General features: G+C 64.9%; 52 protein-coding genes (2 of these 52 only partly in view). 28 read left to right on the top strand and 24 right to left on the bottom strand.

Annotated elements, in window-relative coordinates; genetic code table 11:
• The 5 genes from DC366_RS20465 to DC366_RS10320 form a co-directional block, all read left to right on the top strand.
• Window positions 1–118, top strand: partial view of a hypothetical protein gene (locus DC366_RS20465; RefSeq protein WP_279305758.1) — the 3' portion only. The gene continues 11 nt to the left of window position 1, outside the view; 118 of the gene's 129 nt are visible here — the last part of the coding sequence; its start codon lies off the left edge, out of view; its stop codon occupies window positions 116–118.
• Between the two features lie 97 nt (window positions 119–215).
• Entirely contained in the window at window positions 216–1,832 is a 1,617-nt protein-coding gene (locus DC366_RS10335) for a phospholipase D-like domain-containing protein (RefSeq protein ID WP_108692128.1), read from the top strand.
• A gap of 44 nt (window positions 1,833–1,876) precedes the next feature.
• A complete protein-coding gene (locus DC366_RS10330) occupies window positions 1,877–2,515 on the top strand; it encodes an HdeD family acid-resistance protein (RefSeq protein ID WP_108692302.1) in 639 nt (212 codons plus the stop codon).
• 79 nt (window positions 2,516–2,594) lie between these two features.
• A complete protein-coding gene (locus DC366_RS10325) occupies window positions 2,595–2,774 on the top strand; it encodes a YqaE/Pmp3 family membrane protein (protein WP_108692127.1) in 180 nt (59 codons plus the stop codon).
• Window positions 2,775–2,805: 31 nt separating this feature from the next.
• Window positions 2,806–3,138 (top strand): DUF4112 domain-containing protein, encoded by a 333-nt coding sequence (locus tag DC366_RS10320; protein ID WP_243405099.1) that lies wholly within the window; start codon window positions 2,806–2,808, stop codon window positions 3,136–3,138.
• Window positions 3,139–3,145: 7 nt separating this feature from the next.
• Here the strand turns inward: DC366_RS10320 and DC366_RS20285 are convergent, their stop codons facing one another.
• The gene (locus DC366_RS20285; protein WP_108692125.1) at window positions 3,146–3,571 is read right to left on the bottom strand and encodes a hypothetical protein; all 426 of its coding nucleotides are present in this window, start codon (window positions 3,569–3,571) and stop codon (window positions 3,146–3,148) included.
• 217 nt (window positions 3,572–3,788) lie between these two features.
• On the opposite strand from DC366_RS20285, the gene DC366_RS10310 reads away from it, so the two are divergent.
• Together DC366_RS10310 and DC366_RS10305 are read left to right on the top strand one after the other, a co-directional pair.
• Window positions 3,789–5,282, top strand: coding sequence for a Do family serine endopeptidase (locus DC366_RS10310; RefSeq protein ID WP_108692124.1), 1,494 nt, complete (start codon window positions 3,789–3,791; stop codon window positions 5,280–5,282).
• A gap of 159 nt (window positions 5,283–5,441) precedes the next feature.
• Complete coding sequence (locus tag DC366_RS10305; protein ID WP_108692123.1) at window positions 5,442–5,957, top strand: peptidoglycan-binding domain-containing protein; 516 nt, start codon at window positions 5,442–5,444, stop codon at window positions 5,955–5,957.
• 20 nt (window positions 5,958–5,977) lie between these two features.
• Here the strand turns inward: DC366_RS10305 and DC366_RS10300 are convergent, their stop codons facing one another.
• A complete protein-coding gene (locus DC366_RS10300) occupies window positions 5,978–6,379 on the bottom strand; it encodes a DUF2177 family protein (protein ID WP_108692122.1) in 402 nt (133 codons plus the stop codon).
• Between the two features lie 56 nt (window positions 6,380–6,435).
• Window positions 6,436–7,527 carry an Mrp/NBP35 family ATP-binding protein gene (locus tag DC366_RS10295; RefSeq protein WP_108692301.1) on the bottom strand — a complete coding sequence of 364 codons (1,092 nt, stop codon included), beginning with the start codon at window positions 7,525–7,527 and terminating at the stop codon, window positions 6,436–6,438.
• A 264-nt stretch (window positions 7,528–7,791) separates the two neighbouring features.
• Between DC366_RS10295 and DC366_RS10290 the strand changes: the two genes are divergently transcribed.
• A complete protein-coding gene (locus DC366_RS10290; RefSeq protein ID WP_108692121.1) occupies window positions 7,792–8,019 on the top strand; it encodes a DUF1127 domain-containing protein in 228 nt (75 codons plus the stop codon).
• Window positions 8,020–8,274: 255 nt separating this feature from the next.
• Here DC366_RS10290 and trhO read toward each other — a convergent pair whose 3' ends face one another.
• Window positions 8,275–9,189 carry an oxygen-dependent tRNA uridine(34) hydroxylase TrhO gene (gene trhO, locus DC366_RS10285; protein ID WP_108692120.1) on the bottom strand — a complete coding sequence of 305 codons (915 nt, stop codon included), beginning with the start codon at window positions 9,187–9,189 and terminating at the stop codon, window positions 8,275–8,277.
• A 98-nt stretch (window positions 9,190–9,287) separates the two neighbouring features.
• On the opposite strand from trhO, the gene pncA reads away from it, so the two are divergent.
• Window positions 9,288–9,884 (top strand): bifunctional nicotinamidase/pyrazinamidase, encoded by a 597-nt coding sequence (gene pncA, locus DC366_RS10280; protein ID WP_108692119.1) that lies wholly within the window; start codon window positions 9,288–9,290, stop codon window positions 9,882–9,884.
• Here the strand turns inward: pncA and DC366_RS10275 are convergent, their stop codons facing one another.
• Both DC366_RS10275 and DC366_RS10270 read right to left on the bottom strand, forming a co-directional pair.
• Window positions 9,885–10,238 carry a VanZ family protein gene (locus DC366_RS10275; protein WP_108692118.1) on the bottom strand — a complete coding sequence of 118 codons (354 nt, stop codon included), beginning with the start codon at window positions 10,236–10,238 and terminating at the stop codon, window positions 9,885–9,887.
• Between the two features lie 112 nt (window positions 10,239–10,350).
• Window positions 10,351–11,172, bottom strand: a complete 822-nt coding sequence (locus DC366_RS10270) for an ABC transporter permease (RefSeq protein ID WP_108692117.1) — start codon at window positions 11,170–11,172, stop codon at window positions 10,351–10,353.
• A gap of 133 nt (window positions 11,173–11,305) precedes the next feature.
• Between DC366_RS10270 and cysQ the strand changes: the two genes are divergently transcribed.
• The 7 genes from cysQ to DC366_RS10235 all read left to right on the top strand — a co-directional run bounded on the left by cysQ (window position 11,306) and on the right by DC366_RS10235 (window position 19,577).
• Window positions 11,306–12,103 carry a 3'(2'),5'-bisphosphate nucleotidase CysQ gene (gene cysQ / locus DC366_RS10265; RefSeq protein WP_108692116.1) on the top strand — a complete coding sequence of 266 codons (798 nt, stop codon included), beginning with the start codon at window positions 11,306–11,308 and terminating at the stop codon, window positions 12,101–12,103.
• A 191-nt stretch (window positions 12,104–12,294) separates the two neighbouring features.
• Entirely contained in the window at window positions 12,295–13,188 is an 894-nt protein-coding gene (locus DC366_RS10260) for a UTP--glucose-1-phosphate uridylyltransferase (protein ID WP_108692115.1), read from the top strand.
• 23 nt (window positions 13,189–13,211) lie between these two features.
• Window positions 13,212–14,195 (top strand): UDP-glucose 4-epimerase GalE, encoded by a 984-nt coding sequence (gene galE, locus DC366_RS10255; RefSeq protein WP_108692114.1) that lies wholly within the window; start codon window positions 13,212–13,214, stop codon window positions 14,193–14,195.
• Between the two features lie 37 nt (window positions 14,196–14,232).
• A complete protein-coding gene (locus DC366_RS10250) occupies window positions 14,233–15,276 on the top strand; it encodes a glycosyltransferase family 2 protein (RefSeq protein ID WP_108692113.1) in 1,044 nt (347 codons plus the stop codon).
• Between the two features lie 166 nt (window positions 15,277–15,442).
• Window positions 15,443–16,429: a glycosyltransferase family 2 protein gene (locus DC366_RS10245; RefSeq protein ID WP_108692112.1), complete on the top strand. Its 987-nt coding sequence runs from the start codon at window positions 15,443–15,445 to the stop codon at window positions 16,427–16,429.
• Between the two features lie 19 nt (window positions 16,430–16,448).
• Window positions 16,449–18,149 (top strand): DUF5927 domain-containing protein, encoded by a 1,701-nt coding sequence (locus DC366_RS10240; RefSeq protein ID WP_108692111.1) that lies wholly within the window; start codon window positions 16,449–16,451, stop codon window positions 18,147–18,149.
• A 3-nt stretch (window positions 18,150–18,152) separates the two neighbouring features.
• Entirely contained in the window at window positions 18,153–19,577 is a 1,425-nt protein-coding gene (locus DC366_RS10235; protein ID WP_108692110.1) for a sulfotransferase family 2 domain-containing protein, read from the top strand.
• Between the two features lie 18 nt (window positions 19,578–19,595).
• Here the strand turns inward: DC366_RS10235 and DC366_RS10230 are convergent, their stop codons facing one another.
• The 8 genes from DC366_RS10230 to mepA all read right to left on the bottom strand — a co-directional run bounded on the left by DC366_RS10230 (window position 19,596) and on the right by mepA (window position 25,135).
• Window positions 19,596–20,060 (bottom strand): PTS sugar transporter subunit IIA, encoded by a 465-nt coding sequence (locus DC366_RS10230; protein WP_108692109.1) that lies wholly within the window; start codon window positions 20,058–20,060, stop codon window positions 19,596–19,598.
• Window positions 20,061–20,118: 58 nt separating this feature from the next.
• Window positions 20,119–20,682, bottom strand: a complete 564-nt coding sequence (hpf, locus tag DC366_RS10225; protein ID WP_108692108.1) for a ribosome hibernation-promoting factor, HPF/YfiA family — start codon at window positions 20,680–20,682, stop codon at window positions 20,119–20,121.
• A 226-nt stretch (window positions 20,683–20,908) separates the two neighbouring features.
• Entirely contained in the window at window positions 20,909–21,679 is a 771-nt protein-coding gene (gene lptB / locus DC366_RS10220) for an LPS export ABC transporter ATP-binding protein (RefSeq protein ID WP_207768692.1), read from the bottom strand.
• On the bottom strand, window positions 21,676–22,098 hold the full coding sequence (locus DC366_RS10215; RefSeq protein ID WP_108692299.1) for an LptA/OstA family protein: 423 nt from the start codon (window positions 22,096–22,098) through the stop codon (window positions 21,676–21,678). Before DC366_RS10215 ends, lptB begins: the two co-directional genes overlap by 4 nt.
• A gap of 77 nt (window positions 22,099–22,175) precedes the next feature.
• Window positions 22,176–22,820, bottom strand: coding sequence for a hypothetical protein (locus DC366_RS10210; RefSeq protein ID WP_243405098.1), 645 nt, complete (start codon window positions 22,818–22,820; stop codon window positions 22,176–22,178).
• Window positions 22,790–23,401 (bottom strand): ribonuclease D, encoded by a 612-nt coding sequence (locus DC366_RS10205; protein ID WP_108692107.1) that lies wholly within the window; start codon window positions 23,399–23,401, stop codon window positions 22,790–22,792. The genes DC366_RS10210 and DC366_RS10205 overlap by 31 nt, the downstream gene beginning before the upstream one ends.
• Window positions 23,402–23,536: 135 nt before the next feature.
• Window positions 23,537–23,959 carry an alternative ribosome rescue aminoacyl-tRNA hydrolase ArfB gene (gene arfB / locus DC366_RS10200; RefSeq protein WP_108692106.1) on the bottom strand — a complete coding sequence of 141 codons (423 nt, stop codon included), beginning with the start codon at window positions 23,957–23,959 and terminating at the stop codon, window positions 23,537–23,539.
• 276 nt (window positions 23,960–24,235) lie between these two features.
• A complete protein-coding gene (mepA, locus tag DC366_RS10195; protein WP_108692297.1) occupies window positions 24,236–25,135 on the bottom strand; it encodes a penicillin-insensitive murein endopeptidase in 900 nt (299 codons plus the stop codon).
• Window positions 25,136–25,366: 231 nt separating this feature from the next.
• Here mepA and DC366_RS10190 point away from each other — a divergent pair, with 231 nt between their 5' ends.
• The 3 genes from DC366_RS10190 to yaaA all read left to right on the top strand — a co-directional run bounded on the left by DC366_RS10190 (window position 25,367) and on the right by yaaA (window position 28,743).
• Entirely contained in the window at window positions 25,367–25,654 is a 288-nt protein-coding gene (locus tag DC366_RS10190) for a YggT family protein (protein ID WP_108692105.1), read from the top strand.
• Window positions 25,655–25,913: 259 nt separating this feature from the next.
• Window positions 25,914–27,953 carry a DNA helicase RecQ gene (gene recQ / locus DC366_RS10175; RefSeq protein ID WP_108692104.1) on the top strand — a complete coding sequence of 680 codons (2,040 nt, stop codon included), beginning with the start codon at window positions 25,914–25,916 and terminating at the stop codon, window positions 27,951–27,953.
• Between the two features lie 28 nt (window positions 27,954–27,981).
• Window positions 27,982–28,743, top strand: coding sequence for a peroxide stress protein YaaA (yaaA, locus tag DC366_RS10170; protein WP_108692103.1), 762 nt, complete (start codon window positions 27,982–27,984; stop codon window positions 28,741–28,743).
• On the opposite strand, the gene DC366_RS10165 is transcribed toward yaaA, so the two are convergent.
• Window positions 28,680–30,926 (bottom strand): response regulator, encoded by a 2,247-nt coding sequence (locus DC366_RS10165; RefSeq protein ID WP_108692102.1) that lies wholly within the window; start codon window positions 30,924–30,926, stop codon window positions 28,680–28,682. The genes yaaA and DC366_RS10165 overlap by 64 nt on opposite strands.
• Window positions 30,927–31,068: 142 nt before the next feature.
• Between DC366_RS10165 and DC366_RS10160 the strand changes: the two genes are divergently transcribed.
• Entirely contained in the window at window positions 31,069–36,477 is a 5,409-nt protein-coding gene (locus DC366_RS10160) for an alpha-2-macroglobulin family protein (protein ID WP_108692101.1), read from the top strand.
• A gap of 4 nt (window positions 36,478–36,481) precedes the next feature.
• Entirely contained in the window at window positions 36,482–38,518 is a 2,037-nt protein-coding gene (gene pbpC, locus DC366_RS10155) for a penicillin-binding protein 1C (RefSeq protein ID WP_108692100.1), read from the top strand.
• On the opposite strand, the gene rpe is transcribed toward pbpC, so the two are convergent.
• The gene (rpe, locus tag DC366_RS10150) at window positions 38,515–39,204 is read right to left on the bottom strand and encodes a ribulose-phosphate 3-epimerase (protein ID WP_108692099.1); all 690 of its coding nucleotides are present in this window, start codon (window positions 39,202–39,204) and stop codon (window positions 38,515–38,517) included. The two genes, pbpC and rpe, sit on opposite strands and share 4 nt — an antisense overlap.
• A gap of 134 nt (window positions 39,205–39,338) precedes the next feature.
• Here rpe and DC366_RS10145 point away from each other — a divergent pair, with 134 nt between their 5' ends.
• The 5 genes from DC366_RS10145 to DC366_RS10125 all read left to right on the top strand — a co-directional run bounded on the left by DC366_RS10145 (window position 39,339) and on the right by DC366_RS10125 (window position 45,749).
• Entirely contained in the window at window positions 39,339–39,773 is a 435-nt protein-coding gene (locus DC366_RS10145) for a PaaI family thioesterase (protein WP_108692296.1), read from the top strand.
• Window positions 39,774–39,834: 61 nt separating this feature from the next.
• A complete protein-coding gene (locus DC366_RS10140) occupies window positions 39,835–42,267 on the top strand; it encodes a heavy metal translocating P-type ATPase (RefSeq protein WP_108692098.1) in 2,433 nt (810 codons plus the stop codon).
• Window positions 42,264–42,650, top strand: coding sequence for a Cu(I)-responsive transcriptional regulator (cueR, locus tag DC366_RS10135; RefSeq protein ID WP_108692097.1), 387 nt, complete (start codon window positions 42,264–42,266; stop codon window positions 42,648–42,650). The genes DC366_RS10140 and cueR overlap by 4 nt, the downstream gene beginning before the upstream one ends.
• Window positions 42,651–42,708: 58 nt before the next feature.
• The gene (locus DC366_RS10130) at window positions 42,709–44,157 is read left to right on the top strand and encodes a TrkH family potassium uptake protein (protein WP_108692096.1); all 1,449 of its coding nucleotides are present in this window, start codon (window positions 42,709–42,711) and stop codon (window positions 44,155–44,157) included.
• Window positions 44,157–45,749, top strand: coding sequence for a thiamine pyrophosphate-binding protein (locus tag DC366_RS10125; RefSeq protein WP_108692095.1), 1,593 nt, complete (start codon window positions 44,157–44,159; stop codon window positions 45,747–45,749). Before DC366_RS10130 ends, DC366_RS10125 begins: the two co-directional genes overlap by 1 nt.
• A gap of 32 nt (window positions 45,750–45,781) precedes the next feature.
• Here the strand turns inward: DC366_RS10125 and aroC are convergent, their stop codons facing one another.
• Both aroC and ald read right to left on the bottom strand, forming a co-directional pair.
• Complete coding sequence (gene aroC / locus DC366_RS10120) at window positions 45,782–46,888, bottom strand: chorismate synthase (protein WP_108692094.1); 1,107 nt, start codon at window positions 46,886–46,888, stop codon at window positions 45,782–45,784.
• A 206-nt stretch (window positions 46,889–47,094) separates the two neighbouring features.
• Complete coding sequence (gene ald, locus DC366_RS10115; protein WP_108692093.1) at window positions 47,095–48,207, bottom strand: alanine dehydrogenase; 1,113 nt, start codon at window positions 48,205–48,207, stop codon at window positions 47,095–47,097.
• A gap of 134 nt (window positions 48,208–48,341) precedes the next feature.
• Between ald and DC366_RS10110 the strand changes: the two genes are divergently transcribed.
• The gene (locus DC366_RS10110) at window positions 48,342–48,800 is read left to right on the top strand and encodes an Lrp/AsnC family transcriptional regulator (RefSeq protein ID WP_108692092.1); all 459 of its coding nucleotides are present in this window, start codon (window positions 48,342–48,344) and stop codon (window positions 48,798–48,800) included.
• A gap of 117 nt (window positions 48,801–48,917) precedes the next feature.
• Here the strand turns inward: DC366_RS10110 and DC366_RS20280 are convergent, their stop codons facing one another.
• Both DC366_RS20280 and pnp read right to left on the bottom strand, forming a co-directional pair.
• Window positions 48,918–50,264, bottom strand: coding sequence for a Hint domain-containing protein (locus DC366_RS20280; RefSeq protein WP_243405097.1), 1,347 nt, complete (start codon window positions 50,262–50,264; stop codon window positions 48,918–48,920).
• Window positions 50,265–50,633: 369 nt separating this feature from the next.
• Window positions 50,634–52,766 (bottom strand): polyribonucleotide nucleotidyltransferase, encoded by a 2,133-nt coding sequence (gene pnp / locus DC366_RS10100; protein WP_108692090.1) that lies wholly within the window; start codon window positions 52,764–52,766, stop codon window positions 50,634–50,636.
• A gap of 246 nt (window positions 52,767–53,012) precedes the next feature.
• On the opposite strand from pnp, the gene DC366_RS10095 reads away from it, so the two are divergent.
• The gene (locus DC366_RS10095; protein WP_108692089.1) at window positions 53,013–54,275 is read left to right on the top strand and encodes a SulP family inorganic anion transporter; all 1,263 of its coding nucleotides are present in this window, start codon (window positions 53,013–53,015) and stop codon (window positions 54,273–54,275) included.
• A 71-nt stretch (window positions 54,276–54,346) separates the two neighbouring features.
• On the opposite strand, the gene rpsO is transcribed toward DC366_RS10095, so the two are convergent.
• The 4 genes from rpsO to truB form a co-directional block, all read right to left on the bottom strand.
• Window positions 54,347–54,616 (bottom strand): 30S ribosomal protein S15, encoded by a 270-nt coding sequence (gene rpsO / locus DC366_RS10090; RefSeq protein ID WP_108692295.1) that lies wholly within the window; start codon window positions 54,614–54,616, stop codon window positions 54,347–54,349.
• Between the two features lie 139 nt (window positions 54,617–54,755).
• Window positions 54,756–55,889 carry a calcium-binding protein gene (locus tag DC366_RS10085; protein WP_108692088.1) on the bottom strand — a complete coding sequence of 378 codons (1,134 nt, stop codon included), beginning with the start codon at window positions 55,887–55,889 and terminating at the stop codon, window positions 54,756–54,758.
• A gap of 74 nt (window positions 55,890–55,963) precedes the next feature.
• The gene (locus DC366_RS10080) at window positions 55,964–56,485 is read right to left on the bottom strand and encodes a DUF1643 domain-containing protein (protein WP_108692087.1); all 522 of its coding nucleotides are present in this window, start codon (window positions 56,483–56,485) and stop codon (window positions 55,964–55,966) included.
• A protein-coding gene (truB, locus tag DC366_RS10075) for a tRNA pseudouridine(55) synthase TruB (RefSeq protein WP_108692086.1) crosses the window boundary here: on the bottom strand, window positions 56,482–57,262 show its 3' portion. 131 nt of this gene lie beyond the right edge of the window; the window shows 781 of its 912 coding nt (coding positions 132–912); its start codon lies off the right edge, out of view; its stop codon occupies window positions 56,482–56,484. The genes DC366_RS10080 and truB overlap by 4 nt, the downstream gene beginning before the upstream one ends.

Raw genomic sequence — 57,262 nt, 5'->3', positions numbered from 1 at the left:
AGACCCCGTGGCCAGCAACCTCAAGCGCGCTTATCGCGACGCCGAGCCGCAGAAGATGCCGTCCGAGATGGAACGGCTGCTGCGCCAGTTGCAACAGATGGACGAGGCCGAGGACTGACACTGCCCGTGGAACCCCTTTAAGGCACGCGACGTTGCCCCATGTGGCGCCGCGGTGCATCAGGGCACCGCGCAAGCCATCTCACAAAGGGGATTTGATGCTGAACCCGGAGTCATCGACGAGACCCGATGCGCCGCCATCCGTCGGCAGCGCTGAAGGCGCGTGCGAGGGGCGGAAGGGCAACAGTGGCGAGGTCAAGGTTCTGCTGACCGCCGAGGAGGTATACCCGGCGATGGAGCGGGCATTCCTTTCGGCCAAGACCGAGATTTCAGCCGGGTATCGCGTCTTCGACCTCAGCACCAAGCTGCGCAGCGACGAGGGGCGCGCCATCGGCGACGATTGGTTCGACCTGATAACGCATGTCCTGCGCAAGGGGATCGCGCTGACTTTCGTGTTGTCGGATTTCGACCCGGTTCTTGCCCCCGATCTGCACTTTGCATCATGGAAATCGCGCCGCGCTTTCGTGTTCGCGCGCGAGCTGGCGGGGCCGAAAGCTGACCTGACGGTCACCAACGCCGCGCATTCCGCCCGCGTGGGGATCGCGCCGCGCCTTGTCTTGTGGCCGCGGCTGGTCAAGGAAGTGGGCCAGACGGCCACGCGTCTCAATGAGGCGCCCGCGTCCGAGCGCGCGCGGTTCCTGGAATGCAGCCCGGGCCTGCGCCCGCTTTTGAACACCGGCCCGGACGGCACGTTATACGCGCGCAAGTGGCCCGTTCCGCCCTTGGTTCCCGGCACCCATCATCAGAAAATCTGCGTCATCGACCGCAGCATGGCCTTTATCGGCGGGCTGGATCTGGACGAGCGGCGCTATGATACCAAGCGGCACGAGCGGGTGCGCGACGAGACATGGCAGGACGTGCAACTGATGTGCACCGGTCCCGTGGCCGCGGATGTTCACAGCCATCTGGAAGAATTCCTGCGCGTCGTCGCGGGCCAGAGCGCGCCAATGGCCGAAGGGCGGCTGCTGCGCACCCTGTCGCGCAGGCGCAAGACGGACTGGCCGTTTCTGGGGCCCAAACCGATGGTGCGCACCATATCCGACGATCATCATCGTCTGGTCGCCCGCGCGCGCGGCCTGATCTATCTGGAGACGCAGTTTCTGCGCGACCGACCGCTTTGTCACCGGCTGGCGCGGGCGGCGCGGGCCAATCCGGCGCTGTCGCTGATCGTGGTCCTGCCGGCGGCGCCGGAGACGGTTGCCTTCGACGGCAACACCGGATCGGACGCGCGCTATGGCGAATTCCTGCAGGCCAAATGCGTGGCCATCCTGCGCGGAGCGTTTGGCGAGCGGTTCACCATCTGCTCGCCCGTGCGCCCCAAGGCGCTGGACACGGACGGGCGTGACACGCTGTGCGGCTCGCCCATCATCTATGTGCATTCCAAGGTTTCGATCTTCGATTGCGACCGCGCCATCGTGTCGTCGGCCAACCTTAACGGGCGCTCGCTCAACTGGGATACCGAAGCGGGTGTCATGCTGAACCAGACCGCCCAAGTCGAGGATCTGCGCGGGCGCATCTTCAGCCATTGGCTGGGCGATGATGCAGGCGATGAGTTTTACGATCCGGCCACCGCCGCGGCGCTGTGGGCCGAACGCGCGCGGCAAAACGCGGACAGCGCGCCCGAGCAGCGCAAGGGGTTTCTCGTCCCCTATGACGTGCGCCCTGCCGAATCGTTCGGGCGCCGCCTGCCCGGTATCCCCGAAGCCATGGTTTGATCTTCGCGCCCGTCTGGCGCACCAGCCCAAGGGAAGATGACGACATGACCGATGAACACACCCCTCGCCCGATTGACAAGACCGCACCGGACAGCCCCGCCAGCGCCGCGGCCTATGCCGCCGGGCAGGAGGCGGCGCATAACAAGTGGCTGCTGCTGATCATCGGCATCGTCACCCTGATCGGCGGGCTCATCGCCATCGCCATGCCGCTGCTTGCGTCCTTCACGGCGACCCTCGTGGCGGGGTGGGTTCTGGTGGCCAGCGGCCTTGTCGGCATCATTGCCGCGATCCGCCGCCGTCATGGCTGGCACATGCTGTCCGCGGCACTGGGGGCGGCCCTGTCCGTGCTCATCGGGGTGCTGATCCTGCTGCAACCCATGCTCGGCCTGCTGACACTGACCGCGCTGATCATCGCGTTTTTCGCGGCCAGCGGGGCGGTGCGGGTGTATTACGGCATCCGCCTGCTGCGCGATGGCACCGGCGGCGGCTGGATGATTGCGGGCGGGGCGCTGTCGCTGATCCTGGCCGTCATGCTGATCAGCGGGCTGCCCTTCAGCGCGGCGTGGGTGCCGGGCGTTCTGCTGGGGATCGACCTGACGATCTGGGGCGTGATCCTGATTGCCATCGGCAGCACATCCGCCCGGCTGGCCGCCGCGCGCGGGACGTCGGCGGACGCCTCCTGAAGCAAAGGGGCGGAACCAAACCGTCCCGCGAGGGGTTGCACCGCCACAGACAGCACACCGCCCCCTGAAAGGAGCCACCTTGGATTTCATCCGCATCGTCATCGCGATCCTGCTGCCGCCGCTCGGCGTGTTCCTTCAGGTCGGACTGGGCAAGCATTTCTGGATCAACATCCTGCTGACCATCCTGGGATATATCCCCGGCATCGTGCATGCCGTCTATATCATCGCGTCCCGCGGACCCGGTCGTGCCACGCGCTGACAGGCCCAGCAAGAAAGCTGCGCAATCAACCGTGACGCGCGATCTGGCGCGGATTGACCGGATGGCGCATCTCATGGATGCGCAGTTCCATATCCCGCTGACAGGCGTGCGGCTGGGGCTGGACGGAATTGTGGGGATCGTGCCGGTCGTGGGTGATCTGCTGGCGTTTGCGCCCTCTGCCTGGATCATCGGCAAGGGCTGGCAACATGGCGCGCGGCGGCGCGTCCTGCTGAGGATGGCCGCAAACAGCGGGATCGATCTGGTCATCGGAATGGTCCCGCTGGTCGGCGATCTGTTCGATATCGGCTACAAGGCCAATCTCAAAAACGCGCGGCTGCTGCGCCGCGAGCTGGAGCGTCGCTGACGCTCCGTTACAGCACGATGGCCGTATAGATCGCAAAGAGGATCGCGAGCGGCACGATGAACCACAGCACGATGCGCGCGGCGCCCGATTTGGGCGTCTTCGGCGTCTTGGGCAGCACCTCGGGCGCGTCCTGCGCACCGGCGTCGCCCGGCCCGGCGCGGACTTCGTGGCGCGCGCGGTCCTTGAGGCCGCCATCCTCGTCCATATAAGGCGCAGCGGGATCGTCGGGCGCGCGGCCCGGCGGGGTCTTGCCCATCGCCGATGCGCCGCCGCTTTCGGCGTCGGTCTCCATCGGCGCGGCCGCAGGCTCGCCCTGGCGGCGCTCGCGATGGGACTGGATCGTGCCCTCGCGGTCATGTGTTTCGATCTCGGGGCCTGCCTCGGTCGGGGTCGGCCGCGCGGCGCGGCTCTTGCCGGATGTCGGGTCTGCCATTGGAACGGCTCCTTCGATTGCGGTTTTGTCGGCTCAGGGCGTCAACCCGTGACAAGGCGACAATGTTCCGCCGGGCAGGCGCGGCGCGGCGCCGCAGCGGGCCCGTGCATCACGTCATTGCGACGAAACTGTGATGGATCGCGCCCGCCGAAGCGGTTGAAGCCGTCCCGCCGGCTGCCCACCTTTTCGCAATCTGACACCAAAGGACATCCCGACTATGCGCAGATTTTCAAAAACCACCATTTCACGCCAGGCCCGGCCCCTGATCGCGACGGCCACCGCAATCGGCCTTGTTCTGGCCGTGCCGATGACCGGCATCGCCCAGCAGGACACGGCGCCCGCGTCCAGCGCCGCAACGGCCGCTGCGCCGGTCAGCTTTGCCGGCATCGTCAAGGAAAAGCTTCCGGCCGTTGTCGGCATCATCACCACCATGCCACAGCCGCAAGGCGCACAGGGCGGCACCATGCCGCAGCTTCCGCCCGGTCTGGGCGATCTGTTCGGCGCGCCGCGCGGCGGGCAGGCGCCCGAATCCGGCCCGTTACAGGCGCTGGGATCGGGGTTCATCATCAGCGGCGACGGCTATGTCGTGACCAACAACCACGTGATCGAACAGGCCTCGGCGATCGAGGTCGTGCTGGAGGACGAGCGCCGCTTTGACGCGGTGCTGGTGGGCACCGACCCGGCCACCGACATCGCCCTGCTCAAGATCGAGAGCGACGAGGAACTGCCGCATGTCGAATGGGGCGCGTCCGACGATCTGGAGATCGGCGACTGGACCATCGCCATCGGCAACCCCTTCGGCCTTGGCGGCACCGTCACGGCGGGCATCCTTTCGGCGCGCTCGCGCAACATCAATGCCGGCCCCTATGACGACTTCCTGCAGACCGACGCGGCGATCAACCGCGGCAATTCGGGCGGGCCTCTTTTCAACGCCGCGGGCGACGTGGTGGGCGTGAACACGGCCATCGTATCGCCGTCGGGCGGCAGTGTCGGCATCGGATTCGCCGTGCCGTCCGCGGTCGCGCAGCGCATCGTTGCGGACCTGCAGGATGACGGCGCGGTTGAGCGTGGCTGGCTTGGCGTCGGCATTCAGCCGGTGAGCGAGGATATCGCCAGCGCGCTTGAGATAGACGGGACCGACGGCGCGCTCGTGACCTCCGTCACCCGCGACAGCCCCGCCGAAAAGGCCGGTCTGGCGCCCGGAGACGTCATCGTGGACATGGACGGCGCCCCGGTTGACGGGCCGCGCGCGCTGTCGCTGGCGGTGGCCGATCTGGAGGTTGGCACATCGGTGCCGCTGACGGTTCTGCGGGACGGCAAGACCGAGGAGCTGAGCGTCGAGATTGGCCTGCATCCCAGCTACAGCCTGGCCGAAGCCGAAGACGGCGCCGATCCGGCCGCGCCGGGAACGCCGCAGCTGGGCGTCGCGATTGCGCCGCTGGATGCGTCGCTGCGCGCGCGCCTCGGCCTGCCCGAAGAGCTGAGCGGTATCGCCATCACCGGCGTGCAGCCCGACAGCGCGGCGGCCAAGGCAGGGCTGCGCCCGGGCGACGTGATCACGGCCGCAGCGGGCGAGGATGTGAGCGATCTGGAGGCGCTGCGCGGCGCTGTCGCCGAAGCGGCGGACAAGGAGACGCCGCTGCTGCTGCGGGTCTATCGCGGCGGCGGGTACACGTTCGTTGCGGTCAAACTGATCGGGGACGACGAATAATCAACCGCCCCTTCGCCAAGGATGGAAGCGCCCGAAAGTCATATTTCGGGCGCTTTTGCATGACGCCTGCGCCGCGCGGCCTGCACCGCTTTCCTGCCGGTGCGAAACCGGGTATCGTCGGGGCAACCCGGCACCAGACCGCTTTCGAGGCACTCACCCGTGATATCCCGCACCCTATCCACGTTGGCCATCATCGCGCTGGCAGCATGTGACGCGGCGCGGCCCGATGCGGGCGAGCCGGATCTGGCCCAGACCCTGGCCGAGGCGCCGCCCGGCGCCGCACCCGGCACGTGCTGGGGCAAGCGCGTCACGCCCGCAGTGATCCAGACGGTGACCGATCAGGTGCTGGTGCAGCCGGCAGATGTGCAGCCGGGCAGCGACGCCGCAACGGGGATCTACCGGACCGAAACGCATCAGGCCATCGTGCAGGAGCGCAAGTTGACGTGGTTTGAAACACCTTGCCCCGCGGATCTGACGCCGGATTTCGTCAGCTCTCTGCAACGCGCATTGCAGGCGCGCGAGTTCTATCGCGGTGCGATCACCGGTGAGATGGACACGCGGACGCGCGCCGCCATCCGCCGCTATCAGCAGCCCGACGGGCTGGACAGCGGCATCCTGTCGCTGACCTCCGCGCGCAAGCTGGGACTGGTCGCGGTGGAGCGGCTCGACGCCTGAGCCTGTCTTGCGGCCCTTGGCTAGCCGATCGCGCGGGCGACCGCCACGCCGACCGTCGCCGACACCCCGGTCAGAAGGCTGCCCCAGGTGAAATCGGTCGCCACCATGCGCCATGTCCAGTCCTTGAGCGTGGCAAGGTTGGTGAACTCGTAGGTGCCATAGGCCATCGCCCCGATCAGCACGCCCGAGCCGAACACCCATGCCAGCGATTTGCCCTGCTCCAGCGCCGGCCAGCTGACGAACCACAGGAGCACGCCGACATAGAACGCATAGAAGATCACCGCCGGCCCCATGCGCGGGCTGTCCGTCAGCAGCGGGCCGATATGCTGCTCGAATGTCGGCTTTATCAGATAGCTGAGGCCAAGATAGTCGATCCCCAGAAACGCGATCAGGGTGACGACATACAGGATCAGAACGGTCATGGGGTGGCTCCTTCAGCTGCGGGGCATCCGCGCCCGCAGGACAGGTAATCCGATCGTCAGACGATGCCACCCTCGATGAGACGCCGGGCCATCGCGGCATAGGCTTCGGCGGCGGGGCCGTCACCGGCGGCGATGGGTGTTCCGGCATCCCCGGCCAGCCGCGTGTCCAGATCGATGGGCAGACCGCCCAGAAACGGAACGCCCAGCTTTTCGGCCTCGGCCGCCACACCGCCATGGCCGAAGATCTGCGCCTCGTGCCCGCATTCGGGGCACACATAGGTCGACATGTTTTCGATCATGCCAAGGATCGGCGTTTTCAGCGTGTTGAACATGTCCATCGCCTTGCGCGCATCCAGAAGGGCCACGTCCTGCGGGGTGGACACGATGATCGCGCCCGACGGCTCGGCCCTTTGGCACAGGGTCAGCTGCACATCGCCGGTGCCGGGGGGCAGATCGACGATCAGCACATCCAGCTCGCCCCAGTTGACCTGGCTTATCATCTGCTGAAGCGCGCCCATCAACATGGGACCGCGCCAGATCACGGCCTTGGCGGGGTCCAGCATGAGACCGATGGACATCATCGTCACGCCATGCGCTTGCAGCGGCTCGATGATCTTGCCATCGGGGCTGGCCGGACGCTTGGAGACGCCCATCATGCGCGGCTGGCTGGGGCCGTAAATGTCGGCGTCCAGAAGGCCCACGCGCTTGCCCTCGCGCGCCAGCGCAACGGCAAGGTTGGAGGAGACGGTGGATTTGCCGACCCCGCCCTTGCCTGATCCGATCGCGATGATCGACTTGACGCTGGCGGGCTTCATCGTGCCTTGCTGCGGCTTGGGATGGCCGCCGATCTTGAGGCTGGGCGGCTCGGACTGCGATCGCTGCGGCGGCGCCTTGGCGGCGGGGCCATGCGCCGTCAGCGCGGCGCTGACGCGGCTGACACCGCTCAGCGCGGCAACGGCCCGCTCGGCCGCGGCGCGCACAGGCTCGGCCTTGCGGGCGATTTCGGGGCTGGGCGCCTCGATCACGAAACGCACCTCGCCGCCCTCGACGCTGAGCGCGCGGATCCAGTCGCGCGAGATCAGATCGCCGCCATCGGGAAGTTGGATACGGGCCAGCTCGGCCTCTACGTCCGCGCGCGTCACAGTCATGTCGTCCCTTTCCTGCATGCTCTGCCCATACGTGGCAATTTTTGACCGAAGGGCAAGGCCGAACCGAAAAAAGCAGAGGAAACCGGGCGTTGAAGGTGACCATAGGTCAGCACTACGTATGCAAATGCCGCATAGCAGCATTGCCTTTGCGGCCGTTGTGCAAATGCAGCAAAGGCGTATGTAAGCCTCAGAAACGAAAACCGGTGCATCCTGCAGACGCAATACAGCAGTCAAGGCGGCGCCGATGTAAATGAGGTCGATACGATGAGCTATGCATCCCACGCACAAACAGGCCGCGCTACACCGATCCAGACGCTGATGTCCGCCCTAGGCGACGTCAAGGCCCGTCTGGCCCAGCGCCGTTCCTACCGCAAGACAGTCAATGCGCTGTCGCAACTGTCCGATCACGAGCTGGCCGATCTGGGCCTGAGCCGTCACTCGGTGCACAGCGACGCATGGCAGGCCGTCTACGGCACGCGCCAGCGCGGCTGACGAGTTTCGCCCGCCCCATCGCGGCGGCGGGCAGCACGAATTCGGATATCTTTCTCCTCCCTGTAGATATCCGACCTGGCGGCGGCCCCTGTTCCTCCTCCCTTAGGGGTCGCCGCTAAAATCCTTTCCCTTCCGCTGGAAAGATGACGGGAGCACCCTACCCCTACAGTTATGCAGACAGGCCGCCGCAGCGCATGCAGCCTTAGCCGGGTTTTCTGCTATTCATGAACAGATCAGTCTGCGCAGGCGCGCGGATCAGTCGCCGGGGATATTCTGCATGTGCCGCTCGCCGCGCGCCTCTGCGAGGGCGATCTGCTTCTGGCGCTCGCGGAACCGCGCCTTGTCGGCGTCGCTGGTCTCACCGGTGCACTGGTGGCAGGCGACGCCCTGTTCAAACTCGGGCCGCGCCATGTCTGCGGGCAGGATGGGGCGGCGGCATGCATGGCACAGCTGATGAGGCCCCTCGACCAGGCCGTGCCCGACCGATACGCGCCCGTCAAAGACAAAGCATTCGCCGTGCCAGGTGCTGTTTTCCTGCGGCACCTCCTCAAGATATTTCAGGATGCCGCCCTTGAGGTGATAGACCTCCTCGACGCCCTGCCCCAGCAGGTAGTTCGTCGATTTTTCGCAGCGGATGCCGCCGGTGCAGAACATCGCGATGCGCTTGTTGTGAAAGCGGGCCTTGTTGGCCTCCCACCATGCGGGAAATTCGCGGAAACTGGCGGTTTCGGGATCTATGGCGCCTTCGAACGTGCCGATGGCGACCTCGTAATCGTTGCGCGTGTCGATGACGGCGACGTCGGGCTGCGCGATCAACTCATTCCAGTCCGCCGGGGCGACATAATGTCCCGCCCGCGCGCGCGGGTCCACGCCGGGCTGGCCCATGGTCACGATTTCGGATTTCAGGCGCACCTTCAGGCGGCCGAAGGGCTGGATGCTGCTGGTGCTTTCCTTGTGCTCCAGATCGGCGCAGCCGGGCCAGGCGCGCAGATGGGCCAGCACGGCGTCGATCCCCTTGCGGCTGCCCGCGACCGTGCCGTTCACGCCTTCGCTTGCCAAAAGAAGCGATCCGGTGATCCCTTCGGCGCGGCACAGCGACAGAAGCGGCGGTTGCAGCGCGGCCGGATCGGCGAGCGGGGCAAAGTGATAGAGGGCGGCGATCGTATACATGCGCGCGGGTTTAGGCCCATCGCGCGTGTCCGGCAAGGGCTGTTGACGCAGGCGCGGCGCCTGCCTACGGGTGGTATGGCACGGCAAGGGAGGCCCGAATGACACATGCGCTGATCGTGATCGACATGCAGAATGATTTTTGCCCCGGCGGCGCGCTGGGCGTACCGGGCGGGGATGACCTGATCGAGGGGATCAATGCGCGGATGGATGATTTCGGCGCCGTCATCCTGACGCAGGACTGGCACCCGGCGCATCACGCGTCCTTCGCGTCGAGCCATGCGGGCGCCAAGCCCATGGACGTGATCGACATGCCCTATGGCCCGCAGGTCCTGTGGCCGGACCATTGCGTGCAAGGCACGCGAGGCGCCGAGTTTCACAAGGATCTGGCGACCGACCGGGCCGACCTGATCATCCGCAAGGGGTTCAACCCGGCGCTCGACAGCTACTCGGCCTTTTTCGAGAACGACCGCCGGACACCGACGGGGCTGCACGGATATTTGCAGACGCGCGGCATAACGGCGCTGACGATGGTCGGGCTGGCGCTGGATTTCTGCGTCAACTTCTCGGCGGTGGATGCCGCCGGGCTGGGCTATGGCGTGCGCGTGGAGATGGCGCTGTGCCGGGGGATCGACACCAACGGGTCGATGGATGCGGCGCTGGCGGGGATGCGGGCGGCGGGCGCGGCGCTGATCTGACTATCGGCGGCGCGACAGGACGCGCGCCAGACCGGCGGCAGACAGCGCGCCGAGCGCATCGGCCAGAAGATCCGCCCATTCCGCCCCCCGCCCGACATAGGGCTGAATCAGCTCGATCGCACCGCCGAAGGCGGTGACGCCAAGGACCACCGCCCAGGCGCGGCGCGGATAGGCAAGACAGAGCGGCAGCGCCAGCGCCCCGAAGCCGATGAAATGATACAGCTTGTCCAGGCCCGAAACGCCCGCCTTGGATGCCGCGGGATAGAGCGTCAGGGCGCACAGGATCAGCGCGAGCGTCGCGGTGGCACCCCAGGCCCAGGGGATATGACGGCGCGCTAGCGGGGAAATCGTCATCGGTCATGGCTCCGCGATCGGTGAAGGGCCGTTCTGCCTGCTGGCCGGAGATATTGCAATACATCCCCGCGCAAGCCCCTGTCACGATGCCGGGCGCGCAGGCCGACGCGCGTCAGCGGCGCGCGTCCCAGCTGGTCGACGCGTGTCGGCGCGTATAGAATTCGCCCATGAGGCCGATCATGGTCAGCGTGACCGCGATGATGATCGGATAGGTCACGCTGGAATTGTGCGGCGAGTAGTTCACAAAGACAAAGCCGCGCGCTTGGTCGATGGTATGAAACAGCGGATTCCAGTCGAACATCCTGAGCATGTAGGTCGGCAGCATGTTGGCCACGAACATCTTGCCCGAGGCGATCATGTTGGCCCGCTGATAGACGGTGGCGAAGGTGGCGACAAAGGTTGGAAACCACGGCTTGATCGACAACAGGACCAGCCCGATGGCCGCGCCGGTGAACCATGACAGCAGCAGCATTCCAATGGCGGGAAACGGATACTCCACCTCGAAGGGGTTCACGGCAACGTGGTAGGCGAACAGGATCAGCGCCATCGTGAACACCTGCACATAAAGCGCGCCCAGCGCGGCCGAGCTGATCGAGATCGCGGTGTTCATCGGCGCGTGCTTCATCATCGCCGAGGATGGCCCCTCGGCGCCCACGACGGCGCCAAGCGTCTTGACATGGGTCAGGAAGAGGAAAATCCCCGACATGAGATAGAGCACGAAATCCCCGCGCAGCGCCGCACCGCGCAGCCCAAGCACCGAGAACATGACATAGAATGTCGCCAGGAAGACCATCGTCTGCAGAATGTTCAGGCCGATCGCCATCAGCGCATTGCCATGCGCCTTGCGCACATCGCGCACGGTGGCATGATAGATCAGCTCCAGTATGGACACCGCCGTCTGCAGCGTCGATTTCGGCTTGGTCTGTTGAAACATGTGCCCGATTCCGCGCCGCTGCTGTCGCCATGATTGGCACGGAATTCTTGCCGTTCCGTTAGCCAGCGACCATAAGGGGCGCGGCCCTTTCCCGCAACACTGCGTTGCGCCCCCTTTTCGCGGAGCATTCGACATGGACTATACCCGGCTGACCGACGTGATGCGGCGCCTCGCGCTGGAGGCGGGCGATGCGATCATGCAGATCTACGGACAGGATGATTTCGACGTCAAATCCAAATCGGACGACAGCCCCGTCACCGCCGCGGACGAGGCGGCAGATGCGCTGATCTCGGCCGGGCTGCGCGCCGAATTCCCCGATGTGCTGCTGGTGACCGAGGAACAGGCCGCCTCGCATGAAAAGCGCGCCGATACGTTCCTGATCGTCGATCCGCTGGACGGGACCAAGGAGTTCATCCACCGGCGCGGGGATTTCACCGTCAACATCGCGCTGGTCGAGAACGGCACGCCGACGCGGGGCGTGGTCTATGCCCCGGCCAAGGGGCGCATGTTCTTTACCCGGGCCGATGGCAGCTCTGTCGAGGAGACCGGCCCGCTGGACAAGCAGGCCACCGGCCCGCTCGCGCCCCTTCGGGTCGGCGCGCCCGACAATGACGCGCTGATGGTCGTGGCGTCCAAATCGCACCGCGATCAGGCGACCGATGACTATATCGGCAAGTACAGCGTCAAGGACAGCAAGAGCGCGGGCAGTTCGCTGAAGTTCTGCCTTGTCGCGGCGGGCGAGGCGGACCTTTATCCGCGCGTCGGGCGCACGATGGAATGGGACACGGCCGCAGGTCACGCCGTTCTGGCGGGCGCGGGCGGCCGGGTGGTGCGCATGGACGACCTCCGGCCGCTGAGCTATGGCAAGAAGGGATATGCGAACCCCTTCTTCATCGCCCATGCCCCCGGCGTGGATCTGAAAGCGCCCTGACGGCCTGCCTTTCGTGACGCGCGATTATGACACCTGAAAAGCGCACCTTCGCGAAAACGCGATGTGTCGCGGCGCGCGGGCAGTTCACCGGGCGGCATAACTGCGCTATTCCTTTGGATAACTTTACAGTCTTGAGATGCGGATTTTCCGGTTTCATGCAACATGACGAAGGTAGTTCGAGGAAACTGGCGATGCGCAACAAGGTAACGAAGGCGATCTTTCCGGTCGCGGGAATGGGAACGCGGTTCCTGCCGGCCACCAAATCCGTGCCCAAGGAAATCATGACGCTGGTGGACCGCCCCCTGGTCCAATACGCCATCGACGAGGCGCGCGCGGCCGGGATCAAGGAATTCATCTTTATCACCTCGCGCGGCAAGGGCGCGCTGGAGGATTACTTTGACAACGCGCCCCAGTTGGAACAGGCGCTGCGGAAATCGGGCAAGACCGAGCTGCTGGAGATCCTGAAGTCCACCAATATGGATTCCGGCGAGGTGGCCTATATGCGCCAGCACAGGCCGCTGGGTTTGGGCCATGCGGTCTGGTGCGCCCGCCGCCTGATCGGGAACGAGCCTTTCGCCGTCATCCTGCCCGATGACGTCATCGCCGGTGACAAGCCCTGCCTTCAGCAGATGGTCGAAGCCTTCGAGGAAACCCAGAGCAACATCGTCGCCGCGATGGAGGTGCCCGACGATCAGGCGTCATCCTATGGCATCCTCGACGTCAAGGACGACATGGGCGATCTGGTCCTGACCAAGGGCATGGTGGAGAAACCCGCGCCCGGCACGCAGCCCTCCAACTTGGCCGTGATCGGGCGCTATATCCTGACCCCCACGGTTCTGCAAAAGCTGAACAAGAAGCAGATCGGCGCTGGCGGTGAGATCCAGCTGACCGATGCCATCGACGACGCGCGCAACGATGGCGAAGAAGTGTATGGTTTCCGCTTCAAGGGGCATCGCTATGATTGCGGGTCCAAGGCAGGGTTCCTGCGGGCGACGGTTGCCTTCGCGCTGGCGCGCGATGATCTGCGTGACGATTTGCGCAGCTTCCTGTACGAAGTCGTTAAAGCGGACAAATCCGCGCAATAATTGACGCGCGGGGGCAAGGCGGCGTGACGAATATCTTGGTGACAGGCGGGGCCGGCTATATCGGCAGCCACGCATGCAAGGCGCTGGCGGCGGCGGGCTATACTCCCGTGACCTATGACAATCTCAGCACCGGCTGGGCAGAGGCCGTTAAATTCGGCCCGTTCGAGCAAGGCGACCTGACGGATCGCGACCGTCTGGATCAGGTCTTTGCCGCGTATAATCCCGCCGCGATCATGCATTTCGCCGCCCTGTCGCAGGTGGGCGAATCCATGCAGCTGCCCGAGCTTTACTGGCACAACAATGTCGCGGGATCGCTGACGCTGTTGCAGGCGGCGGCGCAGGCCGGGTGCCTGAACTTCGTCTTCAGCTCGACCTGCGCGACCTATGGCGATCAGGACAACGTGGTTCTGGACGAGGATTGCGCGCAGCATCCCATCAATGCCTACGGCAAATCCAAACGCGCGATCGAGGATATGTTGCGCGATTTCGAGACGGCCCATGGCATCCGGCATGTCGTCTTTCGCTATTTCAACGTGGCCGGCGCGGACCCCGATGCCGAGGTCGGCGAGTTTCACCAGCCCGAGACGCATCTGGTGCCCCTGCTGCTGGACGCGGCGCAAGGCAAGCGCGATGCGCTGACCATTTTCGGCACCGATTATGACACGCCCGATGGCACCTGCATCCGCGACTATGTCCATGTTTGCGACCTGGTGGACGCGCATGTGCTGGGCCTTGGGTGGCTGGAGGTCGGCAAGGGCAGCCGCGTGTTCAAGCTGGGCACCGGATCGGGGTTTTCGGTGCGCGAGGTGATCGCCCATGCGGGGGCCGTGACCGGCCGGGACGTGCCGGTGGTCGAAGGGCCGCGCCGACCCGGCGATTGCACCAAGCTGGTCTCGGGCTCGACCCGCGCCGAGGCCGAGCTGGGCTGGACGCCCAAACGCAGCACGATGGACTGCATGATCGCCGATGCGTGGCGCTGGCAAAAATCTGGACATTACAGCGCGTAGCCGCAACTCTGCGCCGCAAGAGATCAGCGGAGAGGGCATGGAACCGGGCGCGCAACTGACTGAAAGGGCGGCGTCCCTGTGGCTGGCTTACCGGCTGCGCTGGAAACGGCGGCGGCTGCTCTGGCGCAGCTTTCGAAAGCGGCGCCAGCTTGCGGCGGTCTGCGACAGGACCGCCGACATCCGCCCCGGCGCGATCCTGGCCTTTTCGACCATGCGCAATGAGGCGATCCGCCTGCCTTTTTTCCTCGACCACCATCGCAAGCTGGGCGTCGATCATTTCCTGATCGTGGACAATGACAGCGATGACGGGACGCGGGAATTTCTGGCGGCGCAGCCCGATGTCTCGCTCTGGCGCACGCCGCACAGCTACCGGATGTCCCGGTTCGGGGTCGATTGGCTGACCTGGCTGCAAATGCGCCACGCGCACGGTCATTGGTGCCTGACGGTCGATGCCGATGAGCTGCTGATCTATCCCTTTCACGACACAAGGCCCCTGCCCGCGTTGACCGATTGGCTCGACCGGCAGGGCGCGCGATCGTTCGGGGCGCTCATGCTGGACATGTATCCCAAGGGGCGGCTGAGCGCGCAGGACTATGCACCCGGCGATGATCCGCGCGAGACACTGCCATGGTTCGATGCTGGCAACTACATGATTCGAAAGCAGAAAAAACTTGATAACCTGTGGATCCAAGGCGGCCCGCGGGCGCGGATTTTCTTTGCGCGCAGCCCTCGCCGCGCGCCGACGATGGGCAAGGTGCCGCTGGTCAAATGGAGCCGCCGCTATGCCTATGTCAGCTCGGCCCATTCGGCCCTGCCGCGCCGCCTGAACCATGTCTATGACGATGCGGGCGGCGAGCGGGCGTGCGGCATCCTGCTCCACACCAAGTTTCTGCACATGATCGCCGAAAAATCCGCCGAGGAGAAAGCCCGCCAGGAACATTTCGCAAACTCGGCGCTCTATGACAGCTATTATGACAGCCTGGCCAGCGATCCGGACCTGTGGTGCGAGCGCTCGACGCGCTACCGCGGCTGGCGCCATCTGGAGGCGCTGGGCCTGATGTCGCGCGGAACATGGCTGTGAGAGCCGCGAAAACAGTTTACCCAAGCGCGCCAACAGCTTATCTTGCGCGCCGCGGCAAGGCCACCGATCGGATGCAAGGCAACAGAACCTTAACCCCCGGTGCCTATGCTTTGCCAAGGACCTGGCCCAGGGGATCGCCAATTTGAGTTTCGTGCAATCATACCGCATGCGCCTGCGCCGCAAACACGCCAAGGCGCGCGCGGCCCGCAAGGGCCTGTCACTGCGCCCGGTGGTGGATCGCACGGCGCAGATCAAACCGGGCGACGTGCTGCTCTTCTCGACCCTTCGGGACGAGAATGTGCGCCTGCCCTATTTCCTCGATTACTACCGCCGGATGGGCATTGATCATTTCCTGATCGTGGACAATGACAGCCATGACGGCAGCGGCGATTACCTCGCCGATCAGCCCGACGTGTCGCTGTGGCACACCACCGGCAGCTACCGGGGCTCGCGGTTTGGCGTCGATTGGCTGAACGGTCTTCAGTCGCGCTATGGGCACAATCACTGGACGCTGGTCGTCGATCCTGACGAGCTGTTCATCTATCCGTTTTGCGACACCCGCCCGATCCGGGCGCTGACCGATTGGCTGGACGGCTCGAACGTGCGCAGTTTCGGCGCGATGCTGCTGGATATGTATCCCAAGGGGCGGCTGGACGCGCTGCCCTACCGGCGCGGGCAGGATCCGCTGGAAATTACCTCCTGGTTCGATCCGGGCAATTACATGATCGAGAAGAACCTGAAATTCGGCAATCTGTGGATCCAGGGCGGCCCGCGCGCGCGCGTCTTCTTTCCCGACACGCCGAAAAAGGCACCCGCGCTGAACAAGATCCCTCTGGTCAAATGGCATCGGCGATACGCCTATATCAGCTCGACCCACATGCTGCTGCCTCGGGGGCTGAACCTGGTGTACGACGAATGGGGCGGTGAGACAGCCAGTGGCATGCTGCTTCATGCCAAGTTTCTGGACACATTCGCGCACAAGGCCGAGGAGGAGATGCAGCGCGCGGAGCATTATCGTTCCTCGCTTGAATACAAAGTCTATGTCGAGAAAATGGACGCCACGCCCGAGCTGTGGTGCAAATGGTCGGAAAAATATATAAACTGGCGCCAGTTGGAAATTCTGGGCCTGATGTCCAAGGGCAACTGGGCATGACAAGGGGGGCAGCCGCAACGTGAGCGTCGGTATCGTCATGCTGGTCCACACCGCCCTTGGCCGCGCCGAGCAGGTGGCGCGCCATTGGGCCTCGGCGGGCTGTCCGCTGGTCATCCACGCAGATGTGTCGGTGCCCGCCAAGTCCTTCAAGGCATTTCAGAAATCCATGGCGGACCTGCCCGACGTCCGGTTTTCGCGGCGCCATCGCTGCGAGTGGGGCACATGGGGCCTTGTCGCCGCATCGCAAAGCGCGTCCGAGCTGATGCTGAAGGAGTTTCCAGAGGTCCGGCACGTCTATCTGGCCTCCGGATCGTGCCTGCCGTTGCGCCCGGTGCAGGAGTTGATCGATTACCTTGCCGCGCGCCCGCAGACCGATTTCATCGAAAGCGCGACGACCGCCGATGTGCCGTGGACCATCGGCGGGCTGGACGCCGAACGCTTTACGCTGCGTTTTCCGTTCTCGTGGCGCAGGCATCGCTATCTGTTCGACCGCTACGTTGCCTTGCAGCGGCGCATCGGCATGAAGCGGCGCATCCCCAACGGCATCGTGCCGCATATGGGCAGCCAGTGGTGGTGCCTGACACGGCAAACCCTGTCGGCGATCCTGTCCGACCCCGAGCGCGGCGCCTATGACCGCTACTTCTCGAAGGTGTGGATTCCGGATGAGAGCTATTTCCAGACCCTCGCGCGCCAGTATTCACGTCAGATCGAAAGCCGGTCACTGACTCTGTCCAAGTTCGATTATCAGGGCAAACCGCATATTTTCTATGACGATCACCTGCAGCTTTTGCACCGGTCGGACTGTTTCGTGGCGCGCAAGATCTGGCCGCGCGCGAACCGGCTGTATGATGCGTTTCTCACCGACGAGGCCGGCGCGATGAAACGGACCGAGCCGAACCCGGCCAAGATCGACCGCATCTTCTCCAAGGCGGTCGAGCGGCGCACGCGTGGCCGGCCAGGCCTTTATATGCAAAGCCGGTTTCCGGTGGAGACGCGCGAAAATGGCCTGACCTCGTCCAAATATTCGGTTTTTCAGGGGTTTTCGGATCTGTTCAAAAATTTCGAGCCATGGCTGACGCGCGCCACAGGCGCCCGCGTCCATGGGCATCTTTTTGCGCCCGAGCGCGCCGAGTTCAGCGATGGCGAGACGGTGATGAACGGCGCGCTGTCCGGCAGTGCCGCGCTGCGCGATTACAATCCGCGCGCCTTTCTGGCCAGCTTGATCTGGAACACGCGCGGCGAGCGGCAATGTTTCCAGTTCGGCCCGCGTGACAGCCAAGCCATCAACTGGGACATGGCCAAGGATCCCAACGCGCAAATTTCGGTCATTTCGGGGGCGTGGGCGGTGCCGCTGTTCCTCTCCAACCAGAACTTCACCGATATCCGCAGCGAGGCCGCGCGCCTGCAGCAGATCGAATCCAAGCAGCTGGAAATCCTGCGCTCAAGCTGGACCAAGGCGCGCGTGCGCATCTGGTCCATGGCCGAATTCATCGAGGCCCCGATGGAGCCCCTGCAGACGATCATCGACGAGATCGCCCCGCACCAGACCCAGCGGGGGCTGTCCGAAGTGCCGCAGATGGCCGATCTCACCGGGTTTGGGCAATTCCTGCAGAATCTCAAGAACCAGGGGATGCACCCTTACCTGATGGGAAATTTCCCGGTCACGAACGACATGCAGGAGCCCCGTTCAAACCCGCGCAAACCCTATCTGGTGCGCTAGGCCATGCCCCAATTCGATTATTTCGTTGTGCTGGCGGAAATGCGCACCGGCTCGAACCTGCTGGAATCGAACCTCAATACGTTTCAGAGCTTCCAGTGCCACGGCGAGGCGTTCAATCCCGCATTCATCGGTTATCCCAACAGCACGGAGATCCTCGGCGTCACCCAGGCCATGCGCGAGGGCGATCCGGCGCGCCTGATCGACACGATCAAGGCGTCGTCCACCGGCATGGGCGGGTTTCGCCTGTTCCATGATCACGACGCCCGCGCGATCGACATCGTGCTGGACGATCCGCGCTGCGCCAAGATCATCCTGACGCGCAACCCGGCCGAAAGTTATGTCAGTTGGAAGATCGCTCAGGAAACCGGCCAGTGGAAGCTGACCAATATCAAGCGCCGCCGGGATGCCAAGGCCACATTCGACGCCGAGGAGTTCGAGCAGCACATCACCCAGCTTCAGGCGTTTCAGATCGACGTGTTGAACCGGCTTCAGAAATCCGGGCAGGCGGCGTTTTATATCTCCTACGAGGATCTGAACGATCTGGACGTGATGAACGGTCTGGCCCGATATCTGGGCAGTGACGAGCGGCTGGAGGCGCTGGACAGCGCGCTCAAGATCCAGAACCCGCAACCCTTGTCCGAAAAAGTGTCGAATTTCGATGAGATGGCGCAGGCGCTGGCCGGGATCGACAGGTTCAACCTGACGCGCACCCCCGATTTCGAGCCGCGCCGGGGGCCTGCGGTGCCGTCGCATGTGGTCGCCCATACGGCGCCGCTGCTGTACATGCCGATCAGGTCCGGGCCGGAGGCCGAGGTCATGGCGTGGATGGCCGCCCTTGACGGGGTGGCGGTGGAGGCGCTGCACACCAAGATGAACCAAAAAGGTCTGCGCCAGTGGATGCGCCAGATGAAGGGGCATCGCAGCTTTACCGTTTTGCGCCATCCGGCCGCCCGCGCGCATGCGGTGTTCTGCCAGCGGATCCTGCCGCGCGCCCCGGAATCGCTGAGCGAGATCCGGCGCGTTCTGCGCAATTTTCACAAGCTGCCCATACCCGGCGGCGGCCCGGATGAGACCTATGACAGGCGCGCGCATTACCTTGCGTTTGTCGCATTTCTCGAATTCCTGCGGGCCAACCTGCGCGGCCAGACCAGCGTGCGGGTCGATGCCACCTGGGCCAGCCAGTCGGCGATCCTGCAGGGGATGGCACAGTTCAGCCTGCCGGACGTGGTCATTCGCGAGGACGAGATGCAACTGCAGCTGGGCGCGCTGGCCAAGCAGGCGGGCTATCTCGGTGCGGCGCCGGTCGCCGCCGCGCCGCCCGACCAGCCCTATGCGCTGGAAGATATCTATGACGACGATATCGAAGCGTTGATCGCGGATATTTATCAGCGCGATTACGTCATGTTCGGTTGGGATCGCTGGCGCTGAACCCGCAGCCGCAGCCGCTCAGGCCGCCAGCATCGACTGCGCTTCGGTCATGATCGTATATAGCGTGGCAGGATCGGGATTTGCCCTCAGCTTGGCACAAAGCTGCGCGTCGCGCAGCGTGCGCGCAATCAGGGCAAGCGCCTTCAGATGCTCGACGCCCGCTTCCCTGGGCGCGAAAAGGGCAAAGGCCAGATCGACGGGCTGGCGATCCACTGCGTCGAAGTTGATCGGCTTTTCCAGCAGAACAAGCGCGCCGACGACACGGTCGATATCGTCCAGCCGCGCATGCGGCAGCGCCACGCCGTGCCCCACACCGGTGGGGCCCAGCGTCTCGCGCTCTTGCAGGGCTTCGATGGCGGCCTGGGCGTTCACGCCATAGACATCGTGGGCGATATCGCCCAGTTCATGCAACAGGCGCTTTTTGCTGGATGCGGCACCCAAAACGCGCACGGCTCCTGGTTTCAGGATCATGAGAATGTCCATTCACTGCTCCGAAGGTCCGGCACGCGTGGGTCCCGGACCTTGCGCCACCCGACCCGTTTTACGGATCGATCCACCCTATATTGCCGTCATCGCGGCGGTAGACCACGTTCAACCCGCTTTTTGCCTCGTTTCGAAATACCAGAACGGGGGCCCCTGCCAGCTCCATCTGCATCACGGCCTCTCCGACGGAGAGGGACGGGACCTGCGTCTCCATTTCGGCGACGATGATGGGCTGAAGGCTGTCGGGCTCCGATTCCACTCCTTCGGCTTCTGACGCGAGGATATACGAGGACGCTCCGAAAAGTTCAACCGGCTGCGTACGGTCCTTGTGATGGTCCTTCAGGCGGCGCTTGTAACGGCGCAGCTGCTTTTCCATTTTCTCGCGCGACGCGTCGAACGCGGCGTAGATTTCATGGGCCTTGCCGGTCGCCTGTGCGGTCAGACCCGTGGACAGGCTGACCACGGTTTCACATGAATATTCACTGGCGCTTTTGGAAAAGACGACCGTTGCACTGGTCGGACGCTCGGCGTATTTCGCCACGGCCTCGCCCAGTTCGGTCTTCACATGTGTCTGCAGGGCCTCGCCAATATCGATCTGCTTGCCAGTGATTTGATAGCGCATGGTCTCTCCTTCAAAAGGCGCGCCCGCCCCGGCCCGAATGACGCAAAAGCGCCCTTCGGGCTGTTGGGAAGGGCTGCTGGAAAACGGCATTTAGTTAACGATTTCAACACCGATCAAGGTAGATGACGCGTCTGCAGGTTCCAAATGCCATACCCTGATTGACGCGCTTATCGGCGCGTTTGTCAATGACGATCAGGGCATCGGCGCCGAAATCTGCCGATAATCGTCAGGAAATGCGAAAGTTTTCGCCCAGATAGACGCGGCGCACGTTCTCGTTTTCGACCACCTCGGCCGGCGTGCCTGACATCAGCACGGTTCCGTCATGCAGGATATAGGCGCGATCGACGATTTCCAGCGTCTCGCGCACGTTGTGATCGGTGATCAGCACGCCGATGCCGCGCTTTTTGAGGTCGGCGACAAGATGCCGAATATCGCCGACACTGATCGGATCCACGCCGGCGAAGGGCTCGTCCAGCAGCAGGTATTTCGGATCGGCGGCCAGGCAGCGCGCGATCTCGACGCGCCGCCGCTCGCCGCCCGACAGGGCCATTGCGGGCGCGCGGCGCAGATGCTCGACCGAGAATTCGGACAAAAGCTCTTCCAGTCGCTCGCGGCGCTTGTGCGCATCGGGTGTCGAGATATCGAGGATCGCCATGATGTTGTCCTCGACGGACAGGCCGCGAAAGATGGACATTTCCTGCGGCAGATATCCAACGCCCAGCTTTGCGCGGCGATACATCGGCAGGTTGGTCACGTCGCGCCCGTCGATGATCACGCGGCCGCCTTCGGGATAGATCAGGCCGGCGATCGCATAGAACGTCGTGGTCTTGCCGGACCCGTTCGGCCCCAGCAGCGCTGCCACCTCGCCCTGGCGCAGCCGCAGGTTCACATCGCGAATGACCACGCGTTTCTTGTAGCTTTTGCGCAGGTTGCGCACGATCAACCCGGACGTGTCGTCGTCCTGATCCCCGGCGATATGCAGATCGGGGCGCGTCACGGCCGTTTCTCGGGCTGCAGCACCGTCTTGACCTGGCCGCTCATCCGCGCGGTTCCCGCAGCGGTATCGACGGCCATCCGGTCCGCCGTGAGCGCGGCGGTTCCCTGCACCAGCAAGACGTCTCCGGACATTTCGATCATCCCGGTCTGCACGTCGTAATCGGCCTCGCGCGCCTCGGCCGCGTCCTCGCCACTGACCAGCGTGACGCCGCCGGTCGCGGACAGGCGTGCGATGCCGCTGCGATCCTCAAGATACACGACCAGAACACGGGGCGCCGACAGGCGCATCTCGCCCTGGCCGATCAACACGTTGCCGGTGAAGATGGCGGTGCCGTCGCTTTGGTCGACGTCAAGGTTCTCGGCCGTCACCTCGACGGGCAGGCCGCTGTCCTGCACGGTGCTGCCAAAGGCCACCTGCATGCCCTGGGCCTGCGCCTGTCCCGCCGCGGCGATGAAGCAAGAGAAAAGGATGGCTTGAATGAAACGCGGCAAATCGGTCAGTCCTTTGACTTTGCGGGCATGTATATCAGCTTGACCCCATCGGTGAACCGCAAATTTGCATTGCCCGTTTCGGGGTCCGACGTCAGCACCATGCGCCCGGCGCTGAGATCGCCGGGCGGGCCGGTGCCGGTGACGGCGCCGGGCGATTCCGCATAGAGCGTGTTGAACCGCGCGTTGATGCTCTGAGTGCGGATGTCATAACCTGTCGTGGTCACGACCTGCACATCGCCATCCAGACGCGCGGTCATCTTCGCCTGATCGGTCCTGCCGTTGCGCGCGAAAATGTCGACGATCCCGCCCCCGTTCAGCCGCATCCGCGCCTGAGCATCATCGGCCAGCAGAATATCGCGATCGCTGGGATCGGGGCGGACGGTGGAGGCGCGAAACGTCACCTCCTCGCCGCCCGAGGCGACCCCGGCAAAGCTGGGATTGGTCACGCCCTGATCATGCGCGCGCTGCGCCAGATCGACGTCCGACACCGGCAGCGTATGGTCCAGATCCACCTTTTGCGACAACAGGAACACCGTCGACAGCAGGCCCAGCGCAATAAGCGGCAGGATGATCTTGGCCCAGTTGACCAGACGCGTGTGAAAATTGTCGCCCCGGCGGATCAATGCGAGAAAATATCCTGTTCGGGCCATCCGGCCAGGTCCAGCCCGGCACGTGTCGGCAGAAAATCAAAGCAGGCCTGCGCCAGGTCCATCCGTCCTTCGCGCACCAGCCGCGTGTTCAGCTCGTCGCGCAGGCGATGCAGATAAAGAACATCCGATGCCGCATAGTCCAGCTGCGCGGCGGTCAGTTTCGGCGCCCCCCAGTCCGAGCTTTGCTGTTGCTTGGAGATATCGACGCCCAGCAGTTCCTGAAGAAGGTATTTCAGCCCGTGCCGGTCCGTATAGGTGCGGATCAGCTTGCTGGCGATCTTGGTGCAATAGACCGGCGCGGTGACGGCGCCGAATGCGTTCTGCATCGCCGCGATGTCGAAACGGCCGAAGTGAAACAGCTTCAGCACGTCCGGATCGGTCAGCATCGCGCACAGGTTCGGCGCTTCGGTCTGGCCGCGGGCGATCTGCACCAGATGTGCGTTGCCATCCCCGCCCGACATCTGAACCACGCACAGCCGGTCGCGATGCGGGTGCAGCCCCATCGTTTCGCAATCGATGGCCACGACCGGGCCAAGATCCAGACCGTCCGGCAAATCGCCTTGGTAGAGTGTGTTCGTCATGTCAGCCCCTTCGCGCTTTTGGGCATGGGATATATATGATTGCCCGGACCGGCCACCAGTATCTGGCGCCATGCGGCCGCGATATGGCGAAAATCGGGGCGGAAACGTGCCGCGGCGGCATAGGGGGCGCGGCGCCTACTCCGGGCCCTCGACCTTGCCGCGCAGGGCCTTTACGTCGCCGCGCACCTTCTTGGCCTTCAACCTGCGCTTTTTGGAGCCCAGCGTCGGCCGGGTCGGAATGCGGCGCTTGGGCTTTTCGCTGGCCTTGCGGATCAGCTCGGCCAGCCTTTCGCGGGCGATGTCGCGGTTGCGGGCCTGATGGCGCGTTTCGTCGCACTGGATGATCAGCGTGCCATCCTGCGTCCAGCGCCGCCCGGCCAGCCGCTTCAGCCGCCGTTTGACCGGATCGGGCAGGTTGGGCGAGCGCTCGGCCTCGAAGCGCAGCTCGACCGCGCTGGCCACCTTGTTGACGTTCTGACCGCCGGGGCCGCTGGCGCGCACGAACTGCTCGGTCAGTTCCCAATCCTCGATGGCTATGGTGTCTGTGATGCGCAACATGAGGCTCAATCTAGGGCGGAGCGGGACAAATCGAAAGGGCCGTCCCATATCCGGGACGGCCCTCTAGAAGTTTTCAGGAGGTGGGCCGGTTAGATGCGGCGCACCAATCAGGTTGTTTCAGATATCCGAGGGCTGCCTCAGATACGATCCCCCCCAACTGTTCCGACACCTCGCTCCAATACCTCTATAGACACTGGGCCACCTCCTTTCACTTGTTGAACTCAAAGGTAGCCTGCCACAAATTTTTGATATGTCAAAACAAATTTCACACGCCGCTTATTGCGACTGCAAGACGCCGACACATTGCTGCGGCAGATCGGTCATCGTCAGCTCGCGCTTGGGCTTGGGTTTGGGGGCGTTCGGGTCGCGCGGCTTGGGCTTTGGCGGGTTCAGGATGTTGTTCACCCATTGCTGCGCGTCGGCACAGCCATCGCCGGGGGGCGGCGGCGCCTGGTTGACGCATCCGCGCGCGCCATTCGGGCAGGCCAGCCGCACGTGGAAATGATAGTGATGCCCCCACCACGGCCGGATCTTGCGCAGCCAGTCGCGATTGCCCGTCTCATCCTTGCACATCTGCACCTTGGCACCCGGAAAGATGAAGATCCGCGCCACGCGCGGATCGCTGGCCGCGGCCTTCAGCAGCTCGTGCTGGCCGCGCGTCCAGCCCGAATTGACATAGGCGCCATTGGCGCGCCGGTAGGACACTGCCGACAGGTTCTCGCGCTCGCGGATCGTCAGGTTCAGGCGCGGCGGCGCCATCAGCCAGATATCCGCATCCAGCCCCATCTGGTGCGAGCGGTGCCCGCTCAGCATCGGGCCGCCGCGCGGCTGGCTCATGTCGCCCACATAAAGGCCCGGCCAGCCCATGCGCGCAGCCTTGGCCGACAGCTCGGTCACGAAATCGACCAGTTGGGGATGGCCCCAGTTACGATTGCGCGACAGGCGCATCGCCTGCCATGTCGGCCCGGTCTGGGGCAGCTGCACGCCGCCGGCCACGCAGCCCTTGGCATAGCTGCCGAACGGCTGGGCCGCCTGACGTGATCCGACGCGCGCGGCACCGAAGAACTGTTTCGCCTCCTTGCCCTGCATCGAGGCCGGAACGCCCTGCGCGGCGGCGGGCAGCGGGGCGGCCAGCGCCGCCGCGGCGGTAAGGGCCAGCGCCCTGAGATATGCCATCATGCGTCTGAATCTCCTTGGGGTTTTGCCCAGACTAGCAGCACCAGAGCGATCAGGAAAAGCCCGATCAGCGGGCCGGTGCCAATCCGCCGCCTGATGCCGGGCTTGCACCGGGCGCAATCGCGCCGACAAGACAGCGCCGCGCGGATCGCGGCAACCCCTTCCTGCGCCCTTGCGCTTGGCGCCCCCGCGCCTTACCTCGTTCGGTATCTTGGGAAGGACATTTTCGACATGCTGGCAATTTACGGACCCCTGCAACTGATCCTTAGCATCGTCTATTTCGTGATGATCATTCACATCATCATGAGTTGGCTGATCAATTTCCAGGTGCTCAATCTGCGCCAGCCGCTTGTCGCGCAGATCTGGCAGGGGCTGAACCGTCTGCTTGAGCCGATCTATCAGCCGATCCGCAATATCCTGCCCGATACGCGGCCTCTGGATCTGGCGCCGCTGGTGGCGCTGATCGTGGTGATCTCCCTGCGCGCCTACGTGCTGCCGGTGATTTTCGGCTTCGCCTGAGGCAGGCGGGGACTGGCGCCGCTGGTGGCGCTGATCGTGGTGATCTCCCTGCGCGCCTACGTGCTGCCGGTGATTTTCGGCTTCGCCTGAGGCAGGCGGGGACTGGCGCCGCTGGTGGCGCTGATCGTGGTGATCTCCCTGCGCGCCTACGTGCTGCCGGTGATTTTCGGCTTCGCCTGAGGCAGGCGGGGACTTGTTCACCGAATCTTAGTGTGAAAATACTCTTGTAAGAGCAGCACAGCCAACTTGCAGGTATTCCATGCCCCCCGCCGCCACCCTTCTGAGGGACATCTTCGGATTCGATGCCTTCCGCCCCGGTCAGGAGGAAATCGTGACCGCCGTGGCCGAAGGGCGCAACGTGCTGGCGATCATGCCGACGGGCGGCGGCAAATCGCTGTGTTTCCAGTTGCCCGCGCTGATGCGCGACGGCGTGACGGTGGTGATCTCGCCGCTCATCGCGCTGATGCGCGATCAGGTCCGCGCCCTGCGCGCCGCCGGGGTCGAGGCCGGCGCGCTCACCTCCGGCAACACTGAGGAGGAGACCGCAGCCGTCTGGGAGGCGCTGGAGGCGGGGCGGCTGAAACTGCTCTACATCGCGCCCGAACGGCTCGCCGCCGGGTCCGCCATGGGCATGCTGCGGCGGATCAATGTCACCCTGATCGCGGTGGACGAGGCGCATTGCGTCAGCCAGTGGGGCCATGATTTCCGCCCCGATTATCTGCGCATCGGGGAATTGCGCCGCGCGCTGGGCGTGCCGCTGGCCGCCTTCACCGCCACGGCGGACGCGGAGACGCAGGACGAGATCATCGAGAAGCTGTTCGACGGCGCCGCGCCCGAACGCTTCCTGCACGGGTTCGACCGGCCCAACATCCACCTTGCCTTTCAGGCCAAGCACAGCCCGCGCCGCCAGATCATGGACTTTGCCAAGGCGCGCAAGGGGCAGTCCGGCATCGTCTATTGCGGCACCCGCGCGCGCACCGAAACGCTGGCGCAGGCGCTGCGCGAGGCAGGGCACAACGCGGTTGCCTATAACGGCGGGATGGAGGCGGGAGAGCGGCGCCATGTCGAGACGCGCTTCAATACCGAGGACGGGCTGATCGTGGTGGCCACCGTCGCCTTCGGCATGGGCGTGGACAAGCCCGACATCCGCTGGGTCGCCCATGCGGACCTGCCCAAATCCATCGAATCCTATTATCAGGAAATCGGCCGCGCGGGCCGCGACGGCGCCCCGGCCGAAACCCTCACGCTTTACGGCCCCGACGATATCCGCCTGCGCCGCTCCCAGATCGACGAGGGGCTGGCCCCGCCCGAACGCCGCATGGCCGATCACGCGCGGCTCAATGCGCTGCTGGGACTGGCCGAGGCGCTGGAATGCCGACGCGTCAAACTGCTGGGCTATTTCGGCGAGGGTGCGAAGCCTTGCGGCAATTGCGACTTGTGCGATACGCCCCCTGCCACGTTCGACGGGACCGAAGCGGTGCGCAAGGCGCTGTCGGCGATCCTGCGCACGGGCGAATATTTTGGCGCGGGCCACCTGATCGACGTGCTGACCGGCAAGCTGACCGAGAAGGTGCGCCAGCGCGGACATGACGCCCTGCCCACCTTCGGCGTCGGCAAGGATATGTCGAAACAGGGATGGCAGGCGATTTTCCGGCAGATGATGGGGCATGATCTGGTCCGCCCCGATCCCGAACGCCACGGCGCGCTGCGCATGACGGACCCCGCCGTGCCGATCCTGAAGGGCGAGGCGGAAATCACCCTGCGCCGCGACACGATGCAAACGAAGGACCGCCGCCCGGCCGTGCGCGCACTGGTGTCGGACGAGGACGCGCCGCTGCTCTCGGCGCTTAAGGCGCGGCGCCGGGCCTTTGCCGAGGCGCAGAGCGTTCCCGCCTACATCGTCTTCAACGACCGCACCCTGATCGAGATGGCCGAGGTTCGCCCCGCCACGCTGGACCAGATGGCGCGGATCGGCGGCGTCGGCGCCAAGAAGCTGGAGCAATACGGGGGCGCGTTCCTGTCGGTCATCAACGGCGAAGCCGCGCAGATGCACCCCGCAAGGCGCAAACTGGCCGGGCGCACGGCGGGCAGCGTCTATGACCGCCTGATCGAGGTGCAACAGCAACTGGCGCGCGGCGCCGAGGGGCTGGACAAACCGCTGAGCTGTTCGAACACGCTCATCACCCGGATTGCCGAGACGCGCCCGCGCGATCCCGCGCAGATGGCGCGCATCCTCGGCGACAAGCGGGCCGAACGCTTTGGCACCGCCTTTCTGGACGTTCTGCAAGAGGCGGACTAAGTCTGAGGTAGATCGAAAGGATTTGCCCATGCTCGTCGTCATCTCGCCCGCCAAGAAACTGGACATGTCGCCCACGGACACGGCCGCCACCGTGCCCGGTTTTGCCAAGGACGCCAATGCGTTGGCCCGCGTCGCGGGCGATCTGACGCAGGCCGAGCTGCAGGATCTGATGAGCATCAGCGCCGATCTGGCCAAACTGAACGCCGAGCGGTTCGCCGATTTCGGCGAGATGGACAGCAAGCCCGCGGCGCTCGCCTTTGCCGGGGACACCTATCAGGGGCTTGAGGCCGGCAGCCTTGACGAGGCTGAACTGGACTGGGCGCAGGATCATCTGCGCATCCTGTCGGGGCTTTACGGCCTCTTGCGCCCGCGCGACGCGATTCAGCCCTACCGGCTGGAAATGGGCAGCAAGCTGAAGACGGAAAAGGGCAAATCGCTTTATGAATATTGGGACGACCGGATCGCCGAGGCGCTGAACCGGCATGCGGCCGAGGTGGATGCCAAGGTGCTGGTCAACTGCGCCAGCCAGGAATATTTCGGCGCCGTCGATCTGGACGCGCTGAAACTGCGCGTCGTCACCCCCGTCTTCATGGAGGACAAGGGCGGAGACCCCAAGATCGTCAGCTTCTATGCCAAGAAAGCGCGCGGCGCGATGGCGCGATTCATCATCCAGAACCGCCTGACCGATGCCGAAGCCCTGCAAGATTTCGACACCGGCGGCTACGCCTATCGGCCCGAACTGTCCGAAGACGACAAGCCCGTGTTCGTGCGCAGCGCAGACGCGTCCTGATCCTGCTCCGCGCCCGGGACCGCCGGGCGCGCGCCCGGCGGGCGGATGCCGGTGATCAGCTCGTGAATCGCGGCCTTGCGCAGCGGCTTGGTCAGGTAGTGATCAAGGCCCGCCGCCAGGATGCCGGCATCGTCGCCCTCCATCGCGTGGGCGGTCATCGCGACCACCGGAACATGCGCGCCGCTGGCTTTTTCGAGATCGCGGATATGCTGCGTGGCCTCCTTGCCGTCCATCATCGGCATCGAGATGTCCATGAAGACGATGTCCGGCCTGAAGGACTGGTAAAGCTCGACCGCCTCGACCCCGTTTTCGGCAAAGACCAGCTCGATATCCAGCGTCTTTACCATCTTCGCGAAAACCAGCCGGTTGGTCTTGTTGTCCTCGGCGGCCAATACCCGCAACGCGCGCGTGGGCGTTTGCGGCGCGGGCGCGTCGCCCAGCCGCGCCGGAGCGGCGCTGCGCGTGCCCTGCCCCAGCCCGTCCAGCATCGCAAAGAGCGCGCGGCGCGGCACCGGTTTTTGCAGCACGGCATGCAGCAGCCCGCGCGCCGGATCCTGCTCGGCATGGCCGGTGCTGCCGCTGAGCAGAACGACCGGAACGGCGCGGCCTGCGGCGCGCAACGCCTCGGCCAGTTCCAACCCGTCCATCGCAGGCAAATGGTGCTCGACCAGCACCAGGTCCATGCTGTCATCGATCAGCGCGAGCGCTTCGGCGCCGCTGGCGCAGCAGATCGTTTCGATGCCGAGCAGATCCAGCTGCCTTTGCAGCACGATCCTGTTGGCGTCGTGGCTGTCCACGATCAGCACGCGGCGCACGCCCTCGGGGCGCACCGGCGCGGGCTGATCGCCGCCCACCATCGGCATCGTGATGCGGAAACCGAAGGTCGAGCCGGCGTCAAGCTCGCTTTCGACCCAGATTTCCCCGCCCATCATCCGGATCAGCTGCTGCGAGATGGCCAGCCCCAGCCCGGTCCCTTCGAACCGGCGATTATGCTCGTCATCGACCTGATTGAATTCGCCAAAGACGTGGCTGACCTTGGAGGCCGGTATGCCGATGCCGGTATCCTCAACCGTGACATGGACCTGCGCCGCGCCCTGATCGTCCACGACGCCGGTGACGCGGATCAGGACGTGCCCCTTCAGCGTGAACTTGATCGCGTTGCCCATGAGGTTGGTCAGCACCTGCCGCAGGCGCCCCGGATCGCCGATGAACTGCGTGGGCAGGAACAGATCATAATCCAGCAGGATCTCAAGCCCCTGATCGCGCGCCTTGGGCTGCATCAGCATGATCAGCTCGTGAATGCAGCGCTCCAGATCGAACGGCTCGGGATGCAGGACCAGCTTTTCCGCCTCGATCTTGGAATAATCCAGCACGTCGTTGATGATGACCAGCAGCGCCTCGCCCGAATTCTTGATGGTGTTGGCATAGAGCAGCTGTTCCTCGGTCAGCTCGGTATCCTTCAGAAGATCGGCCATGCCGACGACGCCGTTCATCGGCGTGCGGATCTCGTGGCTCATGTTGGCAAGAAACGATGATTTGGCCCGGTTCGCCGCCTCCGCGCGGGCGCGCGCCTCTTTCAGGCGCTTTTCATAGCGGATGGTCGAGGTGATGTTCAGCGCCAGACTGACCACGTCGCCGCCATGGCCGCGCTGGTCGATCAGCTTGATATACTCGCCGCTCCAGAGGCGGATGACGACCGGTTCGGGATTGCAGCCTTGCCAGCGGTCCAGCATATCCTCGCGCCACGCCGCCGGAGCCTGATCGCCGATATCGACGATGCCCTCTTCGGTGGCCAGTTGCAGGATTTCGACATAGCTGATGCCCGGCTCCAGCGCCTCGATCCCGTCGAACACCGCCATGTAAGCCTGATTGGCCGCGATCATGCGGCTGTTTTCGTCAAAGAAGGCGAAACCGTCCTGAATGGTCTCGATCGAATGCCACAGCCTGCGCTCGGCCACCTGCACCTTTTCGTTGGCGACGTGCAGATCCGATTTGACGCGCTGATTCTCGTCCAGCGCGGTCTGCACCTTGGCGCGGGTGACGACGATCTCGTCGGACAGGGCGCGCGCGTGTTTGCCCAGCTTGCGGTTGGCCGCGTGCAATTCGGCCTGTTTCTGTTCCAGCAGCCGCTCGGCGGCCAGACGTCCGCGCCGCTCCTCCGCCAGCTTGTTGGCAAGGCTCATGCCGCTCCTCCGCCGTGCCATTCCCCAAGGTTCCCCCGACAATCGTGCATCAGCGTGAACAAAGGCTTAACGCCGCACCTGAATCATTGCCCCGGATCGGGCCGCGTGCCACCATGCGCATAGTTTTGCCGGGAGTTTTCCAATGCTGCGCCACGTCTTGCTGTCTGTCGTTCTTGCCTGCATCGCCACGCTCTCGGTCGCGCAATCGGCGGTGCCTGACAAACGCGCCATCGTCACGCGGGACGTGGATTTCTACGGATCCGACCTGACCGCGCTGTTCGACACCACGTTCGAAGCCTGCCAGACCGCGTGCCTGTCGACCCCCGACTGCCACGCCTTCACCTTCAACACGAAATCCAGCGCCTGCTTTCCCAAAAGCGCGGTGAGCGACGAAAAGCCGTTCGCGGGCGCCTATTCCGCGCGCGTTGCGGACACCAATCCAAGGGTGCTGGAGCAGGCGGACGCGTTGGCCGCGGATCTGGAATTTCTGGGGCAGGACATTTTCGCACAGATGCGCAAGCAGGCGAGCGACATCGGACGCAAGCATCCGGGCGGCGCCTATACGGCGCAGGCCATGATGCAGGCCGCGCAGGAGCGGATGGCCGAGGGCGACGCGCTGAACGCGATGCGCTGGGCCGGGGCCGCCGTATCGGTCAGCGATGCCAGCGATCACTGGACCGAATATGCGCGCCTGTCGCTGCTGGTGGCCGAAAACAAGTCCAGCCTTGGGCAGCAAGCGGCCCTCGCGGCGGTAAACGGCTATGTCCGCGCGCTTTCGGGCGGGGCGCGCGTCAATGCGCTGCTGATCCTTGCCGATGCGCTGGAGCGCGGCGAGCGAGGCCGCGAGATGGTGCAGGCCCTGCGCCTTGCCGAAGGGATCGAGCCGCGCGCCGATGTCGTCGCCGCGCTGGAGGATGCGAGCGCGAAATACGGCTTTCGCATCATCGACAACAGCACCGACAATGACAGCGCGACACCGCGCATCTGCGCCGAGTTTTCGGGCGAAGTGATCGCCGCCGGCACCGATTACACGCCTTTCGTCCGCCTGCCCGATCCCGGCCTTGTCGTTCAGCCCGAGGACCGGCAGATCTGCATCGACGGCGTCCGGCATGGCGAGCGCTACAGCGTCACCTTTCGCCGCGGCCTGCCCGCCGCCAATGGCGAGACGCTGCTGAAGGATGTCGAGATCACGTCCTATGTGCGCGACCGCGCACCGCAGGTCAGCTTTCCGGGCCGGGCCTTCGTGCTGCCGCGTGCGGCCGATGCCGCGCTGCCGGTAGAGACGATCAACCTGAACACGGTCGATCTGAGCCTGCGGCGCGTCAGTGACCGCAACCTGCTGCGCGCCATTCAGGACGACTATTTCGGGCGCCCTTTGAACGGCTATGACCTTGATCACTTCTCGCAAAGCATCGCGCAGGATGTCTGGACCGGCACGGGCGAGGTTCAGAACGAGCTGAACCAGACGATGACGACGCGCCTGCCGATGGGCGGCGTGCTGAAGGATCAGCCGCCGGGCATCTATACGCTGACCGCCCAGATCGAAGGCACCGAAAGCCATGAGGAGGCGGGCGCGACCCAGTGGTTCGTGCTGACCGATCTGGGGCTGACCACGCTCATGGGCAATGACGGCCTGCATGTCTTTGCCCGCAGCCTCGCCAGCGCGGATGCGCTGGAGGGGATCGAGGTGACGCTGATCTCGCGCGCCAACGCGGTGCTGGACACGGCGCAGACCGATGCAGACGGCCATGCCGCCTTCGATGCGGGTCTGACGCGCGGCACCGGGGGCGCGGCGCCTGCGTTGGTCGTCGCGCGGAGCGGCGACGAGGATACAGCGTTCCTGTCGCTGACCGATCCGGCCTTCGATCTGTCCGACCGCGGGGTCGAGGGGCGCCCGCCCGCGCCGCCCGTCGACGTCTTTCTTGCCACCGATCGCGGCGCCTATCGCGCGGGCGAGGTGATCCATGCCACCGCGCTTGCGCGCGACGACCGCGCCGCGGCCATCGGGGGCCTTGCCCTCACCGCGATCCTGACGCGCCCCGACGGCGTGGAATACGCCCGCCATCTTTCGGCCGAGGACGCGTCCGGCGGGCATGTCTTTACCATGCCGGTGGGCGAGACAGCGCCGCGTGGCACGTGGACGCTGGACATCAAGGCCGATGTGGACGCGCCCGCGCTGGCCAGCACGCAACTGCTGGTCGAGGATTTCCTGCCCGAGCGGATCGATTTCACGCTGTCCCTGCCCGAAGGCACGCTGAGCGCGGATGCCCTGCCGCCGCTCAAGGTGGATGCCAGGTATCTTTTCGGCGCCGCCGGGGCGGGGCTGAAGTCCGAAGGCCAGCTGGTGGTTCGTCCCACCCGCAGCCTTGATGATTTCCCGGGCTACGTCTTTGGCCGCCATGACGCGGACACCGCGCCAAAGGTGCAGTTCTTTGATCCCGGCATGACGGATGACAGCGGCGCGCTGACCCAGCCCCTGGAAGTGCCGCAGGATCTGGACGGCGCGCAGCCCCATAGCGCCACCGCCGTGCTGCGCCTGCGCGAGGGGTCGGGCCGCCCGGTGGAGCGGCAGATCACCCGCACGCTGGCCCCGGCCAAGCCGATGATCGGGATCAAGCCCCGCTTTGACGACGTCGTTCAGGAAGGCACCGACGCCGCCTTCGACATCATCGCCGTCGGGCCGGACCTGGCGCGCACGGACATGGACGTGGCGTGGACGCTGAACCGCGTGACCACGCGTTATCAATGGTATCAGCAATACGGCAACTGGAACTGGGAGCCGATCACCACGCGCAAGCGCATCGCCACCGGCAGCGGAACGCTGGGCGATGTGCCGCTCAGCGTTTCGGCCCCCGTCGAATGGGGCGAGTATGAGCTGGTGGTCGAACGGACCGGCGGCGCCTATGTCGCCTCCTCGGTCGATTTCTATGCCGGCTGGTATGCGCCCGCCGACAGCAGCAAGGCGCCCGACACGCTGGAGCTGTCGCTGGACGCCGAAAGCTATGACGCTGGCGACACCGCGCAGCTGCGCATCGTGCCGCGCTATGCCGGCACGGCGCTGGTGACGGTGATGTCCAACCGCGTCATTTCCCGCAAGGCCGTGGAGGTCAGCGAGGGCGAGAACATCATCCCCGTGGGCGTAACCGAGGATTGGGGCACCGGCGCCTATGTCAGCGCGCAGGTGATCCGCCCCATGGACGTGGCGGCGGGGCAGAACCCGGCGCGCGCGCTGGGTCTGGCCCATGCGCGGATTGATCCGGGCGCGCGGCAACTGGCCGTGACGATCGACGCACCGGATGCGTCGGATCCGCGCGGGCCGCTGAACGCCACCGTCAAGATGGACGGGCTGGAGGGGCAGGCAGGCTTTGTCACGCTGGCGGCGGTGGATGTGGGCATCCTCAACCTCACCGGTTTCGACAGTCCCGATCCGTCGGTGCATTACTTTGGCCAGCGGCGGCTGGGCGTCGAGATGCGAGATATCTATGGGCGCCTCATCGACGGCATGAACGGCGCTGCGGGCACCGTGCGTTCGGGCGGGGATGCGGGCAACGGCATGGACCGCCAATCGCCGCCCCCCACCGAAGAGCTGGTGGCCTATTTCACCGGCCCGCTCAGCGTGGGCGCGGACGGCACCGCCGAGGCATCCTTTGACATCCCCGATTTCAACGGCACCGTGCGCCTGATGGCCATCGCCTGGAGCGCCGACGGCGTCGGGCAGGCCGCGCGCGACGTGCTGGTGCGCGATCCTGTCGTGCTGACCGCGTCCGTGCCGCGCTTCCTTGCGCCCGGCGACAGCAGCTCGATGCTGCTGGAGATCGTGCATGCCACCGGGCCTGCGGGGCGGGTCGGGCTGGACATCACGGCGCCGGGCCTGACGCTGGCCGAGAGCGTGCCTGCCGAGCTCGATCTGCAGGACGGGCAGAAGCAATCCTTCCGCCTGCCCATCACCGCGGGCGAGGTCGGCGATTACGAGATCCGCATCGCCCTGACCACGCCGGACGGCAAGCAACTGACCAAGTCGCTGACGCTGCCGGTGCGCGCCAATGACCCGCCGGTATCGGAGACGCGCCGGTTCGAGCTGGCGGCAGGCGATACCTTCACGCTGACCGATGACGTCTTTGCCGGATACCGCCCCGGCACGGGCGAGGCGGTGATTTCCGCCGGGGCGCTGGCGCGGCTGAACGTGCCGGGCCTTCTGCAATCGCTGGACCGCTATCCCTATGGCTGCACCGAGCAGGTGACGTCGCGCGCGATGCCGCTGCTCTATTTCAATCAGGTCGCCACGGCGCTCGGGCTGGGCAATGACGGCGCCATCGCCAAGCGCGTGGATCAGGCGGTGGCCCGCGTGCTGACGCGCCAGACCTCAAGCGGCGCGTTCGGCATGTGGCGCGCGGATTCGGGCGATTTCTGGCTGGATGCCTATGTCGCCGATTTCCTGTCGCGCGCCCGCGCCGAGGGGTTTGACGTGCCGGACCGTGCCTTTGCCATGGCGATGGACAACCTGCGCAACCGCGTGAACTATGCCCCCGATTTCGACAGCGGCGGCGAGGATATCGCCTATGCGCTGATGGTTCTGGCACGCGAAGGCGCGGCGGCGATGGGCGATCTGCGCTATTACGCGGACGTGAAGGCAGGCGATTTCGCCACTCCGCTGGCGCAGGCGCAACTGGGCGCCGCGCTGGCCTCCTACGGCGATCAGACCCGCGCGGACCGCATGTTCAGCGCAGCCCTGGACAGCACCGGGCGCGTGAGCGATCCGGCGCATGTCTGGCGCGCCGATTACGGCACCGCCCTGCGCGACCGCGCCGGGGTTCTGGCGCTTCTGGCCGAGGCCGGCAGCAACGTCGGCGACCGCGACGCGCTGGCGCGCAGTATCGCGGGCGAGGGTCCGCACCTGTCGACGCAGGAAGAGGCGTGGAGCCTTCTGGCCGCCCGCGCGCTGATCGGCGATACCGCGTCGCAGGGCCTGACGCTGAACGGCGAGGCGGTGGAAGGCGCGTTCCTGCGCAAGCTGGAGGCCGGCACCGTCCAGCCGCAGCAGATCACCAACACCGCGCAGCGCGATACCGATATCACGCTGACCACCTTCGGCGTGCCGCAGGTGCCCGGACCGGCGGACGGCTATGGCTACCGGATCGAGCGGGCGTATTTCGACATGGACGGCGGGGCTGTATCGCTGGAGGGTGTCCCCTCGGGCACGCGGCTGGTGGCGGTGCTGACCGTCACGCCGTTCGAGGAGGCGCAGGCGCGGCTGATCATCGACGATCCGCTGCCTGCGGGTCTTGAGATCGACAATCCCAACCTGCTCAGCTCCGGCGATGTCGGCGCGCTGGACTGGCTGAACGCGGCCTATACCGAGCACAGCGAGTTCCGCTCGGACCGCTTCATCGCCGCTGTCGAATGGCGCAGCAAGGATGCCTTCAACCTTGCCTATATCGTGCGCGCCATTTCGCCGGGGCAATATCACCACCCCGCGGCCACGGTCGAGGATATGTATCGCCCCGAATACCGCGCGCATACCGATACCGGCGCCATGACAGTGACCGAGTAGGGCCATGCGCACGCATCGCTGGCTGATCGCGCTGGCCTGTACGCTGGCCATCGCGGCGGGCCTGCGCGACGGGCTGGATGCGTGGGTAGATCGCACGCCGATGCCGCCGCTGCAGACTGCCTTCGGCACCGAAGTGCTGGATCGCCGCAATGAGACGCTGCGCGTCTATACCGTGGGCGATGGCCGGTGGCGGCTGGCACCCGGCGCGGTTGACCCGGCGTTCATCGACATGCTGATCGCGTATGAGGACCAGCGGTTTCTCAGCCACTCCGGTGTGGATTTGCGCGCCATGCTGCGCGCCGGGGTGCAGGCGCTTTGGCGCGGCGGCATCGTTTCGGGCGCATCGACGCTGACGATGCAGACCGCGCGCCTGATGGAGGATGGCAGCACCGGCCAATGGGCGGGCAAGCTGCGCCAGATCCGCCTTGCGCTGGCGCTGGAGCGGCGCCTGACCAAGCGGCAGATCCTTGAGATCTATCTGGCCCGCGCGCCCTATGGCGGCAATATCGAAGGCATCCGCGCCGCAGCGCTGGCGTGGTTCGGCAAGGAGCCTGCCCGCCTGACGCCCGCGCAATCGGCGCTGCTGGTCGCGCTGCCGCAATCGCCCGAAACCCGGCGGCCGGACCGCCACCCACATGCGGCCAGCGCCGCGCGCGACCGGGTGCTGGACCTCATGGTGCGTCAGGGCGTGCTGAGCGCGGAGACGGCGCAGGCGGCCCGCTTCGATCCGGTTCCGACCGCGCGCCGCTCCTTTCCGGCGCTCGCGCCGCATCTGGCCGACCGCGCGATTGCCGCAGATCCCGCCGCGCGGCGCCACGATCTGACCATCGACGCCGCCCTGCAGGCCAAGCTGGAGGCGCTGGCCGCCCGCGCCGTGCGGGGCCTGCCCGGCGCGGTGTCGGTCGCGATCGTGCTGGCCGATCATCGCAGCGGCGAGATCCTTGCCTCGGTCGGCTCGGCCGGATTCGACGGGGGGGCGCGGCAGGGGTTCGTCGACATGACGGATGCGCTGCGCTCGCCCGGCTCGACACTGAAGCCGCTGATCTACGCGATGGCGTTCGAGCGTGGGTTGGCGCATCCGCAGACGTTGATCAATGACGCGCCGGTCCGCTTTGGCGGTTATGCTCCGCAGAATTTCGACAATATCTTTCGCGGTGAAATCACCGTCACCGATGCGCTGCGCCAATCGCTGAACATCCCCGTGGTGCGGCTGATGAACGAAATCGGCCCGGCCCATCTGATGGACGCGATGCGCCGCGCCGGACTGCGCCCCGAACTGGCCGGGGATCATGCGGGCCTTGCCGTGGCGCTGGGCGGCGTCGGCGTCACGCTGACCGATATGGTGCAGCTTTACGCCGCCCTCGCACGCGGCGGCGACGCGATCCCGCTGCGCTGGCGGCAAGGCGGGCCGGACCCGGCACCGCGCCGCATTCTTGACCGGGCTGCCGCGTGGCAGGTGGGCGATATCCTGGCCGGACTTGCCCCGCCGCCCGGCGCCCCGCGCCGCGCGCTGGCCTACAAGACCGGCACATCATACGGCCACCGCGACGCATGGGCGCTGGGCTGGGACGGGGCGCATGTGGCCGGTGTCTGGATCGGCCGGCCCGACGGCACGCCGGTGCCGGGCGCGTTCGGCGGCGATCTGGCGGCGCCGATCCTCTTCGAGGCGTTTCAGCGGCTGAAATCGCGACCCGACGCGTTGCCGCCGCCGCCGCCCGATACGCTGATCGTGTCCACCGCCGAACTGCCGCAGCCCCTGCAACGCTTTGCCGGGCGCGGCGCCGTCTTTGCCGCCAATTCCGGCGCACCCGAGCTGATCTTTCCGCCCGACGGCGCGCGGATCAGTGCCGCAGACGCGGGCCTCACGGTCAAGGTGCGCGGGGGCAAGCCGCCCTATACCTTCATGGCGAATGGCCAGCCGATGCTGACGAATGTGCGCGGCGGCCAAGCCAGCCTTGAGCATCTTGGGAAGGGCTTCAGCCAGATCGCGGTGATCGACGCGCTGGGCCGCAGCGCGCGCGTGACCGTCCGGCTGGATTAAAGCGCGGCCTCGGCGGCGCTGCGGATGGCGCGAATATTCTCGCCATAGACAGCGGCATTGTTGACGCTGCCGCCCTTGAACACACCCGATCCGGCCACGAACACATCCGCCCCGGCCGCCGCCATCAGGGGCGCGGTTTCGGGCGTCATGCCGCCGTCGATCTCGATATGGATGGGCCGGTCGCCGATAAGGCTGCGCAAGGAACGCACCTTTTCGATCTGGCTGTAAATGAATTTCTGGCCGCCAAAACCGGGGTTTACCGTCATCACGCAGACAAGGTCGATCATGTCCAGCAAATGCGCCACCGCATCCAGCCCCGTGCCGGGGTTCAGCGCCAGACCCGCCTTGCACCCCGCGCCGCGAATCGCCTGAAGCGTGCGGTGGATATGCGGCCCCGCCTCCAGATGCGCGGTCAGGATATCGGCGCCGGCCTCGGCGTAGGCGTCGATATAGGGATCGACCGGCGCGATCATCAGATGCACGTCCATCACCGTTTTGATATGCGGGCGGATCGCCTTGAGCAATGGCGGCCCGAACGTCAGGTTCGGCACGAAATGCCCGTCCATTACATCGACATGCACCCAGTCGCAGCCCTCAGCCTCGATCGCCTGTATCTCGCGTCCGAAATCGGCGAAATCGGCGGATAGGATCGACGGGGCGATCTTGATCTTGCGGTCGAATGTCATGGGCTGGCTCCGGGGCTGTGCTGCTGAGCGGTAAATGGGGTCTGGCGGGGGGCAAGGTCAAGGGCCGCGCGATTGCGGCCCCCGGCGCATTGTGCGACCAATCGCCCAGATCCCCCGATGAAAGGCCCGCCGACATGACCGACACGCCCCTGACCCCTTCCGATCTGGAAGCGCCCTACAAGCTGCAGGAGGTGCTGGGCTATGACCTCACCGAATGGTCGCGCGATTTTGCGCGCGTGGAGGCCGATTACACCGATACGCTGAAAAACCGGCAAGGGGTGCTGCATGGCGGAATTCTGGGCGTGCTGCTGGACACGGCCATGGGCTATGCCGGGTGCTATACGGGGAAACCGGGCGTGCAGCAGAACGCGCTGACCCTGTCGATGACGGTCAATTTCATCGGGCAGGTGCAGGGCAGCCGCCTGATCGCCACCGGGCGGCGGATCGGGGGCGGGCGCAAGACCTACTTTGCCGAGGCCGAGGTGGTAGACGACAGCGGCGCGCGGCTGGCCACGGCAAGCGGCGTCTTTCGCTATCGCAGCGGGCCTTTGACCGGAACAACCCCTTGACCTTCCAGTAACTGGAAACCTTATGTGCTGTGCATGAGTGGCACCAAGGGGGGCTGGGCGCATGGCTGGCACATATACGATTCGTCTGGACGGGATGACCTGCGCGGGATGCGTCGGGCGGGCCGAGCGTGCGATCGCCGCGATCCCCGGCATCGGCGGCGCATCGGTCAATCTGGCCACGCGCAGCGCTCAGGTTGAATTGGGAGAGGCGACGCTGGCCGACGTGTCGCAGGCGGCGCAGGGCGCGGGATATCCCGCGCGCGAGGCCGAGGTGCGGCTGAGCACGCCCAGCATGCATTGCGCGTCCTGTGTCGGACGCATCGAGGAGGCCTTGCAGGCCGTTCCCGGCGTGACACAGGCGTCGGCCAACCTGGCGACGCGGTCTGCGCAGGCAAGATATCTGGAGGGTGCAACCACGCCGCAGGCGCTGGCCGATGCCGTGACCAAGGCAGGCTATCCCGCCGAGCTGCAGACCGATGGCAGCGACCAATCGGCGCAGAATGACGATGAGGCGCGCGATGCCTTGCGCGTGGCGCTGATCGCCGGGGCGCTGACGCTCCCGGTGTTCATCATGGAGATGGGCGGGCACCTCGTTCCGGCGCTGCATCGCGCCATCGAGGGCAGCATCGGGATGCAGGCGGCGTGGCTGATCCAGTTCGTCCTGACCACCATCGTGCTGATCTGGCCGGGGCGGCAATTCTACAGCATCGGCATCCCCGCCCTTCTGCGCGGCGCGCCCGAGATGAACAGCCTTGTCGCGCTGGGCACGCTGGCCGCGTGGGGCTATTCCACCGTTGCGCTGTTTGCCCCCGGCCTGCTGCCCGGCGGTGCCCGCGCGGTTTACTTCGAGGCGGCTGCGGTGATCGTCACCTTGATCCTTCTGGGCCGCTGGATGGAGGCGCGCGCACGCGGGCGCACCGGCGCCGCGATCGAGGCGCTGATGGGCCTGCGCCCCGACACGGTCCGTGTCGAGGAGGACGGCAAGGTGACCGAGCGCAGCGTCGACAGCCTGACCGTCGGCGCGCTGATCCACGCCCGCCCCGGCGAGCGGATCGCGGTCGATGGCGAGATCACCAGCGGCAGCAGCCATATAGATGAGAGCATGATCACCGGCGAGCCGATGCCCGTGCGCCGCGGCCCCGGCGATCCGGTGATCGGCGGCACCACGAATGGCGCGGGCGCGCTGGTCTACCGGGCAACGCAGGTGGGCGAGGGCACCGTTCTGGCGCGCATCGTCGCCATGGTCAGCAAGGCGCAGGGTGCAAAGCTGCCGATTCAGGCGCTGGCGGACAAGGTGGTGCGCGTCTTCGTTCCCATCGTGATCGCCGTGGCCGTGGCGACCATCCTGATCTGGCTGATCTTCGGCACGCTGCCGATGGCGCTGGTTGCGGGGGTATCGGTGCTGATCATCGCCTGCCCCTGCGCGATGGGCCTGGCAACGCCCACGTCGATCATGGTCGGCACGGGGCGCGCGGCGGAGCTGGGCGTGCTCTTTCGCAAGGGCGATGCGCTGCAACGGCTGGAGGGCGCGCGCGTGATTGCCTTCGACAAGACCGGAACGCTGACCGAGGGGCGCCCGCAGGTGGTGGATATCGCGCTGGCGGACGGGTTTGACCGCGACAATGTGCTGGCCATCGCAGCCGCGGCCGAGGCGCAGTCCGAGCATCCCATCGCGCGCGCCATCGAGGCGGCGGCCGAAGGGCTGGCCCTGCCCGCCGTGCAGAACATGCAGGCCGAGGCGGGGCACGGCCTGACGGCGGACGTGGCGGGCCAGCGCGTGCATATCGGCTCGGCCCGCCTGCTGCGGGATGCCGGGATCGACATGAGCGCGCTCGCGCCACAGATCGACGCGTGGCAGACCAGCGGCCACAGCCTTGTGGCAATCGGGATCGACGGCGCCTTGGCCGGGGCGATGGCGATTTCGGACGCGCTCAAACCCGGCACCAAGGCGGCGATCGACGCGTTGCATGATGCGGGGCTGGGCATCGCCATGATCTCGGGCGACAGCGAGGCGGCGGCGCGCCATATCGCGGCGCAGATCGGCATCGACCATGTGGTCGCCGATGTGCGCCCCGATGGCAAGGTCGCGGCGCTTGAGGCGCTGCGCGAGCGGCACGGCGCGGTGGCCTTCGTCGGGGACGGGATCAACGACGCGCCCGCACTGGCCGCGTCCGATGTGGGCATCGCCATGGGCACCGGCACGGACGTGGCGATGGAATCGGCCGATATCGTGCTGATGTCGGGCGATCCGGTCGGCGTGGTGACCGCGCGCCACGTCTCGGCCCGCACGATGCGCAATATCCGGCAGAACCTGTTCTGGGCGTTCGCCTATAACGCGGCGCTGATCCCGGTGGCGGCGGGCGTTCTCTATCCGGCGACGGGAATGATGCTGTCGCCCATGCTGGCGGCGGGGGCGATGGCGCTGTCGTCCGTCTTCGTGCTGGGCAACGCCCTGCGCCTGAGGGGGCTGAAGCGCCCGAAGGCGGCGGCATGACCACGATCAAGGATGTCGCCCGCGCCACCGGCCTGCCGGCCAAGACGATCCGCTATTACGAGGAAATCGGCCTGATCCATCCGACGCGCGCCACCAACGGCTATCGCCATTTCAGCGAGGAGGACGAACACCGGCTGACCTTTCTGGGACGCGCCCGTGCGCTGGGCTTTTCCATCGCAGAATGTCGCGATCTTCTAAACCTTTACAACGACAAGTCGCGCGCCAGCGCGGATGTGCGCGCCATCGCCGCGCAGCACCTGAAGGATATCGAGCAAAAGATCGACGCGCTGGCGGCGATGCGTGACACGCTGGCCCATCTGGTGGATGCCTGCGCGGGCGACGCGCGGCCCGATTGCCCCATCCTGCGCGACCTTTCGGGCTGAGCCGCGCGCCCGCGTTCGCGCTTGACACCGGGCGGCGCGCGCGCCAACGCTCTGCGCCATGTTGGATCTGCGCCCGGTAGGATATGTGATCGGCCTGACGGCCATGGCGCTGGGTCTTGCCATGCTGCTGCCTCTGCTTGTGGATATCGCCCAGGGGCGCGGGCATTGGCACGTGTTCGCGCAGTCCTGCATCCTGACCATCCTCATCGGCGGCCTTGTCGCCGGAGCCAGCCGTAACGGCGTCGGCGAGGGCCTGACGATCCGGCAGACCTTTTTGCTGACAACAGGTGTGTGGGTGGTCCTGCCACTGTTCGGGGCGCTTCCCTTCATGCTGGGCGCGACCGCGCTCGATTTTACCGATGCGGTGTTCGAGGCGATGTCGGCGCTCACCACCACCGGGTCGACGGTCATCATCGGGCTGGATCATCTGCCGAAGGGGATCCTGCTGTGGCGCGGCATCATGCAGTGGCTGGGCGGCGTGGGTATCATCGTTGTCGCCATGGTGTTCCTGCCCGAACTGCGCGTCGGCGGCATGCAGATCTTTCGCGCCGAGGCGTTCGACACGATGGGCAAGATCCTGCCCCGCGCCACCGAGATCGCCAGCCGCATATCGGTGATCTATCTGGCGCTCACGATTGCCTGCACGCTGTCCTATGTGATGACCGGGATGACGCCGTTCGACGCCACCGTGCATGCGATGACGACGGTCGCGACCGGGGGCATGGCCAATTACGATGCCTCCTTCGGCGCGCTGCATCCATCGGCGGAATATGTGGCGGTGGTGTTCATGATGCTCTCGGCGCTGCCCTTCGTGCGCTACGTGCAGCTGTTGGCCGGAACCACGCGCCCGCTGCTCTTCGATCCGCAGGTGCACGGGTTTTTCAAGACGGTCGGCTGTATCGTCGGCGTGCTGACCGTCTGGCAGTTTTTCCAGCGCGAGCATCTGACGGAAGAGACCTTTCGCGAGGTGCTGTTCAACGTCGTGTCGATCATCACGGGCACCGGATACGCCAGCGAGGATTACATGCTCTGGGGGCCTTTCGCCGTCTCGATCTTCTTCTTTACCGGGCTGATCGGCGGCTGCGCCGGATCGACGGCCTGCTCGGTCAAGATCTTCCGCTATCAGCTGCTGTTTGCCTCGATCCGGGTGCAGCTGGCCCGTATCCGCAGCCCGCATGGCGTGTTCACGCCGCGCTATGGCGGGCGCAACGTGGATGCGGACGTGCTCAATTCGGTGATGTCGTTCTTTGTCTTCTTCACCGTGACGCTGGGCGTGATCGCGGTCCTTCTGGGCCTCACCGGGCTGGATTTCACCACCGCACTTTCGGGCGCGGCCACCGCGCTGGGCAATATCGGGCCGGGCCTTGGGGACAAGATCGGGCCGTCGGGCAACTTTGCCACGCTGGGCGATACGTCCAAGTGGATCCTGTCGGCCGCCATGCTGATCGGCCGCTTGGAGGTTCTGGTGGTCTATGCGATCTTCACCGTATCTTTCTGGAGGAACTGATGTCTGACACGTCCCGCACCCGGCCCCTTGGGGCCCAAATCTCGCATATGTTGAAATCGCGGGGCGTCGACACGATCTTCGGCATTCCCGGCGTGCATAATCAGGAAATGTATCGCGGCATCGAAGAGGCCGGCATCCGCCATTTTCTGGCCCGTCACGAGCAAGGCGCCGGTTTCATGGCCGACGGATATGCGCGCGCCAGCGGCAAGCCGGGGGTGGCCTATGTCATCACCGGGCCGGGTCTGTGCAACATCATGACGCCGATGGGGCAGGCCTATTCCGACAGCGTGCCGGTGCTGGTGCTGTCCTCCTGCCTTGACGATACCGCCGCCACGCGCGGGCAGCTGCACCAAATGCTGGACCAGCAGGCGGCAGGCGCCACCGTGTCCGACTGGTCCTATACCGCGAATACGGCCAGCGCGGCCTATACGCTGATCGACCGCGCGCTGACCGAATTCCAGACCAAGCGCCCCCGCACCAAGCATATCCAGGTGCCCATCGCCGCGCTGGAAGGCAATGCCGAAGCCGCCCCCGACGCGCCGCCTGCCGTCCGGCCCGTGCGCCACGTCCTGCCCGACGGGATCGCGGGCCAGATCATGGCGGCCAATCTTCCGCTCTTCATCCTTGGCGGCGGCGCTGTGGGCGCATCCGATCAGGCGCGCCGCGCGCTGCGCACGCTGAAGGCCGCCAGTCTCCCCACCGACGCGGGGCGCGGGATCATCTCCGTCAAGGACGATCCGCTGCATTTCGGCGGCTACCTGGGCCGCCCCGAAACCGCGAAGGTCGCGGCCAGCGCCGATCTGGTGATCGTCGTCGGCAGCGAGCTGTCCGAAACGGACCTGTGGCGCGACAGGCTGGAGCATACCTGCCCGATGATCCGCGTCGATATCGACCCCGAAATGCTGGGGCAGGAGCCGGGCAGCATCGCCGTGCCGATGGACGCAAATGACTTCTTCACGGGGCTGAATGCGGCCATCGACGGGCACAGCGCGGATACGTCATGGACCGCCGATGAGATCACCAGCGCGCGCAAACGCTGGCGCGCGGAATCCGACAGCGAGCGCCCCGGCATCGCGCGCATCTGCGACGCGCTGCGCGAGGTGATGCCCGAAGACACGATGTATTACTCGGACATGACCCAGTTCGCCTACGCGGGCAAGGAATTCTGGGACATGGACCGCCCCGGCCACTGGCACCACCCTTACGGCTTTGGCACGCTGGGCTATGCCCTGCCCGCCGGCATCGGCGGCGCCGCCGCGCGCCCCGGCCTGCCGACAGTGGTGATCGCGGGCGATTACGGCTTTCAATACACGGTGCAGGAGCTGGGCACGGCGGTGGAGCTGGGCCAGCCGCTGCCGATCCTTCTGTGGGACAACGGCAAGCTGAAGGAGATCGAGGACAGCATGGTTGCCGCCCAGATCGCGCCCAACTCGGTGATCGCGCATAACCCCGATTTCTGCGCGCTGGCCGAAGCCTATGGCGCGAAATCGGCGGCGCCCAAATCCTTGGGCGAGCTGCAAAAGGCCGTGACGGAGGCGTTCAAGACCGATGGCCCGACGCTGATCTACATGACCGGCGACATGGCCGACTAAGGCCAAAGCCGGGAAAGCGCAGGTTTTCCCGGCTAGCCGATCTTCCCCACGGGCCCGATGCTGCCGGTCTGGCCGCGATGCAGCAGCAGATGGTCCAGCAATACGCAAGCCATCATCGCCTCGCCAACCGGCACCGCGCGGATACCGACGCAAGGGTCATGGCGGCCCTTCGTGACCACCTCGGTCGCTGCCCCATCCATGCGGATCGACGCGCGCGGGCTGAGGATGGACGAGGTCGGCTTGACCGCGAACCGCACGACAATTTCCTGCCCGGTCGAAATGCCGCCCAGAATACCTCCCGCGTGGTTGCTGCTGTATTCAGGGCCATTCTCACCCATGTAAATCTCATCGGCGTTGTCGGTGCCCATCAACTCGGCGGCGGCCATGCCTTCGCCGATCTCGACGCCTTTGACCGCGTTGATGGACATCATCGCAGCCGCCAGATCCGTATCCAGCTTGCCATAGATCGGCGCGCCAAGCCCCGCCGGCACGCCGCGCGCCACCACCTCGACGATCGCGCCGACCGAGTTGTGATTCTTGCGCAGCTTTTGCAAGTAAGCCTCCCACTCGGGCGCAGCGGCGCTATCCGGCAGCCAGAAATCATTGCCATCGATCGCGTCCCAATCGAACGCCGCCCGGTCCAGCGCCATAGCGCCCATCCGCACCATAAACCCCTTGATCTGCACGCCCGGCACCAGCTGATCCAGCACAGCGCGCGCGATCCCGCCCGCGGCAACGCGCGAGGCAGTTTCACGCGCTGAACTGCGCCCGCCGCCGCGATAATCGCGCAGGCCGTATTTCTGGTGATAGGTGATATCGGCATGGCCGGGCCGGAATGTATTCGCGATATCACCATAATCGCGGCTGCGCTGATCGGTATTCTCGATCATCAGCTGAATGGACGTGCCGGTCGTTTTGCCTTCGAACACGCCCGACAGGATCTGCACCGCGTCAGGCTCGTTCCGCTGGGTCATGTTCTTGTTCTGGCCGGGACGGCGCTTGTCCAGCCAATGCTGCAACATCGCCTCGTCCACCGCAACGCCGGGCGGGCAGCCGTCAACCGTCGCGCCAAGGGCGGGCCCGTGGCTTTCGCCCCATGTGGTGACGCGAAAGAGATGTCCGAAAGTGTTGAGGCTCATGGCAGGGCTCCTTTGCCAAGCGGTCTAAAGCGTTTCGCGGAAAACCTGAATTACAATTTTCCGCGAAACGCGCGCACGATGCCAGCGTTGCGCGCGTTTCGCCGTTATCTGGTATCTCAGGTTAAAGGCGAAACGCTTTAGCGATGCTGCGCAGGCGCCTCAAGCCATTTTGAAACCGGGCCGCCCATCGCGAGGGCGGCCCGCGCTTAAATCACGGACTGCGGCTTGACCGTGTCGATCCCCAGCGCCTCGCCCACGGCCGCATATGTCAGCTGCCCCGCATGGACATTGAGACCGTTCAGCAGGTTCGCATCATCCGCCATCGCCTGTTTCCACCCCTTGCCTGCAATGGCAAGCATGTGGGGCATCGTCGCATTGCCCAACGCGATGGTGGACGTGCGCGCAACCGCGCCCGGCATGTTCGCCACGCAATAATGCACGATCCCGTCCACCTCATAGATCGGATCCTGATGCGTGGTGGCCTTGGAAGTCTCGAAACAGCCGCCCTGATCGATGGCGACATCCACCAGGACCGAGCCGGGCTTGAGCAGCGACAGCTGATCGCGGCTGATCAGCTTGGGCGCGGCGGCGCCGGGGATCAGGACCGCGCCCACGACCAGATCCATGCGCGGCAACAGCCCCTCGATTGCCCCCTGATCGGAATATTGCGTCGTCAGGCGGCCCATGAACATGTCGTCCAGATAGGACAGGCGCGGCACCGAGCGGTCCAGAACCGTGACATTGGCCCCCATGCCGACAGCCACCCGCGCGGCGGCCGTACCGACAACACCGCCGCCGATGATGGCCACATTCGCCGGGCGCACCCCCGGCACGCCGCCCATCAGAACGCCGCTGCCGCCATTGGCCTTTTGCAGCGCCCAGGAGCCGGTCTGCGGCGCAAGCCGGCCTGCAACCTCGGACATCGGGGCGAGCAGGGGCAGACCCCCCTTTCCGTCCGTCACCGTCTCATAGGCGATCGCCGTGGCGCCCGACGCGATCAAATCATGCGTCTGATCGGGGTCCGGCGCCAGATGCAGATAGGCGAACAGGATCTGCCCCTCGCGCAGCATCTTGCGTTCATTCGCCTGCAATTCCTTGACCTTGACGATCATCTCGGCCTGCGCGAACACCTCCTCGGCGGTGCCCGCGATGGTGGCGCCGGCGGCGGCGTAATCGTCATCGGTAAATCCCGCGCCGATCCCCGCGCCGGACTGAACCTGCACCTCGTGCCCCCGCGCCACGGCCTCCAGCACGGCGTTCGGCGTCAGACCGACGCGGCATTCCTGCGCCTTGATTTCCGTTGGACATCCAATCTTCATGTTGTTCCCTCCTGTTCCGTTCCCCGACTGTGGCGCCATTCGCGTGCAATCGGAAACAAATTTCACTCGGAAACCGGGTTTCCACCGCAAGTTTATTCGATAACATGGGTTTGAACCCCGGAGTCCACGCGAAAATGTCCCTCGATACCATTGACCGGCGCCTTCTGACGGTCCTGCAGAAAAGCGGCCGGATTTCGAATTCCGAACTGGCCGAGAAGGTAAATCTCTCCGCCAGCGCCTGTCACCGCCGCGTGCAGCGGCTGGAGACCGAGGGCTATATCGCGGGCTATGTCGCGCTGCTGGACGCGCGCAAGATGGGCGTGTCGGCGACGATCTTTGTGGAAATCACCCTTCGCGCGCAGGCCGACGACGTGCTCGACGCGTTCGAGAAGGCCGTCGCGCGCGTGCCCGATGTGCTGGAATGTCACCTGACGGCGGGAACGGCCGACTACATCCTTAAGATCGTGGCCGAGAACACCGACGATTTCGCCCGCATCCACCGCCAATACCTGACCCGCCTGCCGGGGGTGGCAAAGATGCAGAGCAGCTTTTCGCTGAGGACGGTGTGCAACACGACGGCGTTGCCGGTTTAATGGGGTTTTGCACTGACGATTGCTCTCAGTAATCTGATCATTCCACAAACCTTCGCAAGTGGGAAGCTGTTAATGACCTTCCATCCACATATCAGGCAATAGGTATTTAGTCGCAAATTATTGCATATAGAGTGGCTTGTGATTTTTTATGTGGCGAAAAGCCAATTGCCGCCCTTCTCGACCGGATGGCAAAGGTCGAGCTCCCGCCGGTTCAAATTCATCTTCCAGCAATTCTGGAAATAACGTCTGAATTTTGGTTGAAGCGGCGGACCCGACCGCTTGAAGTGCCATCGATCCAAGATAAAGTGTTTCCGCGGGGGCCCCATTGGCCATCACCACCTCATGCTGATCTAATAGAATATGCACATAAGTTACGTCGGTCAGATTAACTTCTGCGTCCACCCCATCAAGCTGCAACAGCTGTTTTGCCGCCACTAAAACCTCTGGGGTTCCGAACATCCTCTCGGCAATAACAGAGCGTACGAGCATTCTATGCTGAGGAGAAACCACTAGATCTACGTTTGGTATATTGTCACCCAGCGCGTTTGCCTTGATGCGAATCGGATACAGGTTCGGACGAAGTTCCAAGTCAATCTTGTCCAGTTTCCTGGTGCCGATCCAGCGTATAGGTTGCGGTCCGTTATCCCGTGTTACCACCAGATCACCCACCGTCAAATTTTCGATCGCGCGCAAGCCATCAGGAGTAAGGATCATAGTGCCAACTGTAAAGCATGGCACTACATAAGGTGGCTCGTCGCTGTCGTCTCCGGGAAAGATAAACTTGTCTTCGTTTCCGAGAAGGAATGCATCTTTATCCGCCAAGTATATCGCGTATTCTTCTGGCGACATCTTAATGCGAAATTTGACTTGGTTGAGTGTACCTACTCCATTTTTAAGGTGTAGATAGCCATTCCTATAGGAGTTGTTGGGAGCAAATATCCCAGACGTGTCGTCTTCTCTTAATTTGTTTACGCCTCCCAGACCACTTCCTGGAAAAGGGACGACAATTGCATCCCCGGCGTCCATTTCGTCGATTGTGATACTTGTGCTTGCCAAAATTCCCACCGTAGGGGGCACATAGGTAAATGTACCATCCTCCGATCCGGAAAAAGCAACAGTTACGTTGCTGAGCAGGTTGGTTACGCCACTGGCTAATCCAACACTCCCAGCCGACAGCGAAATATTACTATCGCCATCTATCAACAGGTTTGTTTGAGTCAGCACATCAAGATTCAGCAGGCCTGCATCAATCGTGACAGTACTACCCCCTGTTGCAACAATATTGGCGCTATCGAGCGCATTGGCTCCGAGAAGGCTGCTGATATCAACGCTTCCACCACCATAATAAACCACGGTATCAGCGTTTAATACACCTAGAGCTAGCAGGCTCGCTTCGTCCTGTGGGACAGATGTATCAACATAAACGACATTTGAAGCCGCTAGTGCAATGTCAATAAGCGCCATTTTTATCCCCCTACGGTACCAATTTCTCGTCCTTAGATCGGCAGTGTGGAGAATCAGATTATAGACCGGCACGCGCAGCTATCGCAAGGGTTGTGCATGACAGCACTGATTACAGCAATGCGGGTGGTTCTGTGTGGGGTCAGCAAAAACCTCGGGTCAGCACATTTTCACCCCCCCCACCGGACTGATGCTGCGCACGACGCTCCGTCCAAAACTTTTCCAGTTGCTGAGTTTCTTGCCTATCAGCAGATAGGGTTCACTCGTTGGGCCGAAAAATTTTCTAACGCGGCTCAACCCCGCCATTCTCTCCTGACAAAAAAGGCCCCGGCGTTTCCACCGGGGCCTTTCCATTTTCACTAAGCTAAAAGATCACTCGGCGTTTTCGTCCGCCTTCACTTCCTCGCCCGTCTCCTGATCGACCACCTTCATCGACAGGCGCACCTTGCCACGATCGTCAAAGCCCAGCAGCTTGACCTTCACGTCCTGGCCTTCCTTCAGCACGTCGGACGGGTGGTTCAGGCGGCGGTTCTCGATCTGGCTGACATGCACCAGCCCGTCGCGCTTGCCGAAGAAGTTCACGAAGGCGCCGAAATCGACGATCTTCACGACCTTGCCGTCATAGACCTGGCCCTCTTCCGGCTCCGCCACGATCGAGTGGATCATGTCATACGCCTTCTTGATGGCCTCGCCGTTGGGCGATGCGATCTTGATCACGCCCTCGTCGTTGATATCGACCTTGGCGCCCGACACTTCGACAATCTCGCGGATAACCTTGCCGCCCGAGCCGATGACCTCGCGGATTTTGTCCGTCGGGATCTGCATCGTCTCGATGCGCGGCGCGTGAACGCTGAATTCCTGTGCGCCGGTGATCGCCTTGTTCATCTCGCCCAGGATATGCATGCGGCCATCCTTGGCCTGCGCCAGTGCCTTTTGCATGATCTCGGGCGTGATGCCTGCGATCTTGATATCCATCTGCAGCGACGTGATGCCGTCCTTGGTGCCGGCCACCTTGAAATCCATGTCGCCGAGGTGGTCTTCGTCACCCAGGATGTCCGTCAGGATCGCGTAGGAGCCGTCCTCTTCCATGATCAGGCCCATGGCCACGCCGGCGACCGCGGTCTTCAGCGGAACGCCCGCATCCATCATCGACAGCGAGCCGCCGCAGACGGACGCCATCGAGGACGAGCCGTTGGATTCGGTGATCTCGGACACGACGCGGATGGTATAGGGGAAATCCGTCGCCGCAGGCAGAACCGCCTGAAGCGCGCGCCAGGCCAGCTTGCCATGGCCGATCTCGCGGCGGCCCGGAGGGCCCACGCGGCCAGCTTCGCCCACCGAATAGGGGGGGAAGTTGTAGTGCAGCAGGAAGTTGGATTTGAAGTTGCCATGCAGCGCGTCGATGAACTGCTCATCGTCGCCGGTGCCCAGGGTGGTGACAACCAGGCCTTGCGTCTCGCCGCGCGTGAACAGCGCCGAGCCATGCGTGCGTGGCAGAAGGCCCGTCTGGCTGACGATGGGGCGCACGGTGTCCAGCGCGCGGCCATCGATCCGCTTGCCGGTTTTCACGACATCGCCGCGCAGAACCGCTGCTTCCAGTTTCTTCAGCGCAGGGCCAAGGTTCGGATCCTCCAGCTGCTCTTCGCTCAGCGATGCCTTGATGGCCTCTTTCGCGTCGGCAACGGCGGTGGTGCGCTCTTGCTTGTCGGTGATCGCATAGGCGGCGCGGATCTTGTCCTCACCGGCCTTCTTCACCGCGTCATAGAGGTCCCAGTAATCGGCGGGCTGGAAATCGAACGGCTCTTTCGCCGAGGCTTCAGCCAGTTCGATGATCAGGTCGATCACCGGCTGGATCTGCTCATGCGCAAAGTTGACGGCGCCCAGCATCTCTTCCTCGGTCAGCTCATATGCCTCGGATTCGACCATCATCACGGCGTCCTTGGTGCCCGCGACAACCAGATCGAGGCGCTGATCGGGGTTGTTTTTAAGGTCGTGCATGTCGTCGACCGTCGGGTTCAGGATGTAATCGCCACCCTCATATCCGACGCGGCAGGCGGCAATCGGGCCACGGAACGGCGCGCCGGAAATCGTCAGCGCAGCCGAGGCGGCGATCATCGCGACCATGTCGGGATCATTGACCAGATCGTGCGACAGGACCGTGCACATCACCAGCGTTTCGTTCTTGAAACCGGGGACAAACAGCGGGCGGATCGGGCGGTCGATCAGACGCGCGGTCAGCGTCTCTTTTTCCGACGGGCGCGCCTCGCGCTTGAAAAAGCCGCCGGGCACCTTGCCGGCCGCATAGTATTTCTCTTGGTAGTGCACCGTCAGCGGGAAGAAATCCATTCCCGGCTTGGGCGCTTTGGCGAATGTCACGTTGGCCATGACGCTGGTCTCGCCCAAGGTGGCGATGACCGATCCGTCAGCCTGACGGGCAACCTTGCCCGTTTCCAGTGTCAGCGTCTCTTCGCCCCACTGGATCGATTTTTTCACTTCGTTGAACATCTATCGTTTCCTATCTGGAGGCATACCGGGCCCCTGCCCGGTCCTCCGTTACACTGGCGGCCCCATTGCCGCCGACCCCAATCATCATGTCTTCCAGGTGCCGGGGACATGGCACGCAGTCTCAGATGCGCGGGCCATACAGGAGAATGGCGTGAATTGAAAGAGAATGCCGCAGGCGCCATGTCTGGAAACCCGCCGCCGGATGGCGCAGGGTGCAGGCCTGATCTGCCACGCGGAAGCAACACGATGAAACCCAAGATCCTGACCACCCTGCCCGTCTACACGCGCCAGCTGTTTCTGGCCGATACGCTGGCGGGCATTTCGGTGGCCATGGTGGCCCTGCCGCTGAGCCTTGCCATTGCCATCGCGTCGGGGGCGGATCCCGGCAAGGGGCTGATCACCGCCATCGTCGCGGGGTTCCTGATCTCGCTCCTCGGGGGCAGCCGCGTGCAGATCGGCGGGCCGACGGGCGCGTTCATCGTCGTTGTGTTCGGGGTCATTGCCGAGCATGGGTATGACGGGCTGGTGCTGGCCACCTTGATGGCAGGGGTGATCCTGATCGCGGCGGGGGTGCTGCGGCTGGGCAACCTGATCGCCTATGTGCCCGAGCCGGTGGTCAACGGGTTCACCATCGGCATCGGCGTCATCATCGCCGCCAGCCAGCTGCCGGACCTCTTTGGCCTGACAATCGCCGATCTGCCGGCGGATTTCCTGCCCAAGATGTCGGCGATGTGGCATGCGCGCGACAGCCTCAACGTGACGGCCCTTGCCATCGGGATCGCCACGATGGTTTTGATCGTGGTGCTGCGGCGCGCCGCACCGAAATTTCCGGGGCTCCTACTGGCGGTGGCGCTGACATCGGCCCTCGTGGCGCTGGCGCTGCTGCCGGTCGAGACGGTATTTTCTCGCTTTGGCGCCCTGCCCTCGGCCCTGCCACGCCCGCAATTGCCCGAAATCTCGGTCGAGCGGCTGAGGGATCTGTTGCCATCGGCCTTTGTGATCGCCTTTCTGGCCGGCGTTGAATCGCTTTTGTCCGCGCTCGTGGCGGACCGGATGATCGAGGGCCGCCACCGCCCCAATGCCGAGGTTCTGGCCCAGGGCGCGGCCAATATCGGCTCGGCTCTCTTTGGCGGGTTGCCCGCGACCGGCGCGATTGCGCGCACGGCGACCAACATTCGCGCGGGCGGGCGCACGCCCGTCGCCGGGATCGTGCATGCGCTGGTGATTCTGGCGGTGATGCTGGTTGCCGCGCCGCTGGCGGGATATCTGGCCATGCCCGCGCTGGCCGGTCTGCTGATCCTGACGGCCTGGAACATGAGCGAGCCGCATAAATGGCGCAAACATCTGACCGCGCGGCCCTCGGACGTGATGCTGTTGCTGATTACACTTGCGCTGACCGTGCTGGCGGATCTGGCCGTCGCGATCGGTGTCGGCGTGGCGCTGGGGCTGGCGCTGCGCCTGCGCCGCGGGCCGGGCGGGCCGGAAGGCTGGACCCCGCCGGACAGGTAGGCGCAAACGCGCACAAAGAAAAACCGCGCCCGAAAGGGGCGCGGCCAATCTCATCGGCGAAAGGGGCCGGTTTAGCGGCGGATGCCCAGACGCTGGATCAGGTTCTGATAGCGCTCTTCGTCCTTGGACTTGGTATAGTCCAGCAGCTTGCGGCGCAGCGCGACCATTTTCAGAAGGCCACGGCGGCCGTGATTGTCCTTCTTGTGGGTCTTGAAATGCTCGGTCAGCGTGGTGATGCGCGAGGTGAGGATGGCAACCTGAACTTCGGGCGAGCCGGTGTCGCCTTCCTTGGTTGCGAATTCCTTCATCAGGCGGTGCTTTTCTTCGACTGTGATCGACATCGGTGTCTCCTTGTCATCAAAGGTTGCGGGCACAAGCCGGGATGTCGTCCAGCAAGGTCCATAGAGAATCTGCGCGGGCCAGGGCCGGGGCGCATCGGCGGCGTATAGGCGAATTCAGCGCGCTTGAAAAGGGGCGCGATTACAGCATCGCACCTGCGGGCAGCAGGCTGGACCCGATCAGCGTGATATGGCCCGCATTCAGCCCGGCGGCGTTGTTGACCGTTGCGATCGCAACGCCGTTCAGCACGACATGCTGGCGTTCGTCATCATCGGGGTCGGGCAGCAGATCAATGTCGGGCTCGGCCCCGCCAAGATCGTCATAGACCACCATCAGGATGTCCTCGCCCGGCATGAAATCCAGGATCTGCGCCTGATGATCGGCGCCGAGCCAGTTTCCCAACAGCACCGTATCGGCACCGTCGCCCGTGGTCACGATGTCATCCGCTCCGGCGGTGATCACATCGTCCCCGCCGCCGCCGTTCAGGTAATCCCGCGCGTCCGTATCGTTCCAGCCGTCGATTTCGGGATCATCCTCGAACCCCGAGAGCGTGTCGTTGCCCCAACCGCCAAAGAGCACGTCATCCCCCGCGCCGCCGCGCAAAACGTCATCGCCCAGACCGCCGTGCAGCGCATCATCGCCAGCGCCGCCATCCAGCGAATCATCGCCTTCGCCGCCAACCAGACTGTCGGCGCCGGCCCCGCCCGTCAGCGTGTCGTCATCGCCATGACCGAACAGCCGGTCGTCGCCGTCCCCGCCATCCAGCATGTCATCGCCAGCGCCGCCATGCAGCGTATCGTCGCCGAGCTCTCCCGCCAACAGATCATCGCCCAGACCGCCCCAAAGCTCATCGTCTTCGCCGCCGCCGCCCAGCGTGTCATCCCCATCATATCCGTTGGCGACGTCCACCGCGTCGGTCCCGTCGAGGCGATCCGCATCCTGGGTGCCGGTGACAACATTGTCGGGCTGATCGCTGCCGTCCTCAACGGGCAAATCGTCATCCGGCATAGCGCCGGTTTCGATCGGGCCCGGAACCTCCATCGTGCCAATACCCCAAGGGGCGACAGCCGCGGCATCGCTGCCATCATCCGGCTGGCCGCCGATGAAATCCATGATGTCTGTTTCGGCCACGTCCGGATCGCGGATCTCGGCCTCTTGCGGATCCTGATCGGCGGAACCGCTCGGTCCCGCGTCCTCATCGTCAGTCGTGCCGATACCGGCAAAAGCGGTGGCGCCCAGCGCCACCATTCCCAGAAGACTTGCCAGTAACAGCATCGCATCAATCCCGTTTACCCTGCGTCACCATATGCGAGCCGGAGCCGCCGCAACACCGGATTCCATCACGCCGGTTAACGGCTGTGCGACAGATCCCACAGGTCAGGCTGTCGAGCGTATGCGATATAGAGTGGATGGCGCGGGTGGCCGTCCTTGGTCAGGCCCAGATGATGCACCGCGCGCCCCGTTCCAGCCAGCAGCGCGGCCACATCGGCGCCGCGGTTCAGATGCGCGCCATGCGTTCCCCACGCGGCGACGATGGTATCGGCCCAGGCGCAACCGTCCAGAATGGCCTGATCATTCGCGGGGCCGACCGGGTCCGCAGCGGCGCGCATGTCCCGCGGATCGGTATCGCGCCAGGCAAAGATGTTCGTCACCCGAAACGCGCCAAAGCCCAGCGCACGCGCCCGGCGCTCGCAGCGCTCGACAGTGGGATCGTTCTGCATCTCGGTCGCGGTGGAGGGGTTCAGCATGATGAAATGCGCGCGCTTGCCCTCCGCGTCCCAGGTGCGGGTCAGCGCATAGCGATAGCGCTCGCAATCCGAATAAATCGCGGTCGATGCCGCATCGCCCTTTTGATGCGTGCGCGTGATCATGCGGGATCCACGAACACGCGGGAGGGGTGCAGCTCGCCCGCCTTGTAGATACCCACCGCCACCGCACGGCCATCCAGCGAGGCCCAGGCCTCGTCACCGTATTCGGCGTCGCCGGGATAGACCATGCCGGGATTGCCATTGCGCAGCCTGGCCGCGCCCTCGGGCGTGCAGCGCAGCTCGGGCAGATCGGTCAGCCCCGCCTCCAGCGGGAGCAGATGCGCATCCAGCGCCGGATCATGCGCCAGCGCGTCGATCCGGTCCAGTGTCAGGCCGTCCTCGGCCTCGAAGGGGCCCGACCAGACACGGCGCAGCCATGTCACATGCCCCTTGCAGCCCAGCTTGTCCCCCAGATCGCGCGCGATGGAGCGCACATAGCCACCCTTGCCGCAGACCATTTCCAGCACCGCGCGGTCCGCATCGGGGCGGTCCGCCAGCAACAGCTCGTCCACCCAAAGGGGCCGCGCGGCCAGCGTCACGTCCTCGCCGTCGCGGGCCAGCTTATAGGCGCGCTCGCCGTCGATCTTGACGGCCGAGAACTTGGGCGGAACCTGCATGATGTCGCCGATGAACCCGTGCAGCGCCTCCTTGATCTCGTCATCCGTGGGGCGCGTGTCACTGGTGGCGATGACCTCGCCCTCGGCGTCGTCGGTGTTGGTGGCGACGCCAAAGCGGACCTCGAACTTGTACGCCTTCAGCGCGTCGGTGATATAGGGCACCGTTTTCGTCGCCTCGCCCAGCGCCACGGCCAGAACGCCGGTCGCCTCGGGGTCCAGCGTG

Origin of the sequence: Pelagivirga sediminicola (assembly GCF_003072125.1) — a bacterium.
Lineage (GTDB): Bacteria > Pseudomonadota > Alphaproteobacteria > Rhodobacterales > Rhodobacteraceae > Roseovarius > Roseovarius sediminicola.
This window is presented reverse-complemented; position numbering and strand designations above follow the sequence as displayed.

Excerpts from the sequence above, each read along its gene's own strand:
- DC366_RS10335 (WP_108692128.1), top strand. The coding sequence starts at position 216 with ATGCTGAACCCGGAGTCATCGACGAGACCCGATGCGCCGCCATCCGTC.
- DC366_RS10330 (WP_108692302.1), top strand. The coding sequence starts at position 1,877 with ATGACCGATGAACACACCCCTCGCCCGATTGACAAGACCGCACCGGAC.
- DC366_RS20285 (WP_108692125.1), bottom strand. The coding sequence starts at position 3,571 with ATGGCAGACCCGACATCCGGCAAGAGCCGCGCCGCGCGGCCGACCCCG.
- DC366_RS10310 (WP_108692124.1), top strand. The coding sequence starts at position 3,789 with ATGCGCAGATTTTCAAAAACCACCATTTCACGCCAGGCCCGGCCCCTG.
- DC366_RS10300 (WP_108692122.1), bottom strand. The coding sequence starts at position 6,379 with ATGACCGTTCTGATCCTGTATGTCGTCACCCTGATCGCGTTTCTGGGG.
- DC366_RS10295 (WP_108692301.1), bottom strand. The coding sequence starts at position 7,527 with ATGACTGTGACGCGCGCGGACGTAGAGGCCGAGCTGGCCCGTATCCAA.
- DC366_RS10290 (WP_108692121.1), top strand. The coding sequence starts at position 7,792 with ATGAGCTATGCATCCCACGCACAAACAGGCCGCGCTACACCGATCCAG.
- trhO (WP_108692120.1), bottom strand. The coding sequence starts at position 9,189 with ATGTATACGATCGCCGCCCTCTATCACTTTGCCCCGCTCGCCGATCCG.
- pncA (WP_108692119.1), top strand. The coding sequence starts at position 9,288 with ATGACACATGCGCTGATCGTGATCGACATGCAGAATGATTTTTGCCCC.
- DC366_RS10275 (WP_108692118.1), bottom strand. The coding sequence starts at position 10,238 with ATGACGATTTCCCCGCTAGCGCGCCGTCATATCCCCTGGGCCTGGGGT.
- DC366_RS10270 (WP_108692117.1), bottom strand. The coding sequence starts at position 11,172 with ATGTTTCAACAGACCAAGCCGAAATCGACGCTGCAGACGGCGGTGTCC.
- cysQ (WP_108692116.1), top strand. The coding sequence starts at position 11,306 with ATGGACTATACCCGGCTGACCGACGTGATGCGGCGCCTCGCGCTGGAG.
- DC366_RS10260 (WP_108692115.1), top strand. The coding sequence starts at position 12,295 with ATGCGCAACAAGGTAACGAAGGCGATCTTTCCGGTCGCGGGAATGGGA.
- DC366_RS10250 (WP_108692113.1), top strand. The coding sequence starts at position 14,233 with ATGGAACCGGGCGCGCAACTGACTGAAAGGGCGGCGTCCCTGTGGCTG.
- DC366_RS10245 (WP_108692112.1), top strand. The coding sequence starts at position 15,443 with ATGCGCCTGCGCCGCAAACACGCCAAGGCGCGCGCGGCCCGCAAGGGC.
- DC366_RS10235 (WP_108692110.1), top strand. The coding sequence starts at position 18,153 with ATGCCCCAATTCGATTATTTCGTTGTGCTGGCGGAAATGCGCACCGGC.
- DC366_RS10230 (WP_108692109.1), bottom strand. The coding sequence starts at position 20,060 with ATGGACATTCTCATGATCCTGAAACCAGGAGCCGTGCGCGTTTTGGGT.
- hpf (WP_108692108.1), bottom strand. The coding sequence starts at position 20,682 with ATGCGCTATCAAATCACTGGCAAGCAGATCGATATTGGCGAGGCCCTG.
- DC366_RS10215 (WP_108692299.1), bottom strand. The coding sequence starts at position 22,098 with ATGCAGGTGGCCTTTGGCAGCACCGTGCAGGACAGCGGCCTGCCCGTC.
- DC366_RS10210 (WP_243405098.1), bottom strand. The coding sequence starts at position 22,820 with ATGGCCCGAACAGGATATTTTCTCGCATTGATCCGCCGGGGCGACAAT.
- DC366_RS10205 (WP_108692107.1), bottom strand. The coding sequence starts at position 23,401 with ATGACGAACACACTCTACCAAGGCGATTTGCCGGACGGTCTGGATCTT.
- arfB (WP_108692106.1), bottom strand. The coding sequence starts at position 23,959 with ATGTTGCGCATCACAGACACCATAGCCATCGAGGATTGGGAACTGACC.
- mepA (WP_108692297.1), bottom strand. The coding sequence starts at position 25,135 with ATGGCATATCTCAGGGCGCTGGCCCTTACCGCCGCGGCGGCGCTGGCC.
- DC366_RS10190 (WP_108692105.1), top strand. The coding sequence starts at position 25,367 with ATGCTGGCAATTTACGGACCCCTGCAACTGATCCTTAGCATCGTCTAT.
- recQ (WP_108692104.1), top strand. The coding sequence starts at position 25,914 with ATGCCCCCCGCCGCCACCCTTCTGAGGGACATCTTCGGATTCGATGCC.
- yaaA (WP_108692103.1), top strand. The coding sequence starts at position 27,982 with ATGCTCGTCGTCATCTCGCCCGCCAAGAAACTGGACATGTCGCCCACG.
- DC366_RS10165 (WP_108692102.1), bottom strand. The coding sequence starts at position 30,926 with ATGAGCCTTGCCAACAAGCTGGCGGAGGAGCGGCGCGGACGTCTGGCC.
- DC366_RS10160 (WP_108692101.1), top strand. The coding sequence starts at position 31,069 with ATGCTGCGCCACGTCTTGCTGTCTGTCGTTCTTGCCTGCATCGCCACG.
- pbpC (WP_108692100.1), top strand. The coding sequence starts at position 36,482 with ATGCGCACGCATCGCTGGCTGATCGCGCTGGCCTGTACGCTGGCCATC.
- rpe (WP_108692099.1), bottom strand. The coding sequence starts at position 39,204 with ATGACATTCGACCGCAAGATCAAGATCGCCCCGTCGATCCTATCCGCC.
- DC366_RS10145 (WP_108692296.1), top strand. The coding sequence starts at position 39,339 with ATGACCGACACGCCCCTGACCCCTTCCGATCTGGAAGCGCCCTACAAG.
- DC366_RS10140 (WP_108692098.1), top strand. The coding sequence starts at position 39,835 with ATGGCTGGCACATATACGATTCGTCTGGACGGGATGACCTGCGCGGGA.
- cueR (WP_108692097.1), top strand. The coding sequence starts at position 42,264 with ATGACCACGATCAAGGATGTCGCCCGCGCCACCGGCCTGCCGGCCAAG.
- DC366_RS10130 (WP_108692096.1), top strand. The coding sequence starts at position 42,709 with ATGTTGGATCTGCGCCCGGTAGGATATGTGATCGGCCTGACGGCCATG.
- DC366_RS10125 (WP_108692095.1), top strand. The coding sequence starts at position 44,157 with ATGTCTGACACGTCCCGCACCCGGCCCCTTGGGGCCCAAATCTCGCAT.
- aroC (WP_108692094.1), bottom strand. The coding sequence starts at position 46,888 with ATGAGCCTCAACACTTTCGGACATCTCTTTCGCGTCACCACATGGGGC.
- ald (WP_108692093.1), bottom strand. The coding sequence starts at position 48,207 with ATGAAGATTGGATGTCCAACGGAAATCAAGGCGCAGGAATGCCGCGTC.
- DC366_RS10110 (WP_108692092.1), top strand. The coding sequence starts at position 48,342 with ATGTCCCTCGATACCATTGACCGGCGCCTTCTGACGGTCCTGCAGAAA.
- DC366_RS20280 (WP_243405097.1), bottom strand. The coding sequence starts at position 50,264 with ATGGCGCTTATTGACATTGCACTAGCGGCTTCAAATGTCGTTTATGTT.
- pnp (WP_108692090.1), bottom strand. The coding sequence starts at position 52,766 with ATGTTCAACGAAGTGAAAAAATCGATCCAGTGGGGCGAAGAGACGCTG.
- DC366_RS10095 (WP_108692089.1), top strand. The coding sequence starts at position 53,013 with ATGAAACCCAAGATCCTGACCACCCTGCCCGTCTACACGCGCCAGCTG.
- rpsO (WP_108692295.1), bottom strand. The coding sequence starts at position 54,616 with ATGTCGATCACAGTCGAAGAAAAGCACCGCCTGATGAAGGAATTCGCA.
- DC366_RS10085 (WP_108692088.1), bottom strand. The coding sequence starts at position 55,889 with ATGCTGTTACTGGCAAGTCTTCTGGGAATGGTGGCGCTGGGCGCCACC.
- DC366_RS10080 (WP_108692087.1), bottom strand. The coding sequence starts at position 56,485 with ATGATCACGCGCACGCATCAAAAGGGCGATGCGGCATCGACCGCGATT.